This window comes from Xanthomonas bromi (assembly GCF_900092025.1).
GTDB lineage: Bacteria > Pseudomonadota > Gammaproteobacteria > Xanthomonadales > Xanthomonadaceae > Xanthomonas > Xanthomonas bromi.
This window is the reverse complement of sequence record NZ_FLTX01000011.1, coordinates 1-57,671: the sequence shown is the minus strand read 5'-3', so window position 1 is coordinate 57,671 and position 57,671 is coordinate 1. Positions and strand designations below refer to the sequence as shown.

The 57,671-nt window shown below is 64.7% G+C and carries 48 protein-coding genes, 1 tRNA gene and 2 pseudogenes (1 of these 51 running past the window's edge); 22 read left to right on the top strand and 29 right to left on the bottom strand.

Going from position 1 to position 57,671, the window contains the following annotated elements; genetic code table 11:
* The 12 genes and pseudogenes from XBLMG947_RS04405 to asnS all read right to left on the bottom strand — a co-directional run.
* Positions 1–244, bottom strand: the 5' end (the start) of a protein-coding gene (locus XBLMG947_RS04405; RefSeq protein WP_065466565.1) for a DUF2461 domain-containing protein. It extends 443 nt beyond the left edge of the window; 244 of the gene's 687 nt are visible here — the first part of the coding sequence; its start codon is at positions 242–244; its stop codon lies off the left edge, out of view.
* Entirely contained in the window at positions 241–1,686 is a 1,446-nt protein-coding gene (sbcB, locus tag XBLMG947_RS04400; protein WP_065466564.1) for an exodeoxyribonuclease I, read from the bottom strand. Before sbcB ends, XBLMG947_RS04405 begins: the two co-directional genes overlap by 4 nt.
* A gap of 339 nt (positions 1,687–2,025) precedes the next feature.
* Positions 2,026–3,393, bottom strand: a complete 1,368-nt coding sequence (locus XBLMG947_RS04395; RefSeq protein WP_065466563.1) for an FAD-dependent oxidoreductase — start codon at positions 3,391–3,393, stop codon at positions 2,026–2,028.
* Between the two features lie 172 nt (positions 3,394–3,565).
* Positions 3,566–4,837, bottom strand: coding sequence for a kynureninase (gene kynU / locus XBLMG947_RS04390; protein WP_065466562.1), 1,272 nt, complete (start codon positions 4,835–4,837; stop codon positions 3,566–3,568).
* Positions 4,838–4,870: 33 nt separating this feature from the next.
* Positions 4,871–7,000: an FUSC family protein gene (locus XBLMG947_RS04385; RefSeq protein WP_065466561.1), complete on the bottom strand. Its 2,130-nt coding sequence runs from the start codon at positions 6,998–7,000 to the stop codon at positions 4,871–4,873.
* A 60-nt stretch (positions 7,001–7,060) separates the two neighbouring features.
* Positions 7,061–7,591 (bottom strand): 3-hydroxyanthranilate 3,4-dioxygenase, encoded by a 531-nt coding sequence (locus XBLMG947_RS04380; protein ID WP_065466560.1) that lies wholly within the window; start codon positions 7,589–7,591, stop codon positions 7,061–7,063.
* 86 nt (positions 7,592–7,677) lie between these two features.
* On the bottom strand, positions 7,678–8,340 hold the full coding sequence (can, locus tag XBLMG947_RS04375; protein WP_065466559.1) for a carbonate dehydratase: 663 nt from the start codon (positions 8,338–8,340) through the stop codon (positions 7,678–7,680).
* 105 nt (positions 8,341–8,445) lie between these two features.
* Positions 8,446–9,003: pseudogene (locus XBLMG947_RS04370) on the bottom strand (FMN-binding negative transcriptional regulator); the annotation flags it as partial.
* Between the two features lies 1 nt (position 9,004).
* Entirely contained in the window at positions 9,005–9,331 is a 327-nt protein-coding gene (locus XBLMG947_RS04365; protein WP_065466557.1) for a hypothetical protein, read from the bottom strand.
* Entirely contained in the window at positions 9,328–9,633 is a 306-nt protein-coding gene (locus XBLMG947_RS04360; protein ID WP_065466556.1) for a hypothetical protein, read from the bottom strand. The genes XBLMG947_RS04365 and XBLMG947_RS04360 overlap by 4 nt, the downstream gene beginning before the upstream one ends.
* Positions 9,630–9,863: a hypothetical protein gene (locus tag XBLMG947_RS04355; protein WP_425479246.1), complete on the bottom strand. Its 234-nt coding sequence runs from the start codon at positions 9,861–9,863 to the stop codon at positions 9,630–9,632. The genes XBLMG947_RS04360 and XBLMG947_RS04355 overlap by 4 nt, the downstream gene beginning before the upstream one ends.
* Before the next feature lie 25 nt (positions 9,864–9,888).
* The gene (gene asnS, locus XBLMG947_RS04350) at positions 9,889–11,283 is read right to left on the bottom strand and encodes an asparagine--tRNA ligase (protein WP_065466555.1); all 1,395 of its coding nucleotides are present in this window, start codon (positions 11,281–11,283) and stop codon (positions 9,889–9,891) included.
* Between the two features lie 204 nt (positions 11,284–11,487).
* On the opposite strand from asnS, the gene XBLMG947_RS04345 reads away from it, so the two are divergent.
* From XBLMG947_RS04345 to XBLMG947_RS04315, 7 genes are all read left to right on the top strand, one after another.
* Positions 11,488–11,826 carry a HesB/IscA family protein gene (locus XBLMG947_RS04345; RefSeq protein ID WP_065466554.1) on the top strand — a complete coding sequence of 113 codons (339 nt, stop codon included), beginning with the start codon at positions 11,488–11,490 and terminating at the stop codon, positions 11,824–11,826.
* Between the two features lie 317 nt (positions 11,827–12,143).
* Entirely contained in the window at positions 12,144–12,575 is a 432-nt protein-coding gene (rpsF, locus tag XBLMG947_RS04340; RefSeq protein WP_005991245.1) for a 30S ribosomal protein S6, read from the top strand.
* Positions 12,576–12,586: 11 nt separating this feature from the next.
* Positions 12,587–12,817 (top strand): 30S ribosomal protein S18, encoded by a 231-nt coding sequence (gene rpsR, locus XBLMG947_RS04335; RefSeq protein WP_005991243.1) that lies wholly within the window; start codon positions 12,587–12,589, stop codon positions 12,815–12,817.
* Positions 12,818–13,013: 196 nt separating this feature from the next.
* Positions 13,014–13,463, top strand: coding sequence for a 50S ribosomal protein L9 (gene rplI / locus XBLMG947_RS04330; RefSeq protein WP_065466553.1), 450 nt, complete (start codon positions 13,014–13,016; stop codon positions 13,461–13,463).
* Between the two features lie 209 nt (positions 13,464–13,672).
* The gene (gene smc, locus XBLMG947_RS04325; protein WP_065466552.1) at positions 13,673–17,176 is read left to right on the top strand and encodes a chromosome segregation protein SMC; all 3,504 of its coding nucleotides are present in this window, start codon (positions 13,673–13,675) and stop codon (positions 17,174–17,176) included.
* A gap of 56 nt (positions 17,177–17,232) precedes the next feature.
* Positions 17,233–17,964 (top strand): cell division protein ZipA, encoded by a 732-nt coding sequence (gene zipA / locus XBLMG947_RS04320; RefSeq protein WP_065466551.1) that lies wholly within the window; start codon positions 17,233–17,235, stop codon positions 17,962–17,964.
* Positions 17,965–17,970: 6 nt separating this feature from the next.
* A complete protein-coding gene (locus XBLMG947_RS04315; RefSeq protein WP_065466550.1) occupies positions 17,971–18,354 on the top strand; it encodes a hypothetical protein in 384 nt (127 codons plus the stop codon).
* Positions 18,355–18,530: 176 nt separating this feature from the next.
* Here the strand turns inward: XBLMG947_RS04315 and XBLMG947_RS04310 are convergent, their stop codons facing one another.
* Positions 18,531–19,655 (bottom strand): pyridoxal phosphate-dependent aminotransferase, encoded by a 1,125-nt coding sequence (locus tag XBLMG947_RS04310; RefSeq protein WP_065466549.1) that lies wholly within the window; start codon positions 19,653–19,655, stop codon positions 18,531–18,533.
* A gap of 354 nt (positions 19,656–20,009) precedes the next feature.
* Between XBLMG947_RS04310 and ligA the strand changes: the two genes are divergently transcribed.
* The 5 genes from ligA (at position 20,010) to gyrA (ending at position 28,287) form a co-directional block, all read left to right on the top strand.
* Positions 20,010–22,511, top strand: coding sequence for an NAD-dependent DNA ligase LigA (ligA, locus tag XBLMG947_RS04305; protein WP_065466548.1), 2,502 nt, complete (start codon positions 20,010–20,012; stop codon positions 22,509–22,511).
* Positions 22,508–23,470: an EF-P lysine aminoacylase EpmA gene (epmA, locus tag XBLMG947_RS04300; protein WP_065466547.1), complete on the top strand. Its 963-nt coding sequence runs from the start codon at positions 22,508–22,510 to the stop codon at positions 23,468–23,470. Before ligA ends, epmA begins: the two co-directional genes overlap by 4 nt.
* Before the next feature lie 109 nt (positions 23,471–23,579).
* Positions 23,580–24,263: a DUF3011 domain-containing protein gene (locus tag XBLMG947_RS04295; RefSeq protein ID WP_065466546.1), complete on the top strand. Its 684-nt coding sequence runs from the start codon at positions 23,580–23,582 to the stop codon at positions 24,261–24,263.
* Between the two features lie 55 nt (positions 24,264–24,318).
* On the top strand, positions 24,319–25,383 hold the full coding sequence (gene mtnA / locus XBLMG947_RS04290) for an S-methyl-5-thioribose-1-phosphate isomerase (RefSeq protein WP_065466545.1): 1,065 nt from the start codon (positions 24,319–24,321) through the stop codon (positions 25,381–25,383).
* A gap of 210 nt (positions 25,384–25,593) precedes the next feature.
* A complete protein-coding gene (gene gyrA, locus XBLMG947_RS04285; protein ID WP_065466544.1) occupies positions 25,594–28,287 on the top strand; it encodes a DNA gyrase subunit A in 2,694 nt (897 codons plus the stop codon).
* A gap of 317 nt (positions 28,288–28,604) precedes the next feature.
* Here the strand turns inward: gyrA and XBLMG947_RS22450 are convergent, their stop codons facing one another.
* The 5 genes from XBLMG947_RS22450 to hutI form a co-directional block, all read right to left on the bottom strand.
* Complete coding sequence (locus XBLMG947_RS22450) at positions 28,605–29,333, bottom strand: hypothetical protein (RefSeq protein WP_065466543.1); 729 nt, start codon at positions 29,331–29,333, stop codon at positions 28,605–28,607.
* A 351-nt stretch (positions 29,334–29,684) separates the two neighbouring features.
* The gene (gene hutU / locus XBLMG947_RS04275) at positions 29,685–31,352 is read right to left on the bottom strand and encodes a urocanate hydratase (protein WP_065466542.1); all 1,668 of its coding nucleotides are present in this window, start codon (positions 31,350–31,352) and stop codon (positions 29,685–29,687) included.
* Positions 31,353–31,368: 16 nt separating this feature from the next.
* The gene (gene hutG, locus XBLMG947_RS04270; protein ID WP_065466541.1) at positions 31,369–32,226 is read right to left on the bottom strand and encodes an N-formylglutamate deformylase; all 858 of its coding nucleotides are present in this window, start codon (positions 32,224–32,226) and stop codon (positions 31,369–31,371) included.
* A 181-nt stretch (positions 32,227–32,407) separates the two neighbouring features.
* Positions 32,408–33,949, bottom strand: a complete 1,542-nt coding sequence (gene hutH / locus XBLMG947_RS04265) for a histidine ammonia-lyase (protein ID WP_065466540.1) — start codon at positions 33,947–33,949, stop codon at positions 32,408–32,410.
* Positions 33,946–35,169, bottom strand: a complete 1,224-nt coding sequence (hutI, locus tag XBLMG947_RS04260; protein WP_065466539.1) for an imidazolonepropionase — start codon at positions 35,167–35,169, stop codon at positions 33,946–33,948. The genes hutH and hutI overlap by 4 nt, the downstream gene beginning before the upstream one ends.
* Before the next feature lie 60 nt (positions 35,170–35,229).
* Between hutI and XBLMG947_RS04255 the strand changes: the two genes are divergently transcribed.
* Together XBLMG947_RS04255 and hutC are read left to right on the top strand one after the other, a co-directional pair.
* On the top strand, positions 35,230–36,600 hold the full coding sequence (locus XBLMG947_RS04255) for a formimidoylglutamate deiminase (protein WP_065466538.1): 1,371 nt from the start codon (positions 35,230–35,232) through the stop codon (positions 36,598–36,600).
* 321 nt (positions 36,601–36,921) lie between these two features.
* A complete protein-coding gene (gene hutC, locus XBLMG947_RS04250; RefSeq protein ID WP_065466537.1) occupies positions 36,922–37,659 on the top strand; it encodes a histidine utilization transcriptional repressor HutC in 738 nt (245 codons plus the stop codon).
* A 154-nt stretch (positions 37,660–37,813) separates the two neighbouring features.
* Here the strand turns inward: hutC and XBLMG947_RS04245 are convergent, their stop codons facing one another.
* From XBLMG947_RS04245 to XBLMG947_RS04235, 3 genes are all read right to left on the bottom strand, one after another.
* Positions 37,814–38,809 carry a restriction endonuclease gene (locus tag XBLMG947_RS04245; protein ID WP_065466644.1) on the bottom strand — a complete coding sequence of 332 codons (996 nt, stop codon included), beginning with the start codon at positions 38,807–38,809 and terminating at the stop codon, positions 37,814–37,816.
* Between the two features lie 572 nt (positions 38,810–39,381).
* Entirely contained in the window at positions 39,382–39,942 is a 561-nt protein-coding gene (locus XBLMG947_RS04240; RefSeq protein ID WP_065466536.1) for a phasin family protein, read from the bottom strand.
* Positions 39,943–40,102: 160 nt separating this feature from the next.
* Positions 40,103–40,378 (bottom strand): polyhydroxyalkanoic acid system family protein, encoded by a 276-nt coding sequence (locus tag XBLMG947_RS04235; RefSeq protein WP_042822008.1) that lies wholly within the window; start codon positions 40,376–40,378, stop codon positions 40,103–40,105.
* A 234-nt stretch (positions 40,379–40,612) separates the two neighbouring features.
* Between XBLMG947_RS04235 and XBLMG947_RS04230 the strand changes: the two genes are divergently transcribed.
* On the top strand, positions 40,613–41,422 hold the full coding sequence (locus XBLMG947_RS04230) for an FHA domain-containing protein (RefSeq protein ID WP_065466535.1): 810 nt from the start codon (positions 40,613–40,615) through the stop codon (positions 41,420–41,422).
* On the opposite strand, the gene msrQ is transcribed toward XBLMG947_RS04230, so the two are convergent.
* Together msrQ and msrP are read right to left on the bottom strand one after the other, a co-directional pair.
* Positions 41,364–42,020, bottom strand: a complete 657-nt coding sequence (msrQ, locus tag XBLMG947_RS04225; protein ID WP_065466534.1) for a protein-methionine-sulfoxide reductase heme-binding subunit MsrQ — start codon at positions 42,018–42,020, stop codon at positions 41,364–41,366. The two genes, XBLMG947_RS04230 and msrQ, sit on opposite strands and share 59 nt — an antisense overlap.
* Before the next feature lie 277 nt (positions 42,021–42,297).
* Positions 42,298–43,266, bottom strand: coding sequence for a protein-methionine-sulfoxide reductase catalytic subunit MsrP (gene msrP, locus XBLMG947_RS04220; protein ID WP_065466533.1), 969 nt, complete (start codon positions 43,264–43,266; stop codon positions 42,298–42,300).
* Positions 43,267–43,454: 188 nt separating this feature from the next.
* Between msrP and serC the strand changes: the two genes are divergently transcribed.
* The 3 genes from serC to aroA all read left to right on the top strand — a co-directional run bounded on the left by serC (position 43,455) and on the right by aroA (position 47,264).
* Positions 43,455–44,540 (top strand): 3-phosphoserine/phosphohydroxythreonine transaminase, encoded by a 1,086-nt coding sequence (gene serC, locus XBLMG947_RS04215; protein WP_065466532.1) that lies wholly within the window; start codon positions 43,455–43,457, stop codon positions 44,538–44,540.
* Between the two features lie 65 nt (positions 44,541–44,605).
* Positions 44,606–45,817 carry a prephenate dehydratase gene (gene pheA, locus XBLMG947_RS04210; RefSeq protein WP_065466531.1) on the top strand — a complete coding sequence of 404 codons (1,212 nt, stop codon included), beginning with the start codon at positions 44,606–44,608 and terminating at the stop codon, positions 45,815–45,817.
* Positions 45,818–45,941: 124 nt separating this feature from the next.
* The gene (gene aroA, locus XBLMG947_RS04205; protein ID WP_065466530.1) at positions 45,942–47,264 is read left to right on the top strand and encodes a 3-phosphoshikimate 1-carboxyvinyltransferase; all 1,323 of its coding nucleotides are present in this window, start codon (positions 45,942–45,944) and stop codon (positions 47,262–47,264) included.
* A 283-nt stretch (positions 47,265–47,547) separates the two neighbouring features.
* On the opposite strand, the gene XBLMG947_RS04200 is transcribed toward aroA, so the two are convergent.
* Entirely contained in the window at positions 47,548–48,015 is a 468-nt protein-coding gene (locus XBLMG947_RS04200) for an energy transducer TonB (RefSeq protein ID WP_065466643.1), read from the bottom strand.
* A gap of 362 nt (positions 48,016–48,377) precedes the next feature.
* Positions 48,378–49,040, bottom strand: coding sequence for an energy transducer TonB (locus tag XBLMG947_RS04195; protein ID WP_065466529.1), 663 nt, complete (start codon positions 49,038–49,040; stop codon positions 48,378–48,380).
* Between the two features lie 111 nt (positions 49,041–49,151).
* Here XBLMG947_RS04195 and serS point away from each other — a divergent pair, with 111 nt between their 5' ends.
* Positions 49,152–50,432, top strand: coding sequence for a serine--tRNA ligase (gene serS, locus XBLMG947_RS04190; protein ID WP_065466528.1), 1,281 nt, complete (start codon positions 49,152–49,154; stop codon positions 50,430–50,432).
* Positions 50,433–50,762: 330 nt separating this feature from the next.
* Here serS and XBLMG947_RS04185 read toward each other — a convergent pair whose 3' ends face one another.
* Positions 50,763–51,347, bottom strand: a complete 585-nt coding sequence (locus XBLMG947_RS04185) for an FMN-dependent NADH-azoreductase (RefSeq protein WP_065466527.1) — start codon at positions 51,345–51,347, stop codon at positions 50,763–50,765.
* Positions 51,348–51,447: 100 nt separating this feature from the next.
* Between XBLMG947_RS04185 and XBLMG947_RS04180 the strand changes: the two genes are divergently transcribed.
* From XBLMG947_RS04180 to XBLMG947_RS04170, 3 genes and pseudogenes are all read left to right on the top strand, one after another.
* Positions 51,448–52,464: a LysR family transcriptional regulator gene (locus tag XBLMG947_RS04180; RefSeq protein WP_065466526.1), complete on the top strand. Its 1,017-nt coding sequence runs from the start codon at positions 51,448–51,450 to the stop codon at positions 52,462–52,464.
* A 352-nt stretch (positions 52,465–52,816) separates the two neighbouring features.
* Positions 52,817–52,906 (top strand) — tRNA-Ser (locus XBLMG947_RS04175).
* A gap of 84 nt (positions 52,907–52,990) precedes the next feature.
* Positions 52,991–53,538 (top strand): annotated as a pseudogene (locus XBLMG947_RS04170) (DUF6538 domain-containing protein); the annotation flags it as partial.
* A 1,557-nt stretch (positions 53,539–55,095) separates the two neighbouring features.
* Here the strand turns inward: XBLMG947_RS04170 and XBLMG947_RS04160 are convergent.
* The 3 genes from XBLMG947_RS04160 to XBLMG947_RS23110 form a co-directional block, all read right to left on the bottom strand.
* Entirely contained in the window at positions 55,096–56,496 is a 1,401-nt protein-coding gene (locus tag XBLMG947_RS04160; RefSeq protein ID WP_065466525.1) for a site-specific integrase, read from the bottom strand.
* Positions 56,497–56,632: 136 nt separating this feature from the next.
* Entirely contained in the window at positions 56,633–56,920 is a 288-nt protein-coding gene (locus XBLMG947_RS04155; RefSeq protein ID WP_139074355.1) for a hypothetical protein, read from the bottom strand.
* Positions 56,921–57,481: 561 nt separating this feature from the next.
* Positions 57,482–57,671 (bottom strand): hypothetical protein (locus XBLMG947_RS23110; protein WP_209437462.1); only part of this gene is annotated, 190 nt, incomplete at its 5' end.

The following is a 57,671-nucleotide window of genomic DNA, read 5'->3' as shown; positions in this document are numbered from 1 at the left end:
TGTCGTTGGAAAACCGCGCATCGCGATAGATGCGGAACAGCGAGCCGCCCTGGGTCTTGGGATCGGCGCGATAGTGTTCGCTGACCTGCGCCAGCGCCGGCTGTAGATCGGTAATCAGCTGCAGAAACGGCTGGCGCACATGCGCCTCGTACTGATGCCGATGGTCGTTGAACCAGGTCTTGTCGTTGTGGCGGGCCAGGGCGCGCAGGAACTTGAAACTTGCATCGGTAAAATAGGTGGTCATAGCGTGCGTTGGAGGTCCAAACCCCAGGCGGCGAGCTGGTCGAGTAGGGCTTGTTTGGTAGCATCGTCCGGGTGAGCAAGCCGTAAATCCGCGATCTGCGCGTGGTAGTGCTCCAGGGTGACTTCGCCCAGGCCGCGATCTTCGAGCAGGCGCTGGCGGCGATATACGTTCCAGCGCTCCTGTTCCTCGAACGACAGTGTTTGCGGCCAGTTGCGTGCGCGGTAGCGAAACAGCAGCTCGATCAGGCGCGGATCCCGGAAGCGTGCTTCCAGCGCGCCCAGTTCGGACGGCGCGCTGGCGCGTACCTGGGCGAGCAGACGCTTGTCGCCTTCCGCCAGGAATCCATCGTAGAGCGAGGCATCGGCATCGTTGGTCGCTGCCGCCGCATCACGCTCGCCGGCGTAGACCTGGCGCACCTTTTCGGCGAGCTCAGGACCCAATTCGCGCAACCGTGCCGCCTTGGCCAGTACCGCGTCGTGGTCCACGCCCAGGCGCTGAAAATCCGCAGCACGCAGATGCTGCCAGGCCACCAGCGCGGGCGACTTGTTCAGATGAACCTCTTTCAGTGGAATGCGCTGCTCGCCTTCTGGGAGATCGGCGGCGCGGATATACAGCCGGTCGGCGATCTCGTCCGGGCTCAGCCGCAACAGCACTTCCGGATCGCCTTCCAGATCGAACACGATCACGCGGCTATCGATGCGCGGATGGCGCGTCAGCGGCAGCACCGCCGCGGCGCACAAGCGCGAGGCGGGATAACGCTGCGAGATATGCAGCACCGGCTGCATCGCGATGACATCCAGCAACGTGGCGGCAAAGCGCTTGTCGCGCAGGCGCAGCGCGTAATCCCATAGTTTGGGCTGATGCTGCCGAAATTTGCGTGCCATGCCGATGGTGGCGTACACGTCCGACAGCGCTTCGTGCGCATCGCCTTCGCGCACATCGTTGGCATTGGCCAGATGTTCCAGCTTGAACGAGGTGGCACCGTCTTCGCGCTGCGGCCAGACGATGCCGTCCGGGCGCAGTGCATGCACCAGCCGCAACACATCCAGCAGGTCCCAGCGCGAATTGCCGCCGCGCCACTCGCGCTCGTAGGGGTCGTAGAAATTGCGGAACAGGCCGCAACGGATGAATTCGTCGTCGAAGCGGATCGAGTTGTAGCCCAGCGTGCAGGTCTGCGGGCGGCTCATCTGCTCGGCGATGCGCGCGAACGCCTCGGCCTCGGTGAGGCCTTCGCGCAGCGCGTGCTGCGGCGTGATGCCGGTGACCATGGTGGCGTAGGGCGAGGGCAGCAGGTCATCGGCCGGTTGCACGAAGAAGCTGATCGGCTCTTCGATCACGCGCAGCTGCGCGTCGGTCCGCACCGCGGCGAACTGCGCGATACGGGTGCGGCGCGGGTCCTGGCCGAAGGTTTCCAGGTCGTAGAAAAGAAAGCTTTCAGGCATGCGGGTACTGGATCCAGGTCCGTAGCGCACGGCGTATGCGCTGCCGGTGCCCGCTAGTATCTCTCATCGCAGCACCGGCTCGCTGAGGCGTGGTTATGTGCTGGGTCAGGCGCCTACTGTGCAGGCTGCGTGCGGGATGTGCTGGCGAGCGCAGCGCGAGCGTTTGCGCGCAGTGCGCAGACGCTGGAATGACCTTGGAGCGGCGACTCCACCGTGGTGAGCCGCCGTCGGGTGGATGTGGACGGCGCGCTCTGGACCGGAGGGTCCGAATGGTCCTGAGCACACTCAGCACCGGCGGTGCCTGACTGGCGGTGAGTGCAGATCGTTTGTCAGCCGTTCTTAGTGCGCGCCTTCCAGTGGCCCCAGACGTGCGTGTACCACCGCTTCCAACGCGGCCCAATCGATACGCGACAGGTCGGTATGCCCGCGTGTGGCCTCGACCAGAATCTCGCGCTGGATATCGCTGCGCGCCAGCGCAATCGAATAGCGCGTGCGCAGGAAGGTCACCATTGTGTAGTGCGGCACGAAGCGGGTGGGCCAGCGCGCCTGCAGTTGCTGTTCGAGTTCGCGCTGCAGCAGGAAGTCGGCGTCGCCCACGCGGTCGCGCATTTCCAGGTAGTTCTCCAGCGCCATCTGCTGGATCGCCGCTGCATCGTCGCGGCGTGCGGCCTCGAACGCGGCGAACGCGCTGGCCAGGTCGCCGTGGGCATCCAGTTGCTCTGCCAGCGCCACGCAATCTTCGAACGCGCAATTCATGCCCTGGCCGTGGAAGGGCACCATTGCGTGTGCGGCGTCGCCGATCAATAACGCGCGGCCATCCAGATGCCAGCGGTCCAGGGTCAGGGTGCCGAGCAGCCCAGGCGGATGCTCTTCCCAATGTTCCTTGAGTTGCGGAATCAGCGGCAACGCATCCGGGAAATCGCGGGCGAACAAGGCGAATGCTTCATCGCCGGTACGCGTGGTGGCGAAGCTCGGCTCGCCGGCGTTAGGCAAAAATAGGGTGACGGTGAACGTGCCGCCATCGTTGGGCAGCGCGATGCACATGTAGCGCCCGCGCGGCCAGATATGGAGGGCGTTGCCTTCGATGCGGAACCCGCCGCCGGGCAATGGCGGAATTTCCAGTTCCTTGTATGAGTGATCCAGGAATTCGGTGCGTTCGCCCAGCGGCGATTTGCGCTGCATCGCCGCGCGCAGCGCCGAGCCGGCACCATCGCTGCCGATCAGACTCTGGAAGTGAATTTCGTGCGGCTGGTCGTCACGGTCGTCGATGAAGCGCGCATAGCCGGCGTCGAAGTCCACCGTATGCAGGCGGCGGTAGAACTGCACCTGTGCGCCGGCCTGTTCGGCCAGATCGAGCAGCGCGACATTCAAGGCGGCGCGGTGGATCGACCAGATCACCTCGCTGTCGTCGCGCCCGTAGCGTTGCAGCTGGGGTTCGCCAACCAGCGGGTGCACCATGCGCCCGCGCATCATCACCGCCTTGGTCATCACCGCGTCTTCGGCGCCGGCCTGGCGCAGCGCATGCCGGCCGCGTTCGGCCAGCGCCAGATTGATCGAACGGCCGGACTCGTAGCCCTTGATGCGTGGGTCCCCACGCCGTTCGTACACGGTGATCTGCCAACCGCGACGCGACAGCAGGATGGCCAGCAGGCAACCGGCCAGACCGGCGCCGATCAAGGTCAGGGAACGCGGAGAAACTGGGCTCAATGCAATGTCCGGCAGCAGCCGGACACAGCGCCGGCGAAAGGGGGAAGACAGCGACTGGCAACGACGGCCGCCCTCGCATCAGCGCTGAGAGGGCTCGGAGTGTACGTGGACACGTGGCGATTCCGCGCATCTAAGGCGTGGTCTGGTGGCAATGCAGTCAGCCTGCCGCTTTTCAGGTGGCCGCCCAGGCTTCCACCTGTTCCACAAAGGTGTGCAGATCGCTGAAGCGGTTGTATAGCGGCACCGGGGCAATGCGGATGACGTCCGGTTCGCGCCAGTCGCCGAGCACGCCGGCTGCGTGCAGATGCTCGAACAGCGAGCGCCCCTGCGCGCGTCCGCCAGCCACCCGCAACGACAGCTGGCAACCGCGTCGTGCCGGTTCGGCCGGGGTGACGATCTGCAGCAGCTGCGGCACGCGCGTGTGGATCAGCTGCTCCAGATGCCCGGTGAGGTGTTCGGACTTGGTGCGTAACGCGGCCATCCCTGCTTCATCGAACAACGCCAGCGATGCGCGTAGCGGTGCCAGCGCAAGCACCGGTGGGTTGCTCAGCTGCCAGCCTTCGGCGCCAGGCGAAGCCACGAACTGCGGGTCCATGCGGAAGCGGGTCTGCTGCTCATGTCCCCACCAGCCGGCCATGCGCGGCAGATCGCTGTTGGCATGCCGCGCGTGCACGAAGCAACCGCCCACCGCGCCGGGGCCGGCGTTGAGATATTTGTAGTGGCACCACACCGCGAAATCCACGCCGTCGTCGTGCAGGGTCAGCGGGAGATTGCCCACCGCATGCGCCAGGTCGAAGCCCACCATAGCGCCCTGCGCGTGCGCCAGCCGCACGATCTCGGCCAGGTCGAAGGCCTGGCCGGTGCGGTACTGGATGCCCGGCCACAGCACCAACGCCAGGCGCGGGCCGTGCTGCGCGATGGCATCGGCAATGGCCGCCATCGACATCGTGCCATTGGGCTCATCGGCCTCAACTTCGATCAACTGCGTGGCCGGATCCAGCCCGTGCAGGCGTAACTGCGATTCCACCGCATGACGGTCGGACGGAAATGCGCCGGCTTCGATGAGGATCGCGCCGCGCTCTGCGGTTGGGCGGTAGAAGCTCGCCATCATCAGATGCAGATTGACGCTGAGGGTGTTCATCGCCACCACTTCGCCTGGCTGCGCACCGACCACGCGTGCCAGCCCGGCGCGCACCAGCTGGTGGTAGGTCAGCCATTGGGTCGGGCCGGTGAAGTGACCTTCCACTGCCAGCGCGCCCCATTGATCCAGCACCTCGTCCACCATCGCGCGCGCCGCACGTGGCTGCAGGCCGAGCGAATGGCCGACGAAATAGGTCTGGTCGTCATCGCCATGCCGAGGGAACACGAAGGCATCGCGCAGGTTGCGGAGCGGGTCGGCCGCATCCAGTGCAGCAGCATGGGCGCGGGATAGCAGGTCGGTCATCGTCGGACTCGCAACATGGATCAGGGCGGCAGTTTACCTGCCGGCACCGTGCGCGCCGTGATGCACGGCTGGCGTGTCGGCCGAGGCCGGTCGGGCAGGGCGCAACACGTGCGTGAGCGTGCCGATGCTGTCGGTGATGCGGTCGATGGTGTCGGCCAGCGCGGCAGTCGTTGGCGAACTGTCGGGCAGGGCGGCCAGCGCATCGGACAGCTGCCGCTCGGCATTGCGCAAGGTGGCCGCGGCAGGGACGCCGCCGCTGCGCAGGGAGTCGATCACCGCGGACAGCGCGTCGTCGGCCTGCTGCGCGAAGGCGGGCAACGCCGTGAGTGTGGGGAGCGGGTGACCATCGCGCAGCACCGCTTCCAGCGCCAAGGTGGCGCGGATCAGGCGGTTGCCATTGGCCAGCAGCGACTCGGCCAGTTTGAGCTCCTGCAGGTTGCGCCGGCTGCGCGGTTCGCCACGCAAACGCTCGATCGACGCCTGCGCATTGGTACGTGCAACGCGTGCGGCTGCACGGGTGTCGCTCAGGCTATCCATCTGGCCGAGCAACAGATGGCACAGATGGTCGCGGTAGGCGCTGAGCAATTGCGCCAGCGAGGCGCGAATCTGGCGACGTTCGCGGGTGGGCCATAGCGCGTAGGCGATCAGCGCCAGTGCGCTGCCGGCCACGGTGGCCTGCAGGCGTGCGCCGACCGCTTCACCAGGCGACACGCCTTCGAACGACAACAACAGCACCAGCATGCCGGTCAGAAAGGCCACGCCGATGCCGTAGTTCACCTGCGTCAGCAAACGAAACCCGAGGCAAAACAGCGCAAGCAAGACCATGCGGATGCTGGCGCCGTCCATGGCCAGATGCGCAAGCAAGGTGGCCAGCAACAGTCCGACGAAGGTGCCGGCCACGCGTAACGCGCCAAAGCTGAAGGTGCCGCCGAAATCCGGCTTGAGCACGATGGCGGTGGTCATCGGAATCCAGAAACCGTGCGGAATCTGTTGCCAGCGCTGGAAGGCGATGGCCAATGCCAGGCACACGCCGCAACGCAAGGCATGCCGGAAGGCCACCGACGACAGGTCCAGATTCGCCCGCAAGGTGGCCCAGGTCGCGGCAGGGCGCAGCGCTGCCGGCAGGCGCGTTTCGGCCAGTTGCGCCTGGATTTCGCCGCGGCTGCTGGCCCAGTGCGCATTACGCACCAGCGCACGCAGCTGGCCGCCCAGGCCTTGCGCGCGGGCCACTGCGGCGCGCACCAGCCGACGCTCGCGGGTGTCGGCGTTGTCGTGCTGAAACTGTGCCAATGCCCCGACCAGATCGTCGAAGCCGGTCATCGAGGCGTTGGCTGCCACCGGGTCTTCGCCCACGGTCATCGCGTGCGCAAGCTGTTCCAGCACGATGGCGCTGCGTTCGAGCACGCGTTCGATCGCCGGATGCGCCTGCGAGTCGGTCAGGCGCGTATCGGCATCGGCCAGCGACAGCAGCTCCAGCCGCACGCGGTCGCACAACTCGGCGATGATGCGAAAGCTCTGTACCGCAATCGCGCGCGAGCGATGTTCGCCATGCAGCATCACCATCGCATCCAGCACTTCCTGCGTTCCCGGCGGTGCCGCGCTGGCTTCCGGGCGTTGCCGCGCGATGCGGGCCAGCTGGCGCATCAATTCCGCCAATGCGAAGCGCTCGGGGCGATAGCGCTGCAGCGGCCAGGCCGCCAGCGCCAGCACCACCTGCAGCAGTCCGCCGGCGAAGATCAACGCCGCCACGCCGGGCGCCTGGTCGACCGGCAGCCGCATATCGGCGCTGACCACCAGCAGGATCATGCTGGTCAGGCCGACCCGCGCTGCCACCGGCCCGAGCGCCACCAGCAAGCCGCCGCCCAGGCCGAGCAGCAGCCCGGCCAGCATCAGTGCCGGCGTGCTGTGGCCGACCCAGATGCCGAGCAATGCGGCCAGGCCGGCCGCCAGCGCTGCCATCAGCATGCGTTGCAGGCGCGCGCGATACGGCCCCGGCTGGTCGGAAAACAGGGTGTTGAGCGCACCAGTGCACAGCGCCAGGCCCGCGGCGACATGTCCGGTCGCCACGCCGATCGCCAGCGGCAAGACCACTGCAGCGGTGTTGCGCAGCGCGACGCGCAAGGGCACATCGCGTGGTTTGAGGTCGATCAGTGCGCGCAGCATGGTGCGCGCTCGCTTGGGTTCGTCCGGCGTGTGCGCCCGATGCCCGGGCACCCGTGCGACTCAGGCCTCGACAGCAGCATAGCGCTCCGGTGCAGGATGCAGATGCCCGCATTGCGTGCAGGTACGCAGCGCCAGCGAGCGATAAAAGCGATCGAACACCGGCGGGAAGTCCGTTTCGATATTGGTTAGCGGAAACATCGCCTCATACAGTTTGTGATTGCACTGCGGGCAGTACCACTGCAGCCCATCCTGCTCGTGCGGGAGGCGCTCGCGTTCGATGACCAGGCCGATCGAACCGGCGGTGCGCTGTGGCGAATGCGGCACTTTCGGCGGCAGCAGGAAGATCTCGCCGGCGCGGATCGGGATGTCGCGCGCCACGCCGTCGTCCTGGACCTTCAGGACCATCTCGCCTTCGAGCTGGAAGAACCACTCCGGGCCTTCGTCGTAGTGATAGTCGGTGCGCGCGTTCGGCCCACCGACAATCATGATGATGAAGCCATCCTGCTGGATGCACTTGTTGCCCACCGGCGGCTTGAGCAGGTGGCGGTGTTCCTCGATCCAGGCATGCAGGTTGATCGGCGGGATCAGCATCGACGTCGCTCGGCAGAGAAGGTGTCCAGCATAGCCAACCGGCGGCGCCGATTGGCGCCGCGGCAGCCCGCGCGTGTGGCCGCGACTCAGCGTTCGGCGTGGTCGGCCTGAATCTGAGCCAGCGCTGCGTCGTAGCGTTCCTGCAGCAGTTCGGGGCGATTGATCGACATACCCAGGTCGTGGGCGCGGCCATCGCGCAGGCTGTAGACCCAGCCATGCACGCACAATTCCTGACCGCGCTCCCAGGCATCGTGCACGATGGTGGTGCGGCACACGTTGACGACCTGTTCGAGCACATTTAATTCGCACAGACGTGCGTGCTGTACCGGCAGATCGCCGGCGTCGTGCAGGCAGGCTTGGTGTTTGTCGGCCACGTCGGTGACATGCCGGATCCAGTTGTCGACCAGGCCCATGCGCTTCTGGGTCAGGCTGGCGAACACGCCGCCGCAGCCGTAATGGCCAACCACCAGCACATGTTTGACCTTGAGCACGTCCACCGCGAACTGGATCACCGACAGGCAATTCAAGTCGGTATGCACCACCACGTTGGCGATATTGCGATGCACGAAGACTTCGCCCGGCGCCATGTCGATGATCTGATTGGCCGGCACGCGTGAATCGGAGCAACCGATCCACAGATATTCCGGGGTCTGCTGGGTCGATAGCTTGGCAAAGAACTCGGGGTCTTCGCGGTGGATGCGCTCGGACCATGCACGGTTGTTTTCAAGTAAATGGTTGAGTTCGTTCATGCGCGCAGTTTTCCAGGGACGAGGGAGGTAAGGACACACACGCCATAAGCCGTGGTGCAAAAAAAGATCGGTGCGCCGGGCTCAGGCTGCGCCATCGCGTGCACGCAATGCATCGCTCACTGCGGCGATAGTGCCGGCCGGGTGGTTCTGACTCAGCTTGAAGGTCAATTCGATGCGGCTTGGAACGAAGCGGAAGCCGACCAGCTCACGCAATTGCCGGCGATGACTGTCGCGCTCCATGTCGAACTGCCAATCGCTGCCCACGCGCTGTTCGAAATGCGCGCTCATGCGCTCGATCAAGGCACCCAGCGCGGCTTCATCGCTCACCTGGTTGCAGCGGCCATGCAGGTGCGCGACAGCGTAGTTCCAGGTGGGCACGCGTGCGGCCGCTTCCTTGTCCGGATACCAGATCGGCGAGACGTAGGCGTGCGGCCCCTGCAGCACGATCACCGCATCGCCAGGGCTGCGCGCCTGTGGATTAGGGCGTGCCCAATGGCCTTCGATGACGATGTCCTGCCCAGTGCGTCGATACAGCACCGGCAGGTGCGAGATCGCCGGATGGCCATCCTCGCCCTGGCTGATCAGCGTGATAAACGCATCGCGTGCGAACAGCCAGTCCAGCAAGGCCAGATCGGTCTGCGCGAACGCGCGCGGGGCATCCATATCAGGCGCGCCCGCCCATGTTCACGACCATGCGTGCGCGCAACTCGGCATCGTCGTCGCCTTGCGGCGGCGAGACGTCATGCAGCGAAAAGCCGCGGACCAGCGCGTCCTCTTCGTCCAGTCCGTCCAGTGCCACGAATTCGGCGTCGAACAAGGCCGCTCGTGCGCTGTCTTCGCTGTCGTAGGGCAGCGTCTTGCCATCGCTGTCCAGCACTTCGGCGGTGCCGGCTTCGTTGACGCGCAGGCGGGCCCAGATCAGCGTGCGGCCGATCGTGGCCAGCCACCAGGAGTCGTGTGCGCCCTGCACAGTGTCTTCGTGCGTGTTCATTGCATTGCCTTGGAAAGCAGCCCGAGCAGGGCCGCCATGCCCAGGCCGAAAAAGAGGGTGAGCAGCGAGAGCCAGGCGGGCGTGGCCAACCCGGACAGCGCACTGTCGCGGTAGCTGCGGTAACGGCGCGCCAGCAACCAGCGCAACGCCACGGGGCTGATGAAGGCCGGGTCGCCGAAGCTGGCCAACGCCTCCGGATGGCGGTCGCGCATGTGTACCAGGGTCAGTGGCCAGAAGATCAGCAGTGCGGTCAAACCTGCGACGGCCACGCCGACGAAGCACAGGGCGAAGAACAGAGTCATGCGGCCGCCAGCATCAGGGAAAGTTTCGGGAGTGCCGCGCCGATGACCAGTGCTGCAATGGTCCAACGCATCGGAGCCACGGCATGCCTGGTTGCGGCACGCGCGGTGCTGGTCTGCCACCAGCGTTGCGGGTCTAGCTGGCGCGACGCCAGCCGCGCCAGCAACGCGCTACGTATCGCTGTCAGCCCGCCCATGATCGCCGCCAGCCCGAAGGCCAGCGATTGCAGCATGGAGACGGCCGCCGCCGGGCTCACCTCAGAATTCCGCGCTGCCCGGCGCGCGCGGGTAGGGGATGGCGTCGCGGATATTGCTCAGCCCGCACACATAGACCACCAGGCGCTCGAAGCCCAGACCGAAGCCGGCATGCGGCACCGAGCCGTAGCGACGGAAATCGCGGTACCAGCTGTAGTGATCCTTATCCAGCCCGAACTGCGCCATGCGCGCATCCAGCACGTCCAGGCGCTCTTCGCGCTGGCTGCCGCCGATGATCTCGCCGATGCCCGGCGCCAGCACGTCCATCGCCGCGACGGTCTTGCCGTCGTCGTTCAGGCGCATGTAGAACGCCTTGATGTGCTCGGGATAGTTGGTGACCACCACCGGGCGGCCGATGTGTTCCTCGGTGAGCCAGCGTTCGTGCTCGGTCTGCAGGTCCAGGCCCCATTCGACCGGGAAATCGAACGTCTTGCCGGAGTTCTGCAGCAGCTTCACCGCATCGGTGTAGTCGATCTGCTCGAACGGCGCATTGATGAAGGCTTCCAGCTTGCTGATCGCGTTCTTGTCCACACGCTCGGCCAGGAACGCCAGATCGTCGCTACGTTCGTCCAGCACCGCGCGGAACAGGTACTTGAGGAACTGCTCGGCCAGGCGCGCGTCCTCGGCCAGGTCGGCGAAGGCGATCTCCGGCTCGATCATCCAGAACTCGGCCAGGTGGCGCGTGGTGTGGCTGTTTTCGGCGCGGAAGGTTGGGCCGAAGGTGTAGACCTTGCTCAGCGCCAGGCAGTACGCCTCCACGTTGAGCTGGCCGGATACGGTGAGGAAGGTTTCCTTGCCGAAGAAGTCGCGGCTGAAATCCACATTGCCGCTGGCATCGCGTGGCAGGTTGACCATGTCCAGCGTGGAAACGCGGAACATCTGCCCGGCGCCCTCGGCGTCGGAGGTGGTGATGATCGGCGTGCTGATCCAGTTGAAGCCGTTCTGGTGGAAGAAGCGGTGCACCGCCTGCGCCAGGCAATTGCGGATGCGGGTGACCGCGCCGAACAGATTGGTGCGCGGGCGCAGGTGCGCCACTTCGCGCAGGAACTCCGGCGTCATCGGCTTGGGCTGGATCGGGTAGGTCAGCGGATCTTCGACCCAGCCGACGACCTCCACGCCGCTGGCCTGGATCTCGAACGACTGGCCCTTGCCCTGCGACTTCACCAGCACGCCCTTGGCGATCAGCGAGCAGCCGCTGGTCAGGCGCTTGATTTCGTCGAAATTGGGCAGCGTGTCGTTGGCCACCACCTGGATCGGAGCGAAGCAGGAACCGTCGGTCACGTTGATGAAGGCCAGTCCGGCAGATCCGCGCAGCGTGCGCACCCACCCCCGTACCGTGACTTCGCCGCCTTCGGGGAGCTTCCCCGCAAGCGCATGTTCAACGCTGACCACCGTCATGACTTTTCCCCGCCGTTGCGACCTTGAATGACCTGCGAGTTTACTGGCTGCGACCGCGCCGGCGCGAGCGCCTGAACGGCTTGCCGACCACTGCGCTTGTCGCAGCCGCGCACCGCCCCCATCTGTCGCAGACGTCGCCGCCAAGCGTTCTGCCTGGTCGGTGCGGTCTCGCTATACTTGTCACCACTGTCTTGGAGTGCCCTCATGGCCGTCAGCCTCACCCCCGCCGCGCTGGAGCGCGTGCAGCGTTTCGTGCAGCAGACCCCGGGTGCGTTGGGCCTGCGCTTTGGCGTGACCAAGACCGGTTGCTCCGGTTGGGGTCACATCACCGACCTGGCGCGCGAGAAGCGCGACGACGATGCGGTGTTCGAGCAGGGCGGGGTACGCATCTTCGTCGACCCCACCAGCCTGCCGTTGGTGGACGGCACCTGCATCGACTTCGGCAAGCACGGCCTCAGCGAGACGTTCACCTTCAGCAATCCCAACGCGACCGCCGAGTGCGGCTGCGGGGAGAGTTTTACGACCGAAGCCGAGCATCGCTGAGCCGGCCGGCGCGCGCTATCCCTTTTCACTGCGGGGGAAGGTGCCCGAAGGGCGGATGAGGGGACGGGGGCGAAGCCTCTTGGAGTTGAACGACGCAAGAGGCTTCGTCCCGTACCCTCACCCCAACCCCTCTCCCGGCGGGAGAGGGGCTTTACAACGTCCTTGCTGGACGGCCGGTTGCGGCTAAGCACTTCAACTGCCATACTTTCCTGCTACCTGTCCGGATCTCGGGCGGGAGCCCTTGCTCCACCGGCCGCTTGCGCGGACTTCCGGGGAGCTGTCCGGCCCACGTGGCCACATCCGAAAGGTAAAACAACATGAGTCGTCACTACGAAGTCGTGTTCCTGGTCCATCCGGACCAGAGCGAGCAGGTCCCGGCCATGATCGAGCGCTACAAGTCGCTGATCGAGGGCGGTAACGGCACTATCCACCGTCTGGAAGACTGGGGCCGTCGTCAGCTGGCCTATCCGATCCAGAACCTGGTGAAGGCGCACTACGTGCTGCTCAACATCGAAGTCGACCAGGCCGTGCTGAGCGAGCTGGTGGAAAGCTTCCGCTTCAACGATGCGGTGCTGCGTCACCTGGTCGTCAAGCGCGATGGCCCGGATACCGAGCAGTCGCTGATCATGAAGAGCAAGGACGAGAAGGGCGACAAGCCCGAGCGTAGCGAGCGTCGTCGTCGTGACGATGAAGAGGGCGATGCCCCCGCTGCCACCGATACCGACGGCGACAACGCCGAAGCCGCTTAAGGAGCGCTGTCATGTCCAAGTTCTTCCGTCGCCGCAAGTTCTGCAAGTTCACCGCCGAAGGCGTCAAAGAGATCGATTACAAGGATCTCAACACCCTGCGTCAGTACCTCACCGAGAACGGCAAGATCGTGCCGAGCCGCGTGACCGGTACCAAGTCCAAGTACCAGCGTCAGCTGGCCACGGCCGTCAAGCGCTCGCGTTTCCTGGCGCTGATCCCGTACACGGACAATCACGACGTTTAAGTCGTTGATGTGAGTCCCTCACAAAAGCCCGCACATCCATGTGCGGGTAATTAACAGATAGACGCCTGGTGATTCGAGATGCGGTGTTGATCGTGCTTTTGCGATTCCCAAATCCCGATTCCCGAATCCCGTCTTTTCGGACAGCACCCGTTGCGCCAGCCCACATGCCGGCGCTAACGAATAACGGAGTACCACCATGGATCTGATTCTTCTGCAGAAAGTGACCAACCTGGGCAACCTTGGCGACAAGGTCAGCGTCAAGCCGGGTTACGGCCGCAACTTCCTCGTGCCGCAGGGCAAGGCCGTGCCGGCCACCGCTGCCAACGTCGAAGCGTTCGAAACCAAGCGCGCCGAGTACGAAGCCAAGGCCAACACCATCCTGGCCGATGCGCAGAGCCGCGCCACCAAGTTCGAAGGTGCCAGCGTCACCATCGGCGCGCACGCGTCGACCGAAGGCAAGCTGTACGGTTCGGTTGGCCCGCGCGACATCGCCGAGGCGTTCACCGCCGCCGGCCTGCCGCTGGAAAAGAGCGAAGTGATCCTGGGCGAAGGCGCATTCCGCAATATCGGCGAGTACGATGTTGTGCTGCACCTGCACGCAGACGTGGAAACCACGGTCAAGGTCATCGTCGAATCCGACGCCTGATCCAAGCCGTATGCGGTCTCCGAAGGGCGCCTTGTTAGGCGCCCTTCGTTTTTTGGGCGCCGCCGCCAGTGCTGGCATGCCCGTTATACTCATGCCCCATTGCCGGTTCCACGGCCTGCAGATCTTGCCGATCAAGGGCTTAGGGGCCGGCTCCACAGGAAAAGCGCCTGCCGGCTGTGTCCGCGCGGTGCCCGGAACCCGTCCGTCCCATGCGCCTGTCCACGATCAAGTTGTCCGGTTTCAAGTCGTTCGTCGACCCGACCACGTTGCACCTGCCCACCAATATGACCGGCATCGTCGGCCCCAATGGTTGCGGCAAGTCCAACATCATCGATGCGGTGCGCTGGGTGATGGGCGAGAGCTCGGCCAGCCGGCTACGTGGCGACTCGCTGACCGACGTGATCTTCTCCGGCTCCTCGGCGCGCAAGCCGGTGTCGCAGGCGACGGTGGAGCTGATCTTCGACAACTCCGATCACACCATCACCGGTGAGTTCGCCTCGTTCAACGAGATCTCGGTCAAGCGCCTGGTCAGCCGCGATGGCACGAGTGCGTACTACCTCAATGGCACCAAGTGCCGCCGCCGCGACATCACCGACCTGTTCCTGGGCACCGGTCTGGGGCCGCGCAGCTACTCGATCATCGAGCAGGGCATGATCAGCCAGATCATCGAGGCGCGCCCGGAAGACCTGCGCGTCTATCTGGAAGAAGCCGCCGGCATTTCCAAGTACAAGGAGCGCCGCAAGGAAACCGAAACACGCATTCGGCATACGCGCGAAAACCTCGACCGTCTGGGCGACCTACGCGAAGAAATCACCAAGCAGCTGGCGCATCTGCAGCGCCAGGCGCGGCAGGCCGAGCAGTACCAGGCCTTGCAGGAAGAGCGCCGGATCAAGGATGCCGAGTGGAAGGCGCTGGAATACCGCGGCCTGGACGGGCAATTGCAGGGCCTGCGCGAAAAATTGAATCAGGAAGAAACCCGCCTGCAGCAGCTGATCGCCGACCAGCGCGATGCCGAGGCGCGGATCGAAACCGGCCGCGTGCGCCGCGAAGAAGCTGCCGAAGCGGTGGCCAAGGCACAGGCCGATGTCTATCAGGTCGGTGGTGCGTTGGCGCGCATCGAGCAGCAGATCCAGCATCAGCGCGAGCTCTCGCATCGCCTGCACAAGGCGCGCGATGAGGCGCAAAGCCAGCTGCAAGAGTTGACCCAGCACATCAGCGGCGACTCGGCCAAGTTGAGCGTACTGCGCGAAGCGGTGGCCGCTGCCGAACCGCAACTGGAACAGCTGCGCGAAGACCACGAATTCCGCCAGGACGCGCTGCGTGAAGCCGAAGCGCGGCTGGCCGACTGGCAGCAGCGCTGGGAAGCCCATAACCGCGACACCGGCGAAGCCTCGCGCGCCGGCGAAGTGGAGCGCACGCGTGTCGATTATCTGGACCGCCAATCGCTCGAAGCCGACCGTCGCCGCGAAGCGCTGGTCAACGAACGTGCCGGGCTGGATCTGGATGCGTTGGCCGAAGCGTTCGAGCAGATCGAACTGCGCCATGAAACGCAAAAGACCTCGCTGGACGGGCTGACCGAGCAGGTCGAAGCGCGCAAGCACGCGCTTGGCGGGCTGCAGGAACAACAACGTGCCAGCCAGGGCGAGCTTGCCGAAGTGCGCAAGCAGGCGCAGGCCGCGCGTGGCCGGCTGTCATCGCTGGAAACCTTGCAGCAGGCCGCGCTCGGCCAGGAGCAAGGCGCCGCGGTGGCGTGGCTGAAGTCGCGCGGGCTGGATTCGGCGGCGCGCGTCGGCGAGCGCATCAGCGTCGAAAGCGGCTGGGAAAATGCAGCCGAAGGCGCACTGGGGCAGTTGATCGAAGGCGTGCTGGTGGATGCGCCGGAGCAACTGGTCGATGCGCTGGGCGAGTTGGGCGATGGCCGCATCGCGCTGGTGTCCAGTGCCACCGATGCCGCGAGCTTCGCGCCGACGTCGTTGGCCGCCAAGGTGCAGGGGCCGATCGCGATCCGTCGCCTGCTCGCGCGTTTGCACACCGCCGAGGATCTGGACGCGGCGCGCACGCTGCAACGCAGCCTGCCCGAGGGCGATTCGGTCATCACCCGCAATGGTGAGCGGCTGGGCGAGGGCTGGGTGCGCGTGTCGCGCTCCGGCGCGGCCAAGCAGGGCGCGCTGCTGCGCGAGCGCGAGATTCAAGAGCTGCGTACCCAGATCGAAACCCTGCAGGAGCGCGAAGCCGAGCTCGAGCACCAGCTCGCCAGTTTCCGCGAACAACTGCTGGCGGCCGAGCAGCAGCGCGAGGACGCACAGCGCCAGCTGTACATGGCGCACCGCAGCGTCTCCGAACTGGCCGGGCAATTGCAGAGTCAGCAAGGCAAGGTCGATGCGGCGCGCACGCGCATCGAGCGCATCGAAACCGAGCTGGCGCAGCTGCTGGAAACCTTGGATACCAGTCGCGAACAGGCACGCGAGGCGCGCGCCAAGCTCGAAGATGCGGTCACCTTGATGGGCGATCTGCAGGGCACGCGCGAAGCGCTGGAAAGCGAGCGCCGTCAGCTCACCGATGCACGCGATCAAGCGCGCGATGCCGCACGCGGTGTGCGCGATGCGATGCATGCCCTGGCGCTCACGCTGGAATCGCAACGCACCCAGATCACCTCGCTCAGCCAGACCCTGGAACGCATGGACAGCCAGCGCGGCCAGCTCGACACGCGCCTGGAAGATCTGGTTGCCCAGCTCAGCGAAGGCGATTCGCCGGTGGAAACGCTGGAGCATGAACATCAGGCTGCCCTGAGCGAGCGCGTGCGCACCGAGCGCGCGCTGGGCGAAGCGCGCACCATGCTCGACAGTATCGACAGCGAACTACGCAGCTTCGAACAGACCCGTCAGCACCGCGACGAACAGGCGTTGGCGCAGCGCGAGCGCATTTCGCAACGCAAGCTCGATCAACAGGCGCTGGTGCTCAACGCCGAGCAGTTGGCTGCGGCGGTGGTTAAAGCCGGGTTCGTCCTGGAGGATGTGATTAATGGCTTGCCCGAGTCGGCCAACGTGGCCGAGTGGGAAGCGACCGTCGGCCAGATCGATGGGCGTATGCGGCGCCTGGAGCCAGTGAACCTGGCTGCGATCCAGGAGTACGGCGAGGCCGCGCAGCGCTCGGAATATCTGGACGCGCAGAACCTGGACCTCAACACCGCACTGGAAACGCTGGAAGAAGCCATCCGCAAGATCGACCGCGAAACCCGCGGCCGTTTCAAGGACACCTTCGACCGCGTCAACTCCGGCGTGCAGGCGCTGTACCCGCGCCTGTTCGGCGGCGGGCATGCGTATCTGGAACTCACCGGCGAAGACCTGCTCGATACCGGCGTGACCATCATGGCGCGTCCGCCGGGCAAGCGCGTGTCGAGCATTTCGCTGCTGTCCGGTGGCGAGAAGGCGATGACGGCGGTGGCGCTGGTGTTTGCGATCTTCCAGCTCAACCCGGCGCCGTTCTGTCTGCTCGACGAGGTGGACGCGCCGCTGGACGAAGCCAATGTCGGCCGCCTGGCCAACATGGTGCGCGAGATGAGCGAGAAGGTGCAGTTCCTGTTCGTCAGCCACAACAAGGCCACGATGGAAGCCGCGCGTCAGCTCTCCGGCGTGACCATGCGCGAGCCAGGCGTCAGCCGCCTGGTCAGCGTGGACCTGGAAGAAGCCGCACGTTTGGCGGGTGCGGCATGACGTGCCATGCTTGTTGGAATATCGACACTGGTCACTCTTATGCGGAGGCACGCTGAATGTCCGACATGGCCATGATCCGGATCGGGATCCTGATCGCTGGACTGCTGCTGGTCGCAGCCATCTTCCTGTTCGGCCGCCCGAAGAAATCGCCGCAGGGACGTCGCGTCGACAAGGACGATAGCCAGCCGCGCGAACGGCGCGAACCGGTCATTTCCAGCGAGCCTGGCGTAGAGGGTGACGCTGCGGAGCGCGGAGAAGGCACCGAGCAGAGTGAGCTCAACCTGGACGACCAGGATGCCGCTGGCGGCAGCGACATGGGCAAGCGCCCCAACCAGGATTTCGACAAGATCGTATCGCTGTTCGTGGCCGCCAAGGCGGGCCAGGTGCTGCGCGGCGAAGATGTGGTGGTCGCTGCCGAAAAGACCGGGCTGGTGTTCGGCCACATGAATGTGTTCCACCGCCTGGTGGAAGGGCACCCGGAGCGCGGGCCGATCTTCAGCATGGCCAGCATTCTCAAGCCCGGCAGTTTCGACATGGCCAACATCCGCGAGATGCAGACGCCGGCGATCGCGTTCTTCCTGACGCTACCGGCGCCCATGACCGCGCTCGATGCCTGGGAAAAAATGCTGCCCACCGTGCAGCGCATGGCCGAACTGCTCGATGGCGTGGTGCTGGACGACAGCCGCAACGCATTGGGCCGCCAGCGCGTTGCGCATATCCGCGACGAACTGCGCGCCTACGACCGCCAGCACCAGGCGCCGCCGCTGACCAAGTCGCCGCGCTGGTGAGTTGATATGTTGAGCCTGCAGGGCGTGCTGGCGGTGGCGTTGTTGCTGGTGTTGTGGACGATCCTGGCGATGCCGTTGCTGTGGCTGTTTACCTGGATCGCCGCGCGTCTGCGCAAACGCCCGCGGCATTCGCCGTGGCTGGTCGTGGGCTTTGCTGCTGTTATCACGTTGCCGGTCGCGCCGGTGCCAACGCCCTTCGTCAGCGTGTTGATGCCGCACGCCATTGCGCTGCTGGATCGCCGCTATTACCTGCACATCCTGCAAGGTCCACCGCTGCTGCACGAGCTGCTGCTGTGGAACGCCGGCTCGATGGTGCTGACTTTTGTCATCAGTTATTTCTGGATCCGGCGCACGCTGCGCGCACCGGAGTCTGAGGCGTTCGATCAGTAGGAATCCAAAGCTCCTCTCCCAACCGGAGAGGGGGTGAGGGGACGCAGCGAAGCACTCCTGCAATCGAACAATGCGAGGCTTCGCTTGCACCCTCATGCGCCTCTTGCGGGGCAGCTTCTCCCGAGGGGAGGTGGTGAGCGGTCAGGGCAAAGCCATTTTCTCCCGAGGAAGAAGGGTCAGCGTTTAGCCTTACCGAACGCTTCGCGGAAGCGCAGCATTTCCGCTTCGGTGCCCACGCTCACCCGCACGCGTTTGGGCCAGATCGGCCAGCTGCGGCCGACGATGACGCCCTGCTTCTGCATCGAATCGGCGAACACGCTCGCATCGCGCTTGACGTCCAGCAGGAAGCAGTTGGCCTGCGAGGGCAGGCATGCGTAGCCCTTGCCCTTGAGCCAGGCGATGGTCTCGTCGCGCACGCGGGCGTTGTCGGCGCGGCGGGTCTGCACCAGCAGCTGGTCGCGCAGGCTGGCGATGCCGGCGGCCATGGCCGGAACCGACAAGGGGTTGCTGCCGAAGGCGGCGAGTTTGGTCTGCAGGCCCGGCGGAGCTAGGGCAGCGCCTAGACGCAGGCCGGCCATGCCGTACAGCTTGGAGAAGCTGCGCAGCACGATCAGATCCTGGCGCTGACGCACCAGATCGGCCACCGAGGGCGCGTTGCTGTAGTGGATATATGCCTCGTCGACCACCAGCACGGCGCTGGCCGGCTTGTTGGCCAGCAACCACTCGATGTCGGCGCGCGGGGTGATGGCGCCAGTGACATTGCCGGGGTTGCACAGGTAGAGCATGCCGGCGGTCGGGTCGGCCTTGGCCATTGCCTTGACGTCGTGTGCGCCATCGGCGCGCAGCGGCACCTTGCGCACGGGCACGCCGCGGGCAGCGGCGCTTTCGATCAGCGGGTCGAAGCTCGGGTCGGCCACCAGCAGCCCGGCGCGCGCGGAAGTGAACAGGTTGCCGGCCCGGTTCAAGGCGTCCCGCGATCCAGGGAACAAGGACAGATGATCGTTGGGCAGCTGCAGCTCGCCGGTCATCAGGTTGCGCAGATCCTGCTCCATTTCGAGCAGGTAGCGGCCCGAGCGCGCCAGTGAACGGGTGGCAGCGTCCAGGGCGGCCGGGGCAGGCCCGAGCGGATGCTCGTTGAGGTTGAGGTACACCGTGCCGGCCGCTGCGGCCACACCCGGGGTTGCCGGCGCAGCGGCGCGCTTGCGGGCTGCCTCTGCCGCGGGTGCCAGCCCCAATGCGGAAACCGCCACGGCGGTGGTGGCGAGGCTGAGAAACGAACGGCGCGAGACGGGCAACGACACGGGGGAACTCCAGAAGCGGCGGGCAAACAGGGCGCCACGCTGGCCGGTTTGTGCCTGTCTGCCTATCGGGGAATCCCCTTGAGGGCCGGTTCGTAGCGTGCTTGCAAGAGTCAGATGGCAAAGACAGTCGCTCTGCGGGTGTTTGCGTCCGACAGCCAGTTTGCTGCCGCGCGCGATCCGGCCGCGATCCGGGTAGGTGCTGAAGTGCCCGGTTCACTTCGAGGCCAGGACGCTAGCGCCAATTCCAACGACTTCCGTCGGGGATCAAGCATCACCACCGACGCACTCGCCGCTGACGCTTGGCAGCGAGCCGGCCCGTTAGAATGAGCGGCCCAGAGCCAGCCCAGCGATCGTATGACTGTCAGCCCGGATCCCGCTCAGCGCATCGATGCCCTGCGCCGTCGAATCGAAGACGCCAACTACCGCTATCACGTGCTCGACGAGCCGCAGATGGCCGACGTCGATTACGACCGCCTGCTGCGTGAGCTGGAGGCGCTGGAAGCCGAGCACCCGGTACTGGCCACTGCCGATTCGCCAACGCAACGCGTGGGCCATCTGGCTGCTTCGCGGTTTGCCGAAGTGCGGCATGCCTTGCCGATGTTGTCGTTGGGCAATGCTTTCAGCGACGAGGAAGTGACCGAGTTCGTGCGGCGCATCAGCGAGCGGCTGGAGGTCAAACAACCGCTGTTTTCTGCTGAACCCAAACTCGATGGCCTGGCGATCAGCCTGCGCTACGAAAACGGCGAGTTCGTGCAGGGTGCCACCCGCGGCGATGGCGCCACCGGCGAGGATGTCAGTGCCAACCTGCGCACCGTCAAGGCGATTCCGCTGCGCCTGCGCGGCGAAGGCTGGCCGCAGGTGCTGGAAGTGCGCGGCGAGGTCTATATGCCGCGCGCCGCGTTCGAAGCCTATAACGCGCAGATGCGTGCCCAGGGCGGCAAGGTCCTGGCCAATCCGCGCAACGGTGCGGCCGGCTCGCTGCGGCAGCTGGATGCGCGCATCACTGCGCAGCGTCCGTTGAGTTTCTATGCGTACGGCATTGGCGAAGTGAGCGACGGCGTATTGCCGCAGACCCATTCGGCCATCCTGGTGCAGCTGCGCGCGTGGGGCTTCCCGGTCAGTTCGCTGGTCGAAGTAGTGCAGGGCAGCGACGGTCTGCTGGCGTACTACCAGCGCATCGGTGAAGCGCGCGACGGGCTGGCTTTCGATATCGATGGCGTGGTCTACAAGCTCGACGATCTGGCCGGGCAACGCGCAATGGGGTTCGTGTCGCGCTCGCCACGCTGGGCGATCGCGCACAAGTTCCCGGCGCAGGAACAGTCCACCACGGTGGAAGCGATCGAGATCCAGATCGGCCGCACCGGTGCGGCCACGCCGGTGGCGCGACTGAAGCCGGTGCATGTGGCCGGGGTGATCGTCACCAATGCCACGCTGCACAACGCCGACCAGATCGCACGCCTGGATGTGCGTGTGGGCGATACGGTGATCGTGCGCCGCGCCGGCGATGTGATTCCGGAAGTGGCCGGCGTGGTCGCCGATCAACGCCCGCCGGGTACGCAGGAATGGTGCATGCCCACGCAGTGCCCGGTGTGCGGTTCGGAGATTGTGCGCGAGGAGGGGCAGGCGGTGTGGCGCTGCTCCGGCGAGCTGACCTGCCCGGCGCAGCGCAAGGAAGCCTTCCGACATTTCGTCTCGCGGCGTGCGATGGATGTGGATGGCCTGGGCGAGAAATTCATCGAGGTGCTGGTCGACAGCGGCGTAGTGCAAGGTGTGGCCGATCTGTATCTGCTCACCGTCGATCAACTGCTGCAACTGCGCATGATCAGCACCGCCGAGAGCCCGCATGCGTTTCTACGCGAAGCGCGCGAGCATCTGGCCAGCCGCGCGTATGCGCAGTTGGAAGCCACCGTGGTCGGCATCGGCGTGGACCTGGCCGGCGAGCGCGAGGTGCCGCAGACCTGGCAGGCCGATCTGCTGCGCGCGGGTCTGCCGACGTTCGATTGGAACCGCAAAAAGATCGCCACCAAGTGGGCAGAGAATTTGATCGAGGCGATCGAAACCTCGCGCGACACCACGCTGGAACGTTTCCTGTTTGCGCTGGGCATCGAGCACGTGGGCGAAAGCACGGCCAAGGCCTTGTCGGCCTGGTTCGGCGATCTGGAAGTGATTCGCCATCTGCCGTGGCCGCTGTTCAAGCGCGTGCCGGACATCGGCGGCGAAGTGGCGCGTTCGCTTGGGCATTTTCTAGACCAGCCCGGCAATCAGCAGGCTATCGATCATCTGCTGGCGCGCAAGGTGCGCATCGGCGACACCCATCCGCCTTCGCCGAAGCTGCGCGGCGAGCTGAGCTTAGCCAATTTGCTGGAGGACCTGGAGATTCCCAAGGTGACGCCGATCCGCGCCGCCCAGATCGCGACTGCGTTCGGTTCCATCGATGCCCTGCGCAATGGCGGTCCCGAGGCTCTCGTCGAAGCGGGTGTACCGCAGTCAGTGGCCGAGTCGCTCGCGGCCTGGCTGTTGGTGCCGGCCAACGACACGCTCGCGGTTAATGCCCAGAAAAAGCTTTCCGAGCTGCTGGCGATGCTGCCGGAGGCCGGCGAGGAAAAGACCGGCCCGCTCGATGGCCAGACCGTGGTCATCACCGGGACGTTGGCGGCGCTCACGCGCGATGCGGCCAAGCAACGGCTCGAAGCATTGGGCGCCAAGGTCGCCGGTAGCGTGTCCAAGAAAACCGCGTTTCTGGTGGCCGGCGAAGAGGCCGGTTCCAAGCTCGACAAGGCGCAATCGCTTGGAGTGGACATCTGGGACGAAGCACGTTTGCTGACCTTCCTGGGCGAACACGGCCAACAGCCATGAGCGCGTCGCAGGTCGATCTGGCCGCGCTGAACTTGCGTGCGCGGCTCAATGCCGCGATCCGCGACTTTTTCGCCGAGCGCGGCGTGCTGGAAGTGGAAACGCCGATCCTGTCGGCGGCCGGCAATACCGAGCCGAATATCGAAAGTTTCACTACGCGCTTCACCGGGCATGTCGATGCCGGCGCGCCGCTGCGCTGGTTGCGCACCTCGCCGGAATATCCGCTCAAACGCCTGCTTGCCTCCGGCGTGGGCGATTGCTACGAACTGGGCCGGGTGTTTCGCAACGGCGAGGTGGGCGGCCGCCACAATCCCGAGTTCAGCATGCTCGAATGGTATCGGGTGGGCTGGAACGACCGCAGCCTGGCGCAGGAGACGATTGCGCTGGTGCGTTGCGCGCTGGCGCTGGTCGGGCGCGAGGCCGCAGTGCAGGTGCTGACGCACCGCGCGCTGTTCGTGCAGACGTTGGGCATCGACCCGTTGCGCGATCCGATCGAAACGCTACGCGTCGCACTGCATGACATCGCCATCGATCCCGCGGGCCTGACCCGCGACGATTGGCTGGACCTGCTGATGACCCATCGCATCCAGCCGGGCTTTGCCAGCGACACGTTGACGGTGGTGCACGATTGGCCGGCCAGTCAATGTGCGCTGGCGCGCGTGCGCCACGACGACCCGCCGGTGGCCGAGCGCTTCGAGCTGTATCTGGGCAGCTTCGAGGTGGCCAATGGCTATCACGAACTGAACGATGCGCAGGAACAGCGTGCGCGCTTCGTGCGCGACAACGCGGTGCGTGCAGCACGCGGATTACCGCAACTGCCGCTGGATGAACGCCTGCTTGAGGTGTTGTCGCAGTTGCCCGATTGCGCCGGTGTGGCGGTAGGCGTTGATCGCCTGCTGATGGCCTTGCGCGGCACTGCGCAGATTGCCGAGGTGCTGGCCTTCGACTTCGCTTGCGCCTGAGTCATTGCGCTGTCATCGGCGCCGTATTGCTTTCTTCACATCGTTGGTGCTCTCATCGCCGTGTCCACGGGGGCGCGACGAAGATCGTTTCGGGGTGAGGATTGTCGGCATGAAGTGGCTGATCAGCTTATGCGGTTTGTGGTGCTTGCCGCTGTTGCTCGCCGATGCGCGTGCGTCCGAACGCGCGGCCGGTGTGGTGCGCTGCGAGTCCAAGGATATGGCGCGCGTGCACTGCGCGATGGACACCGCCTATGGCGTGCAACTGGTGCGCCAGCTTTCCGAAACAAGCTGCATCCGTGGCAGCGAATGGGATATCGAACGCGATGGCGTGTGGGTCGAACAAGGCTGCCGTGCAGAATTCGCGGCGTCCGGTGTGCAGGCCGCAACGGTGATGCGCCGCGTGGTGCGCTGCGATTCCAATGGCGGCACGGTGACGTGCCCGGTGGTGCTGCGTGGCGCGCCGGTGCGGCTGCTGCGGCAACGCTCGATGTGGCCGTGTAAGGAAGGGCGGACCTGGGGCGTTCGCCGCAGCGAGATCTGGGTGTCGCGTGGATGCGATGGCGAATTCGAGGTGGGTGCCGAAGACGGCTCCGGTTTCGTCGCGGTGCCGCGCATGGTCACCTGCGAATCGAAAAAAAGCGCGCGCCGCACTTGCGGCGTGTCGGTGGAACGCGCGGTGCGCCTGGGCCGGCAACTCTCCAAAACGCCATGCGTGGAAGGCCAGACCTGGGGCTGGAGCCGCGACGGGGTGTGGGTGAACGACGGCTGCCGCGCCGAGTTCATCGTCGACTGAGGCCATTCGGCCGTGCAACGGCGCAGGCGATGTGTGTGCGCCTTACAATGGGCGCATGAACGACAGCGCCCATATCGATTACGCCAGCTACGACCACATCCGCCCCCTGCTGTGGACCGGCGATGCCCTGGAACTGCTCGACCAACGCAAGCTGCCCTTCGTGGTGGAGCATGTGCGTTGCGACACCAGCGACGCGGTGGCCGAGGCGATTCATTCGCTGGCCGTGCGCGGTGCGCCGGCGATCGGCATTGCGGCCGGGTGGGGCGTGGTGCTGGCTGCGCGCGACATCGATGCCGACGATGGCAGTGCGGCCTTGCAGAAACTCGAATCGGCGCTGTTGCGGCTCAATGCCGCGCGGCCGACCGCCGTCAACCTGGCCTGGGCGCTGATACGCATGCGCCGTGTGCTGGGCGCCGCCGGTGTTGACTGGCGCGAGGTGCTTGCGCGCGAAGCGCAGGCCATCGCCGATGAAGACCTGGCTGCCAATCGCCACATGGGCGCGTTGGGTGCCGCGCTGATCGCCCCGGGCAGCGGCGTGCTGACCCATTGCAATACCGGCTCGCTGGCCACTGCCGGCTTCGGCACCGCGCTGGGTGTGATCCGTGCCGGCATGGCGCAGCAGCGCATTGCCAAGGTGTTCGCCGGCGAGACGCGGCCGTGGCTGCAGGGCGCGCGCCTGACGGTGTGGGAGCTGCAGCAGGACGGCATCGATGCCACCTTGATCGCCGATTCGGCCGCGGCGCACCTGATGAAGTCCGGGCTGGTGCAGTGGGTGATCGTCGGTGCCGACCGCATCTGCGCCAATGGCGACACCGCCAACAAGATCGGCACTTACCAACTGGCGATCGCCGCCCGCCACCACGGCGTCAAGTTCATGGTGGTGGCGCCGTCGTCGACAGTGGACATGGCCACTGCCAGCGGCGACCAGATCGAGATCGAGCAACGCGATCCGGGCGAGTTATTCGGTGTCGGCGGGGTCAGGACGGTGGCCGACGGCATCCATGCCTGGAACCCGGTGTTCGACGTCACTCCAGGCGATCTGATTGATGCGATCGTGACCGAACGGGGCGTGATCGCGCAGCCGGACCTGGCGCGGATGCAGGCCGCCTTCGGGAATTGAGCCCGGCGCGGCGCCGGCAGGCCGCCAACGCCGCCCAAACTCCCTGCAAGTGCTTGTTTCTGGCTGGTAAACCGGAGGCATTGGGGTGCCCTGCCGTGGTACAATCCGGGGCTTGAATCGATCGACGGGAGCGTGGGATCGGCAGCCTGATGCAACGGCTCCCCCGACGCGGCTTTCCGGCTCGCCCGCCACCTCACTTACGGAACCCGAATGGCAGAAACCGCCAAGGAAATCATCCAGGTCAACCTGGAAGACGAGATGCGCAAGAGCTATCTCGATTACGCGATGAGCGTGATCGTGGGCCGCGCACTCCCCGATGCCCGTGATGGCCTCAAACCCGTGCACCGACGCGTGTTGTTCGCGATGCACGAGCTGGGTGCCCACAGCAACAAGGCCTACTTCAAGTCGGCGCGTATCGTCGGCGACGTCATCGGTAAGTACCACCCGCACGGCGACCAGTCGGTGTACGACACGCTGGTGCGCATGGCGCAGCCGTTCTCGCTGCGCTACATGATGGTGGACGGGCAGGGTAACTTCGGTTCGGTCGACGGCGACTCCGCTGCGGCGATGCGTTACACCGAGTCGCGCATGTCGCGGCTGGCGCATGAGCTGATGGCCGACATCGACAAGGAAACCGTCGATTTCCAGCCCAATTACGATGAAAAGGAACAGGAACCGACGGTCATGCCGACGCGGTTCCCGAGCCTGCTGGTGAATGGGTCGGCCGGTATCGCGGTGGGCATGGCCACCAACATCCCGCCGCACAACCTGACCGAGGCGATCAACGCCTGCATCGCGCTGATCGACACCCCGGAGCTGGATGTCGAAGGGCTTATGGAATACATCCCGGGCCCGGATTTCCCCACCGCCGGCATCATCAACGGCACCGCCGGCATTGCTGCCGGCTATCGCACCGGTCGTGGCCGCGTGCGTATCCGTGCCAAGGCCGATGTGGAAGTGGCCGACAACGGCCGCGAGGCGATCGTCGTCACCGAGATCCCGTATCAGGTCAACAAGGCGCGGTTGATCGAAAAGATCGCCGAGCTGGTCAAGGAAAAGAAGCTCGAAGGCATCAGCGAGCTGCGCGATGAGTCCGACAAGGACGGCATGCGCATCTACATCGAAGTCAAGCGCGGCGAGTCGGCCGAGGTTGTGCTCAACAACCTGTACCAGCAGACCCAGATGGAGTCGGTGTTCGGCATCAACATGGTGGCGCTGATCGACGGCCGCCCGCAGTTGATGAACCTCAAGCAGATGCTGGAGGCGTTCATCCGCCACCGCCGCGAGGTGGTCACCCGGCGCACCATTTTCGAACTGCGCAAGGCGCGTGCGCGTGCGCACGTATTGGAAGGCCTGACCGTTGCGTTGGCCAACATCGATGAAATGATCGAGTTGATCAAGACTTCGGCCAATCCGCAGGAAGCGCGCGAGCGCATGCTGGCCAAGACCTGGCAACCGGGGTTGGTGGGTGCGCTGCTCGGCGCGGCCGGTGCGGAAGCGTCCAAGCCGGAAGATCTGCCGCCGGGCGTGGGTTTGATCAGCGGGTTCTACCAGCTCAGCGAAGTGCAGGCCTCGCAGATCCTGGAAATGCGTCTGCATCGCCTGACCGGCTTGGAACAGGAAAAGCTGACCGACGAGTACAAGCAGTTGCTCGGCGTCATCGAAGGCTTGATCCGCATCCTGGAAAACCCGGATGTGCTGCTGCAGGTGATCCGCGACGAGCTGATCAATATCCGCGAAGAGTACGGCGACGAACGCCGCACCGAAATTCGTCATAGCGAAGAAGATCTGGACATCCTGGATCTGATCGCGCCGGAAGACGTGGTAGTGACGTTGTCGCACGCCGGGTATGCCAAGCGGCAGCCGGTGAGCGCGTATCGCGCGCAGCGCCGTGGTGGCCGTGGCCGTTCTGCCGCAGCGACCAAGGAAGAGGATTTCATCGACCAGCTGTGGCTGGTCAACACGCACGACACGCTGCTGACCTTCACCAGCAGCGGCAAGGTGTTCTGGCTGCCGGTGCATCAGTTGCCGGAAGCCGGCTCCAATGCGCGCGGCCGCCCGATCATCAACTGGATTCCGCTGGAATCCGGCGAGCGCGTGCAGGCGGTGTTGCCGGTACGCGAATACGCCGACAACCGCTATGTGTTCTTCGCTACCCGCAACGGGACGGTCAAGAAGACGCCGTTGAGCGAATTCGCGTTCCGTCTGGCGCGCGGCAAGATCGCCATCAACCTCGATGAGGGCGATGCGCTGGTCGGTGTGGCGTTGACCGATGGCGATCGCGATGTGCTGCTGTTCGCGTCCAACGGCAAGACCGTGCGTTTTGGCGAATCCACCGTGCGTTCGATGGGCCGTACCGCCACCGGCGTGCGCGGTATCCGTTTGACCAAGGGCGAGGAGGTGGTCAGCCTGATCGTGTCCGATCCGGCCGGTGGCATCGAGATCGAGTCCGACGAAGACCTCGCCGACGAGGTCGTCGACGGCGCCGATGCAGCCGTGATCGAGGTCGCCGACGATGGCGATGTGGCCTACATCCTCACCGCCACCGAAAATGGCTACGGCAAGCGCACACCGCTGACCGAGTACCCGCGCAAGGGGCGTGGCACGCAAGGCGTGATCGGTATTCAGACCACCGAGCGCAACGGCAAGCTGGTGCGTGCGGTGCTGCTGGGCGCCGCCACCGACGAGGTGCTGCTGATTTCCGATGGCGGAACGCTGGTGCGTACGCGTGGTTCGGAGATCTCGCGTGTGGGCCGTAACACGCAGGGCGTCACGTTGATCCGCTTGTCCAAGGGCGAAAAGTTGCAGGCAGTCGAACGCCTGGATGCATCGCTGGACGACGTGGACGAAGTGGTGGACGAAGCCAGCGCAAGCGTGAGCGAAGCGCCACCGTCGGACGCGTGATCGTGTTGCGTCAGCAACGCGGTTGACAAAAAACGCCGGTGAAAACCGGCGTTTTTTGTTGCGCGTCGTTTTTAAGCATGGGCGTTTGTTGCGGGCACGCCATATGTGACTAACGTCCACGCCGTCTGGCTATTGCCCTTGAAGCATGAAATAAAAAAAGCGCACCGCAAGCGGTACGCTTTTTGCACGAAATCCCAGCGGTAAATGCTTGATTCTCTCGATACGATATCGCTGCTGATGGGCGCGATGCCATGCGTGAGCGATACATCAGGCCGCACGCTCTTGCGATTCCCGATTCCCGATTCCCGATTCCCGATTCACCCAGCGTTCGCCACCACTTCATCGTCCTGCACCGCATCGCGGACATCCTGCGCCAGCGTCGCCTTGACGATGATCGAGCGTATCGCATCGGTGGCCTCGGAGAGCGGCACATCGCTGCTCAGGCGCAGGAAGGTGTCGCGGCTGTTGTAGCCGGAGCCGTCCTTCAGATAATGCTCGTACATCGACAGCAGATCCTGACAGGCCGTGATCAGTGCAGCGACATTGCCGCGCAGCAGTGCGTGACCTACCTGGTCGAAACTGTGCAGGCAATCGGCAAGCCAGTGCAGATCGTAGCGCGCTGTGGTCGGCTCGGGTGCATTGTGACCGCGGCTGTAGGCGCTGTAGCGACGCAGGCTGCGCGCCACGCGCGCCACATGCGCGAACAGCGCGCCGATCTCGTTGGCGATGTCCAGGCGCTGCACCAACACCATCGGCATCACCTGGTCGGCAGTGGTGGCTTGCTGCACTGAGGTGTTCTGTTCCTGCTGTTCCAGCGATTGCTGGAGCACGGCATAGCTACGCTGCAGCGACTCCAGTTCCAGCGTCGTGGCAGCCGCACGGGCTTTCAGTTGCGACAGCGCAGCCTGATAGCGGCCAAGGCTGTCTTGCGCGCTGGCAAGCTCGCCGGATTCGGCACGCAACAGGCGACCGCGCACGAATGCCAGGCCGGTGGCGATCAGTGCCCAGAGTGCGAATGCAGGCACCAGGTAGAGCAAGATGCCCATGGAATGTCCTCAAACCGTTGCATACCTTGACGGCCTGCAACGCGCAGACTTGAGGTCAATCGTCAGGAATGTGACAAGCGACGATGGTTTTGCCGTCCGCCAGTCTGCAATCGCCATGCCTCGCACACTTCCTGACAAAAGATGGTGTGGACGCTGATCGTGCAGCCGAGGCGATCGTAACCGCCTTCCCGGCACGTGGAGCGGTGCCGGTACTGTACGCAGCGCATTGCTGGGGGCGGTTGCATCGGCTTTTAAGTAACCGGCGGAACGCAACGCCGCGCAAGAGCGCCCGACGAAGCGGCTGCGTTCGCCGCAAGACGGGCGCGTCGAGTGCTAGCCCCGAAAGCGGATTCAGCCCAAAATTCCAGGCAAATCCAGCCCTTTCTCCTTCGCGCAATCGGTTGCGATGGCATAGCCGGCATCGGCGTGGCGCATGACACCCGTGGCCGGGTCGTTCCAGAGCACACGTTCCAGGCGCTTGTCGGCCGCTTCGCTGCCGTCGCAGACGATGACCATGCCGGCATGTTGCGAGAAGCCCATGCCGACGCCGCCACCGTGGTGCAGCGAGACCCAGGTGGCGCCGCTGGCGGTGTTGAGCAGGGCATTGAGCAGCGGCCAGTCGGAGACCGCGTCCGAACCGTCGGCCATGGATTCGGTTTCGCGGTTGGGCGAGGCCACGCTGCCGGAATCCAGGTGGTCGCGGCCGATGACCACCGGCGCCTTCAGTTCGCCGCTGCGCACCATCGCATTGAAGGCCAGGCCCAGGCGGTGGCGGTCGCCCAGGCCCACCCAGCAGATGCGCGCGGGCAGACCCTGGAAGGCGATCTTTTCGGCGGCCATGTCGAGCCAGCGATGCAGATGCGCATCGTCTGGAATGAGTTCCTTGACCTTGGCATCGGTCTTGGCGATGTCGTCCGGGTCGCCACTGAGTGCGACCCAGCGGAACGGGCCGATGCCGCGACAAAACAGCGGGCGGATATAGGCGGGTACGAAGCCGGGGAAATCGAATGCGTTGTCGATGCCGGCCTCCAGCGCCATCTGGCGCAGGTTGTTGCCGTAGTCCACGGTGGGTACGCCCAGCGCGTGGAAAGTGAGCATGGCGCGGATGTGGTTGGCCATCGAATCGCGCGCGGCCGCTTCCACTTCCTTCGGCGCGCTGACGCGCTTTGCATCCCACTCTTCCACGCTCCAGCCCTGCGGCAGATAGCCGTTGACCGGATCGTGCGCAGAGGTCTGGTCGGTCAACAGGTCGGGTTTGATCCCGCGCAGCAGCAGTTCGTCCAGCACATCGGCCACGTTACCGAGCAGGCCGACCGAGAGCGGCTTCTTTGCCGTGCACGACTCCTCGATCAGGCGCAGCGCCTCGTCCAGCGAGTCGGTCCACGTATCCAGATACCCGGTGCGCAGGCGCATGTCGATGCTGCTCTTGCGGCATTCCACCGCCAGGCACGAGGCGCCGGCCATCACCGCGGCGAGCGGTTGCGCGCCCCCCATGCCGCCGAGGCCGCCGGTGAACAGCCACTTGCCGGCCAGGCTGCCACCGTAATGCTGGCGACCCATCTCCACGAAGGTTTCGTAGGTGCCTTGCACGATGCCTTGCGCGCCGATGTAGATCCAGCTGCCGGCGGTCATCTGGCCGTACATCGCCAGCCCTTTTTTATCCAATGCGTTGAAGTGGTCCCAGGTGGCCCAGCGCGGCACCAGGTTGGAATTGGCGATCAGCACGCGCGGTGCATCGGCGTGGGTGCGGAACACGCCCACCGGCTTGCCGGACTGCACCAGCAAGGTCTGGTCGTCGTCCAGGCGCGTGAGCGCAACAACGATCGCATCGAAGGATTCCCAGTCGCGCGCGGCGCGGCCGATGCCGCCGTACACCACCAGTTCCTGCGGGCGCTCGGCCACGTCCGGGTCCAGGTTGTTCATCAACATGCGCAGCGGCGCTTCGGTGAGCCAGCTCTTGGCGGTGAGCGTGGTGCCGGTGGCGGCGCGGATGACGCGGGTTGTATCGTGACGGGTCATGCCGGGTTCCTTGCAATCAGCGGTTGGCCGCAGGCGGCGCGGTGTCGGAAGAGGGCGCGTTGGCGAACTGCACGCAAGCCAGCAGCACATGCCGCAGCACCGCACGCAATGCGGCGGCGTGCACCGGCTGCCACGGCGTGGGCCAGCTTCCCGGGGTGATGGCGTCCGGTTCGCACATGTAGCCGCGGCAGGCCAGTTCCATTTGCAATGTGTGCACGCCTTGCTCGGGTTGCGCGTAGTGGCGGGTGATCCAGCCACCCTTGAAGCGCCCGTTGCGTACCGTGCTGGAGCCGCTGCTGCGGCACAGACTTTCCACTGCATCGACCAGGCGCGGGTCGCAGCTGCGGTCGTCGTTGCTGCCGATATTGAATTGCGGCAATTCGCCATCGAACAGATGCGGGATGAGCGAGCGGATCGAATGCGCGTCGTAGACCACGATCTTCGCGTGCCGGGCGCGCAGGCGCGCAATTTCGTCGGCAAGCGCCGCGTGATACGGGTCGAACCAGCGCGTGCGACGCAGCGCGATCTGCGCCTGGTCCGGTGCCGCACCATCGGCATACAACGGCTGATTGTCGAAGGTGGTGAGCGGGCACAGACCGGTGGTGTTCTGACCCGGATACAGCGATGCGCCACTGGGGTCGCGATTGACGTCGATGACCGAGCGCGAGATGGCGGTACGCAGCGTGGTGGCGCCCAATGCCTGTGCGAAATCGTAGAGCTGATGCACCCACCAATCGGTATCGCGGCGCGCCAACCACGGCGAAACGAACTGGCTGGCCACGTCCTCTGGCAATTCGGTGCCGGTATGCGGAAAACTGACGATCAACGGCGCGTCGCCGCGGTGGAGTTGCAGCCAGTCGGGCAGGGCGTTCATCGCGACGCTCCATGCGTGGGTGCTGCGCACGCGCCGCACGTGTCGCGCAGCTGTGTATGGTGACAATGTCGCGCGCGCCATGCCGCGTCAGCGCGTGTGCGTGTGCATGGAAACGGCGCAAAACCTTGCGCTTGCGCCTGTGGTGACGCAGATAGCGCGCCACGTCGTGCAATCTGCGGCCTCATGCGTCCTGCTCCACATCCGGCAACGCGATCGCCACCGCCTGCGCCAGCGCACCCGAACGCACCAAGGCGCTGGCGGCCAGCATGTCGGGATGGAAGTAGCGATCCTCCTGCAGCGTTGGCACCTGCGCGCGCAACAGGGCACGCGCGGCTTCCAGCGCGGCGCTGGAGCGCAGCGGCGCATGGAAATCGCAGCCTTGTACGGCGGCCAGTAGCTCGATGCCGATGACGTGTGCGGCGTTTTCGGCCATCGCCAGCAGGCGGCGCGCACCGTGCGCGGCCATCGAGACGTGATCTTCCTGATTGGCCGAGGTCGGAATTGAATCGACGCTGGCCGGATACGCGCGCTGTTTGTTTTCCGACACCAGCGCGGCGGCGGTGACCTGCGGAATCATGAAACCGGAGTTCAAGCCCGGACGCGGAGTCAGAAAGGCGGGCAGGCCGGAGAGTGCCGGATCGACCAGCATCGCGGTGCGGCGTTCGCTGATCGAGCCGATTTCGCACACCGCCATCGCCAGCATGTCGGCCGCAAAGGCCACCGGCTCGGCGTGGAAGTTGCCACCGGACAAGGCCTCGCCGGTATCGCTGAAGACCAGCGGGTTGTCGGACACGCCATTGGCTTCGATCTCCAGCGTGCGCGCAGCCTGACGCATGATGTCCAGCGCTGCGCCCATCACCTGCGGCTGGCAGCGCAGACAGTACGGGTCCTGCACGCGCACATCGCCAAGCCGATGCGATTCGCGAATGGCCGACTCGGCCATCAAGGCACGCAGCGCTGCCGCGGTGGCGATCTGCCCCGGTTGCCCACGCAGTGCGTGGATGCGTGCATCGAACGGCGTATCCGAGCCCTTGGCCGCTTCCACAGATAGCGCGCCGGTCACCAGCGCGGCCTGCAATACGTTTTCGATCTCGAACAGACCGGCCAAGGCGCAGGCAGTGGAAAACTGGGTGCCGTTGAGCAACGCCAGCCCTTCTTTTGCGCCCAGCACGCGCGGCTGCAGCTGCGCATGTGCGAGCGCATCGGCAGCGGGCAGGCGCTGTTCGCCGACGAAGGCTTCGCCGACGCCGATCATCACCGCAGCCAGATGCGACAGCGGCGCCAGATCGCCGGAAGCGCCCACCGAGCCCTGACACGGCACCACCGCGGTGATGCCCGCGCGCAGCATCGCTGCCAGCAACGCCAGCGTGTCCGGCTGCACGCCGGAAGCGCCCTGAGCCAGACTGGTGAGTTTGAGCGCCATCATCAGTCGCACCACCGGCACCGGCGTGGGCTCGCCGACACCGGCCGCGTGCGAAAGCACGATATTGCGCTGCAGGGTCTGCAGATCGTCGCGCTCGATGCGCACGCTGGCCAGCTTGCCGAAGCCGGTGTTGACGCCATACACCGGCTCGCCCCGCGCAACGATGGCCTCCACCGTTTGTGCGCTGCGCAGCACCGCAGCGGCGCAGGCATCGTCCAATGCGACCTCGGCACCGCGATACAGCGCACGCCATTGCGCCAGCGTGACCTGGCCGGGTTGCAGGACAACAGTAAGACTCATGACGACTCCGGATTCAGCGAAAGATGCCCGCGCCAGACGCGTGCATGAAGAGGGTTGAAGCCCATGCGGTAGACCAGATCGGCCGGCGCGTCGATGTCCCAGATCGCCAGATCGCAGTCCATGCCGGCACGCAGCTGGCCCAGGCGATCGCTGCGTCCGAGCGCGCGCGCGGCCTCGCGGGTGAAGCCGGCGATGCATTCGTCGACGGTCATGCGGAACAAGGTCGCCGCCATGTTCATGGCCAGCAGCGGGCTGGTCAGCGGCGAGGTCCCTGGATTGCAGTCGGTGGCCAGCGCCAGCGGCACACCGGCCGCGCGCAACGCGGCAATCGGTGGCACCTGCGTATCGCGGGTGAAATAAAACGCGCCCGGCAACAGCACCGCCACCGTGCCAGCGCGCGCCATCGCCGCGATGCCGGCCTGGTCCAGGTATTCGATATGATCGGCCGACAACGCGCCGTAGCGTGCGGCCAGTGCGGCGCCACGCTGATTGCTCAGCTGTTCGGCGTGGATCTTGATGTGCAAGCCATGCGCTTGTGCCGCGATGAAGACCTGTTCGGCCTGCGCATGCGAGAACGCCAGATGCTCGCAGAACACGTCCACCGCCTCGGTAAGCCCTTGCGCGGCGATCGCCGGAATCATCTGTGTGCAGACCTGGTCGATGTAGCGCTGCGCATCGCCGCCGGGCGGCACTGCATGCGCACCCAGGAAGGTCGGCACCACTTCCACCTTGCGCAGCGCAGCGAGTTGGCGCGCTACGCGCAGTTGCTTGCTTTCATCGTCCAGCGTGAGCCCGTAGCCGGATTTGATTTCCAGCGTGGTCACGCCTTCTGCGAGCATCGCATCCAGGCGCGGCAGGCTGGCGGCCAGCAATGCGGCATCGTCGGCGGCGCGGGTGGCGCGCACCGTCGCTACGATGCCGCCGCCGGCAGCGGCGATCTCGGCGTAGCTGGCGCCGCGCAGACGTTGCTCGAATTCGTTGGCGCGGTTGCCGGCATACACCAGGTGGGTGTGGCAATCGATCAGGCCCGGGCTGATCCAGCGGCGCTGGCAGTCGTGCGCGCTGGCGGGCTGCAGCGCTGGCGCCTGTGCGGCCGGGCCGGCGTAGACGATACGACCCTGCTGGCAGGCGACGACGCCGTCGTCCACGATGCCCAGGCCGCCATCGGCGGCATCCAGGGTCATCAGTTGCGCGTTGTGCCAGAGAACGTCGCAATGCATGGCGCAGGCTCGTGGTGTCTGATATGTATATACAATAGATTCGGCAACCGAGGGTGTCCAGTGGCAGACCAACAGATGCAAGCGTTCTGGGCCGCCCGGGCGTTATTGCCCGAGGGCTGGGCGAGCGGGGTGCGGATTGCGCTGACGCAGGGACGCATCGCCTGCGTGCAGGCCGGCGTGCCTGCTGCCCCCAACGACACGCGCTGCGAGGTGCTGGTGCCTGGCCTGGGCAATGTGCATAGCCACGCCTTCCAGCGCGGCATGGCGGGGTTGACCGAAGTGGGCGGACGCAGCGGCGACAGCTTCTGGAGCTGGCGCGAGCTGATGTACCGCTTCGTCGACCGGCTCGACCCGGACAGCCTGCAGGCGATTGCCGAACAGGCGTATGTGGAAATGCTCGAAAGCGGCTTCACCCGCGTCGGTGAATTCCATTACCTGCACCACACGGTGAGCGGCGCGCCGTACGCGCACGCCGGCGAAATGTCCGAGCGCATTGCCGCTGCGGCCGCCAACACCGGCATCGGGCTCAGCTTGTTACCGGTGTTCTATGCGCATTCGGATTTCGGTGGCGCTGCGCCCAGCCCGGCGCAACGCCGCCTGATCCACGATATCGAGGGGTTCGCGCGCCTGCTGGACGACTGCAGGCACAGCCTGAAAGCGCTGCCTGATGCAGTGCTCGGGTTGGCCCCGCACAGCCTGCGCGCAGTGACCCCGCCGCAGCTGGCGGCGCTGGTGCCGCTCACCGATGGACCCATCCATCTCCACATCGCCGAACAGCAGCGCGAGGTGGACGCCTGCCTGGCCTGGTCCAGTCAGCGCCCGGTGCAGTGGCTGCTGGCCAATGCGCCGGTGGATGCGCGCTGGTGTCTGGTGCATGCCACGCATGTGGATGCCAGCGAACTGCAGGCGATTGCCGACAGCGGCGCAGTCGTCGGGCTGTGCCCGATCACCGAGGCAAACCTGGGCGATGGCGTGTTCCCGATGCAGGCATTCGCCGCCGCGGGCGGCCGTTTTGGGCTGGGCTCGGATTCGAATGTGCTGATCGATGCAGCCGAGGAAGTGCGCTTGCTCGAATACGGCCAGCGCCTGACGTTGCAGGCACGCAATGTATTGGCGCAGGGGGCCGTATCCAGCGGGCGCTGGCTCTACGACCAGGCCGGCGTCGGTGCCGCGCAGGCGCTGGGCATCGCACAGACCGGCATCCGTGCCGGTACAGCGGCCGATCTGATCGAGTTGGACACGACGCATCCGGCCCTGCTGGCGCGCAGCGACGATGCTTTGCTGGACAGCTGGCTGTTTGCCGCGCGTGGTTCAGCGGTGCGCAATGTCTGGCGCGGCGGTCGCTGGGTGGTGCGCGGCGGGCAGCATATCGATCGCACCCGGAGTGCCGCGCGGTTTGCCGTGGTATTGCGCAGCCTCCTGAGCCAATGACATGGGCCGCCAAACATGGAGCGGGCAGTCGTCAGGTGTGCGACGAGGGCGCGCAGGAACCGCAGTGGTTGCGGTGCCTGCCGAGCCGGAGCACCGGCCGCGCCAGCCAGCCGGCCGTGCAATCGTGCTCTTAGCTGCTCCAAGTAGAGACGCGCGCGATGCGAGTGCTGGAGCCGCTGAAAACGCGGCAGCGTCGGCTGGACAGATGCATGTAGCGCCCTCATCAACGCAGCGTGTGCATGCCGCAACGCGCAGCTGGTGCACCCGTCCGCCCGATGTTGCATGCCGATTGGATAGTCGCTCTTCCCGGAGACTTGCGCCTTGACCGCCACCCCCACCGTCGCGCCTGGCACCTTGCATCAACGCATCCGCCAGGATCTGGAACATCGCATCCATAGCGGCGACTGGCCGCCCGGGCACCGCGTGCCGCCAGAGCACGAGTTGATGGCGCAGTACGGCTGCTCGCGCATGACCGTGAACAAGGTGCTCGGCTTGCTGGCCGATGCCGGCATGATCGAACGTCGCCGTCGTACTGGTTCGTTCGTGGCACGGCAGCATCCGCATCTGGAACAGGTGGCGCTCTCGATCCCGGACATCGAAGTGGAAATGACCACGCGCGGCCACGTTTACCGCTTCGCATTGTTGTCGCGGCAGTTGCGCAACGCACGGAAGCGCGTGCCGCAGGAACGTGCGTTGGGCAGCACCGGCAAAGTGCTGGCGTTGCACAGCGTGCATCTGGCCGATGGCCGCCCGTTTGCGCTGGAGCAGCGCGTGATCGATATCACCACCGTGCCGGAGGCATTGGCGCAACCGTTCACCGAAGTGGCGCCGGGCAGTTGGTTGTTGCGCAACGTGCCATGGACGCGCGCCGAGCATCGCATCAGCGCGAGCAGCGCCGACGCAGCGCAGGCCAGTCAGCTCCAGGCGGCCGATGGCGCAGCCTGCCTGGTGATCGATCGTCATACCTGGCGCGGCGACCAGCCGGTCACCTACGTGCGCCAGATGTTTCTCGGCGGTTCCTACGATCTGGTGGCACGGTTTGCGCCGGGAATGCGGTGAGGTGATGTCGGCAGGCGACGGTGCTACCGCAGCGCTAATGTCGCTGCCAGCCGTTGTCGGCAGTGGGGAACGCGCCGCATGCTGGTGCGGCTTTCAGTGATTGCTCAGCAAGCCCGCGCGCCACAGCGCGAACGCAGCAGGCGACGCAGCAGGATCAAATCGTGGTGCATTGTCGCCAGCGCACCGGCTCGGCGATTCCCGGGCGCGGGTTGAGCTGCACGCGCACTGTGCGCAGGTACGGGTAGCGTTCCAGCTCGCGGCAGATCAGCGGCCATGCCGCGCTGTCGTCCACCGTACGATCCACCACCAGCGTCACCTGGGTCAGCCAGATGCCGCGCACCAGGCCCGGCGTCTGCGCCAATGTCTTGGATACCTCGCGCCGATAGCCCTGCATGGTTGCGGCATCCGGTTCTGCGCCGGCTGCCGGTGGCGTAGCCGACGCAGTCGATGGCGGCGTCGGCTGCGATGTCGTCGTGGAGGGCGTACGCGAAGCCACCACGTGTGCCGGTGCAGGAACGGGCGAGGCCACTGCGGTGCGCGGTGCGGCCGGTACCGGATCCGGCGGGCGCAGCGCCAGCACCGCCATCGCTGCCAGCGTTGTGAGCGCGGCGCCGGCGATCAGGCTGTGCTGGATCGCGCGGCGGCGCGCCGTGCCGACCACACCGGTTTCCACATCGCCAGGCAGATACGGTTTGAGCAGCGGCCACAGGCGCCCACCGTCCAGCACTTCGATCGACTGTTTCTGCGCGGCGGCGATACCTCCACGCTCCATGCGGCCTTCGGTGACCATCACGCCGCCGCTGGCGCCGGCCAGCCGCGCCATCGCACCCAGCTCGTTCACTGCCGCCACGCCGATGCGATAACCACGCCCGTGCTTGCAGGCCACCAGACGGGTGCCATGCTCGGTTTGCATCATGAAATCGGCGGTGGGCAGGCCGTCCTGCGGCAACTGAGTCGGCTGCCATCCGCGTTGATCCTGCAAAACGCGCAGCACCACGGCAGAAAAATCGCGCCAGTGCATGACGGCCAGCGCATGCATGCCTTCCTGTACCTCGTTGGCGCGTCGCCACACCAGCCAGAGATAGGCGCACACCGCCAGCCAGACCAGCAGTGCAGCCAGGGGCGCCAGAATCCAGGGAGGTATAAGAATCAAGCAATGGCGCGTATAACGAATCGTGCGTCTAGAAGAATCCTTCGCGAAAGATTCGTCAATGGATCGCTCGCGGCGATAGCGCAAGCCGTGATCCAGATAGCGAAAGACCCGCCAGTCCGAAGCCGTGAGGGGGAGGGGAGCAAACGGACTTCGTAACGCAGGACTGGCGGGCCGTTCGCGATTGTCTAAAAAATCATGTTGCTTTGCAACATTGCGCGCTGACGTAGCGTTGGAAGGTAAGGTCCTGATTCCAAACGCCTGTACCGATAACTCTCGCGCCGGCAGGGTCACGCCTTCCTGCCACTTCGGTCAGATCCCGACTGCCGCCTTGATTCCGGCATTGCCCAGTAGCTCGGGGTACGGCAAGAAAAATGCTCGAATTGGCCCGGTGTCGGCGGTCAGGGACAACGCGTCGTGGAGGGCGGCCGTCTTTCAAGCCAGCCGGCGGTCAGCGCCTGTGCCGGGCGCCGCACCATCTCTTTCCTGCTACGGCCATCCTTGCCTTCACCACCAAACGCGGAACACAACCGCTCCATCTCACAATGGCGCGGTTGCGTTCATCGATACGCTTATTCCGGGTCGAACGCACCAGGGTTGCCGGACGACGACGTCTCGGCACCTGCGCCGCTGGCACCAGAGGTCTCGCTGCTGGCCGCCTGCGCGGCCTGGTTGGCGGTGCGGTTGGCACGCTTGGTGGCCGCCGTGTTGGCGCGGACCTGCGCCTTAAGCGATTCGACCTCGCGACGCAGGTTTTCCAGCTCTTCCTGCTCGGGGATGTTGAGCGTGCGCAGCACGCCTTTCACGCGCTCGTCGAAGGCCTTGCCCAGTTTGTCCCAGCCGCGCACCGCAGTGTCGCGGACCTGCTCGAACTGGGTTTCCACTTCGTCGCGCAGTTCGTCGACGCTTTCGGCCGCCTTGCGCTGGCCGGTGCGCTCGTAGGCGGCACCTTCACGCACCAGCGAGTCGAACAGCTTGCCGCCTTCACTCTGCACGCGGCCCAGCGCGCCCAAGCCTGCCAGCCACACGGTCTGTCCCGATTCGCCAAGCCGGCGCGAGATCTGTTCCGCCTGCGCCTGGAAGCCCTGGGCCGCGTTGTCGCGGTTTCCGTTGCGGTCGTATCCGGTCGTCATGCGATGCTCCTGTAGGTTGCCAAAGTGACGTTGCCTTCACCCTAGTACCGACCTTGCATCGGGCAGGTGAAGCGGCGCCCGATCAAGCGTTTTGCCAGCATCTACCCACAAGCGCCTGGGCAGGTGACTTGGCGCTGAAGCAGCGCAGTGCCAATCGCGCTCAGGCCAGTTTTTCGGCCAGCAAGCGGCGGATTTCCGATTCCACCATCGGCTGTACGGCCGACAGCAAAAAGCCGAGCTCTGCGGTGACGTGCACCTGCTGCGGCAGCAGCGCGATCGCCCCATCCACGCCGGCACGTGCAATGCGCAAGGTATCGCCTTCCCAATGCGAGGCGATGCCGTAGCGATCGGTCAGCTTGCGCGCCGCCTCGTCGATGGCCGCGCGGGCCTGGGCCGGCGTCAAGGAATGGTCGTGGCGGATATCGATGCTGGACATGGGGGCGATGGGTCATGCGAAAAGTGAGGGCGCATTGTGCGCATGCGCGGCCCCGGCTCCAAGTGCGACCGTGCGCTGCGCTGCTGCCGATGTCAGGAATGCGGGTCTTCGGCATTGCCGATGCGCAGACTTGACCGCACTGCATCGCTTTCCTGACGCTCGCTCGGCAGCTGCCCAGTGGGGAGATCACCCAAGATAGCCGCGTGTGGGAGCAAACCTGCTAGGCTGCGGGCGGTGCGCGACCTGCAAGTTCATTTCACCCACCGGCAACAGCCGGATCATTCCCTCAAGCCCGGCGTCCACCGGATCGTCCGTCATGCCTCCGGCAGCGTGCGTGTGGTGAACGATGCACAGGGCGCGTTGCTGTTGGCGCAGTTCTGCCTGGACCAACGCGGTCTGTGGCTGCAGGTGGCCAACGGCATTCGCTGGATCCATGTCAATGGGCGCCCGGTACGCCGCATGGCGCTGCTGCGGCCAGGCGATGCGATCTATGCCGATGGCGTGGAAATGCTGTTGCGCAGCGCACCGTCCACTGCGCCGGCCAACGATATCCAGGATGACACTGCCGGCCTGAGCGAGGTCTGCCTGTTGCTGCGCGGGCTGGGCGGACGCCATCACGGGCGCAGTTTCACCCTCGACCGCTCGCGTCTGGTCGGCAGCGATGCCGCCGCCGACATCGTCATCGACGACCCTGCGTTCGCCGCCCAGCATGCGCGCCTTGAGCGGCATGGCGACCGTGTGCTGATCCGCGATCTCGGTTCGGAAGAGGGGAGCTGGATCAACGGCGTCCAGGTGCGCGATGGCTGGCTGCAGGCCGGCGATCAGGTCGTGTTCGATGCGCGCCACCGGTTTGTGGTGGAAGTGCCACGTACCCACCACAGCACCACCTGGGATCTGCCCGATACCGAACCGCCGCCGCCGCCGTGTGCCGTTGCAGAGCCGACGCACGCACCGGTGAAGGTGGCCCGTTGGCCCTGGCTGCTGCTCAGCGCGGTGTTGCTGGCGGCGGCGTTGAGCGCCTTGCTGTGGTTCGGCGCGCGCTGAGTTTTTTCCAGACGCGCCAGCCCAGCAACACCGCAAGGATGCCGGCATACAGCGCCGGCTCGCGGATATCGGATTTCACCAGCCACCAGAAATGCAGCACTGCCAGCAGCCCGATCGGATAGATCAGCATGTGCAGGCGGCCCCAGTTGCGTTTGAGCCGACGCATCCAGCCCTGGGTGGAGGTGATCGCCAGCGGCATCAGCAGCAGCCACGCGGCGAATCCCACGGTGATGTAGGGCCGTTTTAGGATCTCTTCGAAGATCTGCGTCCAGAAACCTCGCAGATCCAGCGTGAGATAGGCCGCCAGGTGCACGGTGGCATAGAAGAATGCGTACAGTCCCAGCATGCGGCGGAAGCGGATCAACACCGCCTGCCCGGTGAGTTGGCGCAACGGCGTGATTGCCAGCGTGATCAGCAGGAAACGTAGTGCCCACAGCCCGGTGCGGTGCTCGATCTCGGCCACCGGGTCGGCGCCCAACGCGTCGCTACCGCTCTGCCACACCTGCCAGAACTGCCAGCCGAGCAGGACGATCGGCGCCAGCGCGGCGGCATGCATTAGTGCCTTGGCAGCGATCACGGAAGTGGATGTCTTGGCCATGCGATCTCGTCGATGAAACGGTGTGCGAAAGAGGCGGTGCTCGGCTGCGCGTCATGCACGTCAGCCAGGGACGGATCGGTTTGCAGCGTTGCGCGCCGAGGGATTGCGGACAGACGCTTATCCTGCGCGGCTGTGCTCTGCGGACTACCCTGGCCTACAGAGGCACCACCGGTACGAAGAATGCATCGCAGGAGCGCGCTGTCAGGACTTGAGGCATTGCCAGTCATACCTCATCGCGCTCTCGCAGGGGGGGGCTCACGTCGATCGAGCGATCACCCTAGAACCACTTCTTCAGATCCATGCCCGCATACAACGAAGCGACCTGATCGGCATACCCGTTGAAGGGCTTGGTCGCGATGCGCTCGGCAAACAGTTTGCTGGCGGTGCCAGCGATACGGCGCTCGGTCTTCTGGCTCCAGCGCGGATGGTCCACGGCCGGATTCACGTTGGAAAAGAAGCCGTATTCGGAAGGTTGCAGATCGTGCCACGCGGTCTCGGGCATTTTTTCGACGAAGCGGATTTCCACGATCGACTTGATGCTCTTGAAGCCGTATTTCCACGGCACCACCAGCCGCAACGGTGCGCCGTTCTGCTGCGGCAACGGCTTGCCGTACAAGCCGGTGGCCAGCAGGGTCAGCGGGTGCATCGCTTCGTCGATACGCAGGCCTTCGCGGTACGGCCAATCGATCGAGCGGTAGCGCACGCCGGGCATCTGCTGCGGGTCGGCCAGCGTGGTGAAGGCCACGTATTTGGCCTTGGAGGTCGGCGCGAAGCGCTTGAGCGCCTCGCCCAACGGCACGCCCGTCCACGGGATCACCATCGACCAGCCTTCCACGCAGCGCAGCCGGTAGATACGTTCTTGCGGCGCGATGCCTTTGAGCAGTTCGTCCAGCGAGAGGCTGCCGGGCTTCTCGCACTCGCCGCTCACCTTCACCGTCCACGGCGACAGCTTCAGCGTCTTCGCAGCCTTGGATGGATCGGTCTTGTCGGTGCCGAACTCGTAGAAGTTGTTGTAGCTGGTGACGTCTTCCAGCCGGGTCAGTTCCTCGGCGGTGCGGAATCCGCTGCGCGCCTGCGCCGGCGTCACCACGGTCTTGGGCGGAGGCGGCGGATCGGCTTCCGCACAACCGGCCACACCCAGCGCCGGGGTCAGCGCAAATAGCTGCAGCAGCCGTCGACGGTCGCGGTAAACGGCCTCATCGGTGATCTCGCTGGACGGCAATTTGAAAGCATCGCGAAACGACATGGCAGGCTCCGGCAGTGGCTGCAGCGTGAGAGTGGCGAACTGAGAGTGGCGAATCGGGACAAAAGTTCGCGTTGATGCACGCCTACGTTACGTCAGGTTCGATCAAAAGGATGCAGCTGCAACTTTTTGACCGCTGCCAAGCCCGATGCGCTGCGGCATACTAGAAGGCTAGCTCGACAAGGTGTGCCATGACACGCGCGTTCAATTTCAGTGCCGGCCCTGCGACATTGCCGGAATCGGTCCTGCGGCAGGCGCAGGCAGAGATGGTCGAATGGAACGGCGTTGGCGCCTCGATCGTGGAAATCAGCCACCGCAGCGCGGATTTCATCGCCGTGGCGGCTGCCGCCGAAGCCGATCTGCGCAAGTTGTTGTCGATTCCCGACGACTATGCGGTGTTGTTCACCTCCGGCGGCGCCACCACCATCCAGGCGCTGCTGCCGCTCAACTTCGCAGCGTCGGGCCAGGCGGCCGACTACGTCATCACCGGGCATTGGGGCAAGACCGCGATCAAGCAGGCGGCCACGTATGCGGATGCGCGCATCGCTGCCGACGCGCAGGCCGAGGGCTTCATCGACATCCCGCCGGTGGCCAGCTGGACCTTGTCGCCGCACTCGGCCTACGTGCACATCACCGCCAACGAAACCATTCACGGCGTCGAATTCCGCGACACGCCGGACGTGGGGACGTTACCGTTGTTTGCCGACTTCAGTTCGTCGATCGCCTCCGAGCCGCTGGATATCGCGCGCTACGGCCTGATCTATGCCGGCGCACAGAAGAATCTGGGCCCGGTCGGCATCTCGGTGGTGATCGTGCGACGCGATCTGCTGGAACGCGCCGGCCAACCGCGCGCGGACATCTTCAACTACGCCTCGCATGCCGCGCGCGATTCGATGCTCAACACGCCGCCGACCTGGAACTGGTATCTGCTCGGGCTCACCGTGAAGTGGATGCTGGAGCAGGGCGGGGTGCAGGAATTCGCGCGCCGCAATGCCGAAAAGGCCGCGCTGGTGTACGGCGCCATCGATGGCTCCGGCGGCTTCTATCGCAACCTGATCAAGCCGGCAGTGCGTTCGCGCATGAACATCCCGTTCTTTTTGCCGGATGAGCAGCTCGATGCGCGATTCGTCAGCGAATCCAAGGCGGCCGGGTTGCTTGCGTTGAAAGGCCACAAGGCAGTCGGCGGCATTCGTGCCTCGCTGTACAACGCGATGCCGGTGGCGGGCGCACAGGCGCTGGCTGCCTTTATGCACGACTTCCAGCAGCGTCACGGCTGAATTTTTATCTACCTGCGGCCTCTGCCGCGCAGGCGCATGCGCCGCCATTTTAGGAACGCCCAGCGATGGCTCCCAAGTCCAACAAGCCCACGGCCGCCACTGGCGGCAAAAACAACAAGCCGGCGAAGAAATCCGCAGGTGCTTCAGTCACTCAGGCCGCGAGCACGCCGGCTGACAAATCTGCGATCAAGACCGCAGCGCCGGTGTTGGCCGATGTGCGTGCCAAGATCGACGAGATCGACCGCAACATCCAGGCACTGATTGCCGAGCGCGCCAATTTTGCGCATCAGGTCGGCAAGGCCAAGGGCAAGCTGGCGGCGGCGGTGGATTACTACCGCCCCGAGCGTGAGGCGCAGGTGCTGCGCATGGTGGTGGATCGCAACGAAGGCCCGCTCAGCGATGAAGTGCTGGTGCACGTGTATCGCGAAATCATGTCGGCGTGCCTTGCGCAGCAGGAGCCGCTGAAGATCGGTTACCTCGGCCCGGAAGGCACCTTCAGCCAGCAGGCGGTGCTCAAGCATTTCGGGCGTTCCGCGGTGGGCCTGCCGATGGCGACCATCGAAGAAGTATTCCAGGAAGTGGAAGCCGGCAACGCCGACTTTGGCGTGGTGCCGGTAGAAAATTCAGGGCAGGGCACCATCCAGGTCACCCTGGACATGTTCCTGACCTCCAATCTCAAAATCTGCGGCGAAGTCGAGCTGCGCGTGCATCAGTATTTGCTCTCGCGCAACGGCCGGCTGGAAGACATCGAACGCATCTACGCGCATCCGCAATCGTTCGCCCAGACTGCCGGTTGGTTGCGTTTGCACCTGCCCAAGGTGGAAAAGATCGCCGTCTCCAGCAATGCCGAAGGCGCACGCCGCGCACGTAACGCTGAAGATGCCGCTGCCATTGGCGGCGAAAGCGCGGCGCACGTGTATGGCTTGAAGAAAGTCATCATGAAATCGATCGAAGATGATGACGACAACACCACGCGCTTCCTGGTGATCGGCCGGCAGATCTTCCCGTCGTCCGGGCACGACCGCACCTCGGTGCTGGTGTTCATCCACGACAAGCCTGGCGCGCTGTTCGACGTGCTCAGCCCGTTCGCGCGCCACGGCATCAGCATGAACCGCATCGAGTCGCGTCCCTCGCATCAGGCCAAGTGGGAATACGGCTTCTTCATCGATCTGGTCGGCCATGTCGAAGACGATGCGATGAAGCAGGCGCTGGCCGAACTGAAAGCGCACTCGGCACAGATCAAGGTGTTGGGTTCGTATCCGGTGGCCATTCCCTGAGCGTCCAAGCGCGATACGCCAGCAAGCGCGGGCGCGCCGCTTCCTTTGTGGCGACGGCAGCGCCGCAACCTCCCTCAAAGCGCGTCGCCAGCGTTGGCGATGTCGCAGCCATCGGATCACATGCATGAGCAGCAGCACGCACCACTGGATCGCACGACGCGGCACCGCATTGCAGGGCCGCCTGGCCATTCCTGGCGATAAATCGGTGTCGCACCGCGCAGTGATGTTCGCCGCGCTCGCCGATGGCGTTTCGCAGATCGACGGCTTTCTCGAAGGCGAAGACACGCGCTCCACTGCCGCCATCTTCGCCAAGCTCGGCGTTCGCATCGAGACGCCGTCGGCGTCGCAGCGCATCGTGCACGGCGTGGGTGTGGATGGCCTGCAGCCGCCGAGCGAGGCGCTGGATTGCGGCAATGCGGGCACCGGCATGCGCCTGTTGGCCGGCCTGCTGGCCGCGCAGCGCTTCGACAGCGTGCTGGTGGGCGATGCGTCGTTGTCCAAGCGGCCGATGCGGCGTGTGACCGGCCCGCTGGCGCAGATGGGCGCGCGGATCGACACGCAGGACGACGGCACTCCGCCATTGCGCGTGCATGGTGGACAGGCGCTGCAGGGCATCGATTTCGTTTCGCCGGTTGCCAGTGCGCAGGTCAAGTCTGCGGTGCTGCTGGCCGGTCTGTATGCGCAGGGCGAAACCACGGTGACCGAGCCGCATCCCACCCGCGACTACACCGAGCGCATGTTGTCGGCATTTGGCGTGGACATCGGGTTTTCGCCGGGTAAAGCACGTTTGCGTGGCGGGCAGCGTTTGCGCGCGACCGATATCGCGGTACCCGCGGATTTTTCATCTGCTGCGTTCTTTATCGTTGCTGCCAGCATTGTCCCCGGCTCGGAGGTCGTGCTGCGCGCGGTCGGTTTGAACCCGCGCCGTACCGGGCTGCTGTCCGCGTTACGCCTGATGGGTGCGGACATCGGCGAAGAGAACCATGCCGAACATGGCGGTGAGCCGGTGGCCGATCTGCGCGTACGTTATGCGCCGTTGCGCGGCGCGCAGATTCCCGAAGCGCTGGTGCCGGACATGATTGACGAGTTTCCGGCCTTGTTCGTCGCTGCGGCTGCGGCCAGCGGGCAGACCGTGGTGACCGGCGCTGCCGAGTTGCGGGTCAAAGAATCCGATCGTCTGGCGGCCATGGCCAGCGGCCTGCGCACGCTCGGCGTGCAGGTCGACGAAACTCCGGATGGCGCCACCATCCACGGCGGCAGCATCGGCAGCGGCGTGATCGACAGTCATGGCGACCACCGCATTGCGATGGCGTTCGCGATCGCCGGCCAGCTGTCCACCGGCAGCGTGCAGGTAAACGACGTGGCGAACGTCGCAACGTCGTTCCCGGGCTTCGATACGTTGGCGCAAGGTGCCGGATTTGGGCTGGAAGCGGTGCTTCCTCGGTGAGGCGTTTTGGCCGATCGAGCGCGATGCGTTTCGGGTAGGTTTAATGCCGCGGCTATCCTGGAGTCATGCAGATAACTCCATGACGCCGTTATTTATATCCCGTAGTTGTGGACCACTCTCATAACGCTGACCGCTCCACTTTTGCGAAAGCGGGGCGGCGTGTCGATCGAAGACTTGCCGAAGCCTTGTTGGTGGAGTCAGTCGATCAGCTAACAGGGGCAGAACTTGTTCAGCGCGTGAAGCGACGCACCGCAACAGCCCTCGGCGCCTAGCGCAACCACCCTCAGCGCTGCGCCGTGAACTCCACGGGCACCTGCACGCTGCTTACCACGGCGTGGCCGTCGCGCATGGCGGGTTCGAAGCGCCACTGACGCAGGCTCTCCGTCACCGCCGCGTCCAGGCGCGGGTCATCGCTGCCATTGCGGTCGACGACGGTCACATCACTGACCTTGCCCTGCACATCCAGCTGTAGACGTGCTGTGCGGCTGCCCTGGACGCCTGCACGCGCCACGTCTGCCGGATAGCGTGGCATTGCGTTGCCCGGCAGCGGCTTGGCGTCCACGCTGCTGAGCGCTGGGCGCGCAGGTTGGTGCGCCACCATCGTCACCGCGCGTGGGCCATCGGTTGTCGGCAGGATCTGTCGACTGGCCGCCGGTGCCGGCTGCGTATCGATCGCGAACGATTCGTCGCTGTGCCTTGCCCACCACCAACCGGGTACCACGATGAGCAACGCCAACAGCGTGGCCCACAGCCAGGGCGAAGCGCCGTCGCTCTCCACGTCCTGCTGCCGCGCCACACCACGGCGGCCGTGTTGCGGCAACGACGACGCATGGGCGGATGACGGATTCGAGGTGAAGGACATGGCCGGCCTCCTGGCGCATCTTAGGGATGACGGGGACCAGTCTGGTCGGCAGTAGCTGAGGGGCAGCTAAGGCGGTGGGCGACGGAAACGCTAGAGCTTCCTAGACGTTCAGCTTAGTCAAGCCGAACATTGCGGCGCAGTTAAATCTGCATTGACGTTTCGATTGCGTAACGTTAGCCAGGGCTTGCCAGGCTTGCCCCGGGCGCCGCGCCTGGTAGCTGGCACGCAGGCGCCAGATGAGTTCGCCACGCTTACTGCGCAGGCTTGAACTCGAACGGGATGTCCATGCTGCCAGCCACCGGCTGACCATTACGCTGCGCGGGATGGAAGCGCCAGTGCCGGACTGCTTCCATTGCCGCACGGTCCAGATCGCGCGAGCCACTGCGCTGCACCAGAGTCACGCCCCCGGGAGTGCCGGCAGCATCCACATCGACGCGCACCACCACATTGCCGGCATCGCCGCGACGCAGCGCGGCCGACGGATAGCGGGGTGGCGGCATCTGGCCCTGGATCGGCACCGGACGATCGCCACCGGCGACGGGAGCGCTAGACGGCGCCGAACTGCCAGGCGCACCAGGCGCTGCATTTTCCGGCAGCCGCGTCGGCGCGGGCGGGTCGGGGGGCGCGGTGTCCACCAGGGTCGGGGTGTCGGCCGGCGGCGTGGCCTGCGGCATGTCGCTGGCACCGTCTTGGGCCGGCAACGGCGCCGGCAGCGGCGCAATGGTGTCGTCGGTCTGCGCGCCCGCGCTCGGCTGGGCTGGCGAGGCTTTATAGAAGTCGTCCTTGCGGCCGGTCGCCCAGACCAGCAGGAACAACAGCAGGCCGGCAGCGAAGGCGATGCCGGCAATTTTCAGCGTGTGGCGGGGCAGACGCAGAACGATATGGCGATCAGACGCAGGACGGGGCGCGGGCATAGAGCTCACCTGAGGACTCGTGGTAATTCTGGCATAGCCGCGGTGAATCGATCGCAGCAGCTGGCGGAACAGGCGATAATCTCGCGCTATCCCACTGACGCACATATTCCGATGCTAGATCCGGCCCTGCTTCGCCAACACCCCGCCGACCTTGCCGAGCGCCTGCGCAGCACGCGCGGCTTCGAGTTGAACATTGCGGAACTGGAGTCGCTTGAGAGCGAGCGCAAGCGCATCCAGGTGCGTACGCAGGAGTTGCAGAGTCAGCGCAATTCCAAATCCAAGGCGATCGGGCAGGCCAAGGCCAAGGGCGAAGATGTCGCCGCGCTGATGGCCGAGGTGGCCGGGTTCGGCAATGAGCTCAAGGCGTCCGAAGACGCGCTGGATGCGATTCGCGCCCAGCTCGAAGTCATCGCGCTGGGCCTGCCCAATCTGCCGGCCGAGGATGTGCCGCTGGGCAAGGACGAAAGCGAGAACGTCGAGCAATCGCGTTGGGGCACGCCGCGTCAGTTCGATTTCGAAGTCAAGGACCATGTGGAACTCGGCGCGCCGCACGGCTGGCTGGATGGCGAAACGGCAGCCAAATTGTCGGGCGCGCGTTTCACCGTGTTGCGCGGCCCGGTCGCGCGCCTGCATCGTGCGCTGGCGCAGTTCATGCTGGACCTGCACGTCGGCGCGCACGGCTACGAAGAAACCAATGTGCCGCTGCTGGTCAATGCCGATTCGATGCGTGGCACCGGGCAGTTGCCGAAGTTCGAAGACGATTTGTTCCAGACCGAAGTGGGCGAGTCGCGCCGGTATCTGATCCCCACCTCCGAAGTGCCGCTGACCAATATCGTGCGCGACGAGATCATCTATGCCGAGCGCCTGCCGCTGCGCATGACGGCGCATTCGATGTGCTTTCGCGCCGAAGCCGGGAGCGGCGGCCGCGATACGCGCGGCATGATCCGCCAGCACCAGTTCGAAAAAGTGGAGCTGGTCACTGCCTGCGCGCCGGAAGACAGCGATGCCGAACATCAGCGCATGACGCGTTGTGCCGAAGTGGTGCTGGAACAACTCGGCCTGCCGTATCGCAAGGTGTTGCTGTGCACCGGCGACATGGGTTTTTCCGCGATCAAGACCTACGATCTTGAAGTCTGGTTGCCGTCGCAGAACATGTATCGCGAAATCTCCTCGTGCTCCAATTGCGGGGATTTCCAGGCGCGGCGCATGCAGGCACGCTGGCGCAATCCGGTCAGCGGCAAGCCGGAACTGCTGCATACCCTCAACGGCTCGGGCACGGCAGTGGGCCGCGCGATGATTGCGGTGATGGAGAACTACCAGAACGCCGATGGCTCGATCGATGTGCCGCAGGTGTTGCGCCCTTACATGGGCGGGATCGAGCGCATCGGCTAAGCGCGGCGACCAGACCGGCTGCGCCTACCACCTGGTGGGCGCGCCGTGTGTTCAGTGCGGCATGTTCCATGCGGACACTGCGGCTCCGCACGGTCCATGCCCATCAAACGCGTGATCGTTACGTTTGGCCAGCTACGTTAAGCGCGGTGGGTTCGACACAGCTCGCGTCATCTGCTGCACACCGTGCGAGTGTGTTTGGTCGCGAGCCACCGGGTTAGCTGACATCGACGTAAAAAAAACGGGGCCGGCGATGGCCCCGTTTTCGTTTACGGCATAGCACGTAGCACATCGCATCGCTCTTGCGGCGCAGCGAGGCATCACGCCGCATACCTATGCAATGACAGCCGCGTCTTCTTCCGCACGCAGCCCGGCCAGTGCCGAGGCCAGTGCATCGGCGCGGTGCTGCGGCGAATACGCCACGCCTTCTGCGCGCACAACGCTGATGTCGTCGATGCCCAGGAAGCCGAACAACTGGCGCAGATACGGCTCCTGAAAATCGTTGGTCGGCTCGGCATAGATGCCACCGCGCGCGCTGGCAATGATGACGCGCTTGCCGCCTGCCAGACCTTCTGGACCGTTTGCGGTGTAGTGGAAGGTACGCCCGGCCACTGCGATGCGATCGATCCAAGCCTTGAGCGTGGTGGGGATGGCGAAGTTGTACATCGGCGCGCCGATCACCAAGACATCGGCCTGCAAGAACTGCTGCATCACCGCTTCGGCGGCCGCAGCCTCTGCCGGATCGCTCTGCGCCAGCGTCTGCGCGGTCAGGTGCGGAATCGGGTCGCGGTCGAGGTCGCGATAGGCCACTTCAACCTCGGGGTACAGCCGGCGCTGTTGCTCCACGATGGCGGCACTGAGCTCGCGGGTGATGGAATTAGCGCCCAGCGCGCTGGAATCGAGGTGCAGCAGTTTCATGGCGATGACCTATGGCAAGCGGCGGCGCCGCGGAGGAGTGCAGCCTAGGTCGTTGCTCTGTTGGGATAAAGGTGGTTAAATATCACTTATCGTTCTATCCATGGATGCATTTGCCATGCACGACCTGAATGACCTGTACTACTTCGCGATGGTGGTGGACCACGGCGGCTTCGCCGCAGCCGAGCGTGCGCTCGGTATCCCCAAATCGCGCCTGAGCCGGCGCATCAGCCAGCTCGAAACCGATCTTGGCGTGCGCCTGCTGCAGCGCTCCACGCGCCGCTTTGCGGTGACCGACGTCGGCACCAGCGTGCACCGCCATGCCCAGACCATGCTCGCCGAGGCCCAGGCCGCGCGCGAGGTGGTGGATCGTCTCAGTGCCGAGCCGCGCGGTCTTGTCCGTGTGAGCGTTCCTGTCTCGCTTGCGCAAATCCAGTTGCCCAAGTTGCTGCCGGAATTCCTGGCCAAGTATCCCAAGGTGCGGCTGCAGCTCAACATCAGCAACCGCCGCGTCGATGTCATCAATGAAGGCTACGACATCGCCCTGCGCGTGCGTTCGCGGCTGGACGACGACGGCAGCCTGGTAATGCGCAGCTTCGGCCAGGTGCAGGAACTGCTGGTGGCCAGCCCCAGGTATCTGGACCGCGCCGGACGCCCGAAAGACCCGAGCGAACTGGCTAACCACACCACCATGAGCACCAGCGAGGACGAAGCGCATCAGCGCTGGGAACTGCACGGCCCGAACGGCGAAATGCGCCGCGTGGACCTGCAGCCGCGCCTGGCCGGGTTCGATTTCCCGTTGCTGCAATCGATGGCGCGCGACGGCTTCGGCATCACCATGCTGCCGGAAACCGTTTGCGCCGAAGCCGTGCGCAGCGGCGAACTGGAAGTGGTGCTGCCGCACTGGTCGCTGCCTCAGGGCATCTGCCACGCCGTGTTCGCCTCGCGCCGCGGCCTGCTGCCGGCGGTGCGCGTGTTCATCGACTTCCTGGCCGAACACCTGCCGCAGGAAATCGAGCGCTCGCGCCTGGATTGCGGCGGAAACTGCGCCGAACTTGCCGAAAAGCTCAAGCGTGCCGCCGGCACGGCACCGCGCTTGGCGGTGGCCGAAGCCGGCTGAGAGCTGTGCCTGGCCGCTGTGTCTGGCCGACAGGTTTTGGCAGTCCGCCAGCTGCTCGGCAGTCAGTCCGCTTCAGATGTTTGGCGGGCTGCATCTGTCTTAGGTGCGCCCGGCCGATCCGCAACTTGCCGCGGCCTGCCATAATCGACAGCACAGTCGCCGCCCCGCCCGAAGGCAGTGCGGGGTAACTGAGCAAAACGCGCCCGGGCATGCGAGAATGCGCGCCCGGGAGCGATCCAGGGAGCGGTGGCTGCGCACAAGATGCCCATGCGGCCACCACCGGGCGCCACGCGTGCAACGCGTGGTCGTCAGCGTGACAACCGATGCCTTCGGTATCACGCGCAGCAGCATCGGAGAGATGGCCGAGCGGTTTAAGGCACCGGTCTTGAAAACCGGCGAAGGGTCAAACCTTCCGTGGGTTCGAATCCCACTCTCTCCGCCAGTCGCTTCCAAGTCATTGATTTTGAATGTAAAAATCTGATTTGGTTTGATTGGAAGGCAGGAAGCATGCAGAGGAAACACTCGCATGCGCATCCCTCATCATTTGAGCCGGTCGTCCACCGGCCGCTGGTCGTTCGTCCAACGTGTGCCCATCGATTTGCAAACCGTGATGGGCTGCCGGCTTATCAAACGCACCCTGCAAACGAAGGACTTGGCGCAGGCGCATGTGCGTGCGGTGGTGCTTGGAGCGGGCTATGCTCGGCTCTTCGCACAGTTGAAGGATCAACGCGTGGCCAAGCTGAGCAAGACGGACGCTGACCTGCTCATCGCTCGCCTGACGAGCGCCGAGAACCTCCAGGAACTGACGCTCAACCGCACCCGCCAGCCGGATGGCACGGTGGTCGAGCGGTGGGAGATCGACAGCCCCAAAGACCTAAAGCTGTATCGGCAGTTGATGGAGCTGGAAGCAAGGGGTGGGGCACCCACTCAACCATCGCGGCTCCCAGTTGCCGCGTTCAACACATTCGGAGCGTCGCACCAGACCACCCCGGCTGGGCAATCATCTGCGCCGGCCATCGGACGATGACGCTGGGCAAGGCCCGTGACGCGTTCCTGGCGACCCTCAAAGAGTCTGCGCCAGCAGCTAGTTGAGGCCTCCTTGGCTTGGGAGGCCGCCTTTGGGAATGCTCCGGCCATCACCTCTGCATTGTCGGAATACGACGCTGCCGTGCTGCTGGGATGCTCCCTGGCTGATTACTCTGCTTGCATGCGCGGTGCGACTGCCGTCCAGCGGGGCCATGACTTCGTTTATCAGGGTCTGCGCTACCAAGTGAAGGGAAACCGACCCAGCGGTAAGCGAGGCAGCACAGTGACCCGGGTTCCCAAGCCGTCGAACTACGAGTGGGATCGGCTGATCTGGGTGCTATACAACCCGCGCTATGAAATGCAGGAGGCTTGGCTCTGGGAGGTTGAAGACTATCGGAAGCGTTTTGAGGGCGTCCTGCGGCTTGGGCCTGGGCACATGCGACTAGGGCAATCGCTTATCGATTCTTTGTCAGTCTTCATCCGTGGATGAGTGCTCCCGCCAGGCTTCGAAGCCTGAGGTCGTTCCGAGTTGGATTGCTGTCCACCTCAATCCGACAGCAAGGGGGCGGTGCGCTGTAGTGCTTCACGATCCACCGCTCGGTTATTGGTTCTCTATTTCCTGCCGGGGGCTGGAGGTTCGCGCTGATGGTTGCCCCAAGTTGCCATTTCAGCGGACCACCAATCGTGCGCGCAACGCGCGATCAAGATCGGCATCTTCTCCAGTTGAAGTTCGGCCTTGCTACTGACGGGCGTGGCTACTATTGAGCTCTAACTAAGAAGCAAGCCGCTTGCCAATAGCGAATTTTCCCGCTGTCATCCGAGAAAGAGGTCACTTTTGATGTGGTCGACGCCTTAGTCCGGCTACGGCTGGCCAGCGTCGAAAATCGGTCTCTCAGTGTTTCGACCTTAGCTGCGTCGGAGTAGACAACGACGATCCCCTCCCGACTGGTTCCTCCTCGTCCAAGCACCTGTCTAAGGCGCTTTGCGTCTGAGCTGATGGAATCCTTTGAATATACTTTTTTAATCTCTATGACGAATCGAGGTGTTCCGTTAGACCACCAGACTGCCAGATCGATTCGACCGTTGCGCGGTTTCTTTCCACGGAGCTCCGCGCCAGCTTCTCTTAGTAGCATCTGCACGCTGCTCTCTAACGTTACGTATGGAGCAATTTTAGAGAGCGCGCATGCGATTTCTCCTTGGATAAACGCTTCGGGCGCCTGCTTGAGCGAGTAGCCACCAGTAAATCTATGGTGTTTTCGAAATGCTAGCCTAACTCCTTTCATGCATGCCGATTGAAAACGTGCGAGAGGCTTCTTTGGCTTGGTCATGATTATCCCTGAAGATCCGCTTACAAGCAGCGGAGTCGATGATTTTGCTGCTTACAAAACGACCGTACTCTTAGACGATCGATCAGGCTTTGAGCCTTTAAGTGAAAGCCACTCATCCTGGTTAAAAATTGTAAGTCGCCCATCAGCGAATTGCTTTGAGGAGAAACGGATATGCATCCACGGACACTGGGATATGTAGGTCAAAAAAATAACAACGTCAAGCGGTTGGATGGAACGACACAGTGTCCCTCTCTCGCTAGCCGGCTTTTGCCGTGCGTTACGGGTAGAACTTGCTCGGATCAGCCAAGCACTTGGCAAACTGCCCCCGCTGGTAGCGCGGCAGCTCTACCTTGGGCTGATACAGCTCCAGTGCGCTGATTTGCTTGCTTCGCGTCACCTGCGGTTTCTTGTGCAGGTAGTGCTGGCGCAAGACCTGGACCCGGTCGCGGGGATTGGTGCTGTGGCCCGTGACCAGAGCAATCTCCTTCTCTGGAACATCGTTGACATCAAGCTCGGTGGCAAGGGTGTGGCGGAAGGCGTGGAATCCGACGCCCTTGGGGAAGCCGAGGTTCTTCAGGTAGCGCCCGAAGTCCACGACGAACTGCTGGCTGTAACGTGCGTTGGTTTCCCCGGTGGTGCGGTTCACCCCAGCAGAGAGCAGCGGGAACAGGCGGGGGTGGCCGATCGCTTTCATATCTTCCACGAACTCCAGGAATCCGGCCTCCAAGAGCGGCTTGGCGATAGGGATGATGCGCATGCACCCCGCGCCCTTGATGCTTTGCCGGCTGCGCCGCCGGCGTTTCGGGTCCGCGGCCAAGTCTTGGTCCAACGTCTTCTGGAAGGCGATGCACCAGATGCCGCGTTCTTCGATGATGTCGGTCAACTTCAGCTGGCAGACTTCGTTGACCCTGGCTCCGGTATATAGGCCGATCATCGGTGCCCACCAATACTGCGGTTTCTTGGCCCAAGGAATGAATGTCGCGGGGTCAAAAATGGCTTGCAGGTCGACGTCCTCGAACAGGCGGATCGCCTTGGCGGGGTCGATGGTGTGATCTTCCTTGGGCTTCCGGAAGGCCTTCATCGGTGACACGTCGATGGCTTGTCCGTTGACCAAGTGGTTGAAGAAGGCAACAAGGAATCGGCGGTGACGTTCCTCGGTAGCTGGGGCCAGCGGCGGCACGTCTTGCTCTTTGCCCATGGCGATGGCTTCGTCGAAGGTGAGATCCTTCAGCAGCGGATCTGATACTAGGTTCCTCGGAGCCCAACGCAGCAGCGTCCAGAGCGCTTGGATGTGGTGGTAGTCCACACGAGCTGCGGAGATGTTGCCGCAGGTAAGAAGCAGCAGCTTCAACGTGCGCTCGGTGGCCAAGACGGTCTTCGGGTCGAGCTGCCGGCGGCGCATGTCTTCCAGGTGGTCCTCGATTTCCTTGGCCAAGGGACGCGACGGCGTGCCCATAGGGAGCTGAGCGGGATAGCGTGTGTTTCTCTTAAGGCCGCTCTTTCGTCCGGTTTCGTCGAGCGCGGCGAGGATGCATTCTTGGAGATTGATGGCCGCTTCCCGGCCGCGGATGATGGCGCGGTCGATGCGGAACCGTCCGATGTGGATGCCTTCCAGATGCAGGAGGCCGAAGGGCGAGGCGATGTAATCGTTGAGTGCTGCGGAGGGCAGAGCGGTCATGGGTCACTTCCATCGAGAGATGGAAGTAGGGATATGACAGGACGAAAATTCGTCAACGGGGGCGATACAAAAATCTGCGCTGTCGGCGTAGTCCTTAGGTGTTGAGGTGTCCCGGCTGGGATGCTTCTCGGACCCGTCAGTTCGTTATCCGGCGAGAAGTCTTGTAAATCAAGGGTTTCAAGAGAGTTTGTGTCGATTTATCGCAGTCAATTGCGGTCTGCATTGCACCACCAGGCGCATGCACCAGCTCCACTGCGATCCCGGTCGCATGATTCGGGTCCGGGATGTCGTAGGAATTGCCGACGATCAAGTTGCTGTTGGGATACGGCCCGATCTGCGAGACGAGGTACTGGGTCGGGTTGCCGGCCTGGACCAGGATGTTGTCGCCGTTCGCAATGACCTTGAAGCCGGGAACTTCTTTCACTGTGGTGGGCATGAAGAAACGGAGCCGGTTGATCGCTCCGGTTGCCGAACGGCCTGTTGCACGAACGACACGCTGGGCAACGCTGTTGACTGGGTATCGATGCAACACGTGAGGCATTGCACCTGGCGATCCTTCTGATGAAGGAAGCGACGCATTCGCGGTGGATCGTTGAGAGGTTGCTTCCGTCTGCACCTTGGTGGTTTCGGAAAGTCGGTACCCGACATAACGTCTCGATCCGGATCCTCGTCGAGTGCCGCCGACGGCTGGTTCGTCACGGTTCGCCCAATGAAATCAGCACGCATGCGCCGTGATTGCGCGGCGGGGCGAGCCCTGGCGTTGCCTGGCGATGTGTTCCGGGACCAGATTGATCGAATCAACCGCTCAAATGCAGGTGGTTGGGTTTCTGCTTCCCTGCGGTGCGTTGGAAGGAAGCTTGAAGACGTGGCAGGTTCGGACCGGCACGGTATCGATACGAACCGTCACATGGGTGTCGCCTGCCGCGCCGGGAGGTATCTGGCCGCCGCCATGCTCTCCCTTTGTGAAGGTGCAGCTATTGGCCGCTTATGCGGTTCTCAGTCGATCGTTTGAAGAGTTGGCAACACGGGTGGGCCAGCCGCTGATGGAGCCTTCGATGTGCGCAACGACGCCGCAAGCGGCCGCTGCGTGACTACTCGACACGAGCAGCGTCAGGAAGAAGGTCGCTTTGATGGCTTGATTGAAAATGGGCATGTCAATTTCCTTGAGCGTCGGG

What these genes read in the sequence shown, in the direction of transcription:
- sbcB (WP_065466564.1), bottom strand. Translation starts at nt 1,686, where the DNA reads ATGCCTGAAAGCTTTCTTTTCTACGACCTGGAAACCTTCGGCCAGGAC.
- kynU (WP_065466562.1), bottom strand. Translation starts at nt 4,837, where the DNA reads ATGACCGACCTGCTATCCCGCGCCCATGCTGCTGCACTGGATGCGGCC.
- XBLMG947_RS04385 (WP_065466561.1), bottom strand. Translation starts at nt 7,000, where the DNA reads ATGCTGCGCGCACTGATCGACCTCAAACCACGCGATGTGCCCTTGCGC.
- XBLMG947_RS04380 (WP_065466560.1), bottom strand. Translation starts at nt 7,591, where the DNA reads ATGCTGATCCCGCCGATCAACCTGCATGCCTGGATCGAGGAACACCGC.
- can (WP_065466559.1), bottom strand. Translation starts at nt 8,340, where the DNA reads ATGAACGAACTCAACCATTTACTTGAAAACAACCGTGCATGGTCCGAG.
- XBLMG947_RS04365 (WP_065466557.1), bottom strand. Translation starts at nt 9,331, where the DNA reads ATGAACACGCACGAAGACACTGTGCAGGGCGCACACGACTCCTGGTGG.
- XBLMG947_RS04360 (WP_065466556.1), bottom strand. Translation starts at nt 9,633, where the DNA reads ATGACTCTGTTCTTCGCCCTGTGCTTCGTCGGCGTGGCCGTCGCAGGT.
- XBLMG947_RS04355 (WP_425479246.1), bottom strand. Translation starts at nt 9,863, where the DNA reads ATGCTGCAATCGCTGGCCTTCGGGCTGGCGGCGATCATGGGCGGGCTG.
- asnS (WP_065466555.1), bottom strand. Translation starts at nt 11,283, where the DNA reads ATGACGGTGGTCAGCGTTGAACATGCGCTTGCGGGGAAGCTCCCCGAA.
- XBLMG947_RS04345 (WP_065466554.1), top strand. Translation starts at nt 11,488, where the DNA reads ATGGCCGTCAGCCTCACCCCCGCCGCGCTGGAGCGCGTGCAGCGTTTC.
- rpsF (WP_005991245.1), top strand. Translation starts at nt 12,144, where the DNA reads ATGAGTCGTCACTACGAAGTCGTGTTCCTGGTCCATCCGGACCAGAGC.
- rpsR (WP_005991243.1), top strand. Translation starts at nt 12,587, where the DNA reads ATGTCCAAGTTCTTCCGTCGCCGCAAGTTCTGCAAGTTCACCGCCGAA.
- rplI (WP_065466553.1), top strand. Translation starts at nt 13,014, where the DNA reads ATGGATCTGATTCTTCTGCAGAAAGTGACCAACCTGGGCAACCTTGGC.
- smc (WP_065466552.1), top strand. Translation starts at nt 13,673, where the DNA reads ATGCGCCTGTCCACGATCAAGTTGTCCGGTTTCAAGTCGTTCGTCGAC.
- zipA (WP_065466551.1), top strand. Translation starts at nt 17,233, where the DNA reads ATGTCCGACATGGCCATGATCCGGATCGGGATCCTGATCGCTGGACTG.
- XBLMG947_RS04315 (WP_065466550.1), top strand. Translation starts at nt 17,971, where the DNA reads ATGTTGAGCCTGCAGGGCGTGCTGGCGGTGGCGTTGTTGCTGGTGTTG.
- ligA (WP_065466548.1), top strand. Translation starts at nt 20,010, where the DNA reads ATGACTGTCAGCCCGGATCCCGCTCAGCGCATCGATGCCCTGCGCCGT.
- epmA (WP_065466547.1), top strand. Translation starts at nt 22,508, where the DNA reads ATGAGCGCGTCGCAGGTCGATCTGGCCGCGCTGAACTTGCGTGCGCGG.
- XBLMG947_RS04295 (WP_065466546.1), top strand. Translation starts at nt 23,580, where the DNA reads ATGAAGTGGCTGATCAGCTTATGCGGTTTGTGGTGCTTGCCGCTGTTG.
- mtnA (WP_065466545.1), top strand. Translation starts at nt 24,319, where the DNA reads ATGAACGACAGCGCCCATATCGATTACGCCAGCTACGACCACATCCGC.
- gyrA (WP_065466544.1), top strand. Translation starts at nt 25,594, where the DNA reads ATGGCAGAAACCGCCAAGGAAATCATCCAGGTCAACCTGGAAGACGAG.
- XBLMG947_RS22450 (WP_065466543.1), bottom strand. Translation starts at nt 29,333, where the DNA reads ATGGGCATCTTGCTCTACCTGGTGCCTGCATTCGCACTCTGGGCACTG.
- hutU (WP_065466542.1), bottom strand. Translation starts at nt 31,352, where the DNA reads ATGACCCGTCACGATACAACCCGCGTCATCCGCGCCGCCACCGGCACC.
- hutG (WP_065466541.1), bottom strand. Translation starts at nt 32,226, where the DNA reads ATGAACGCCCTGCCCGACTGGCTGCAACTCCACCGCGGCGACGCGCCG.
- hutH (WP_065466540.1), bottom strand. Translation starts at nt 33,949, where the DNA reads ATGAGTCTTACTGTTGTCCTGCAACCCGGCCAGGTCACGCTGGCGCAA.
- hutI (WP_065466539.1), bottom strand. Translation starts at nt 35,169, where the DNA reads ATGCATTGCGACGTTCTCTGGCACAACGCGCAACTGATGACCCTGGAT.
- XBLMG947_RS04240 (WP_065466536.1), bottom strand. Translation starts at nt 39,942, where the DNA reads ATGACGACCGGATACGACCGCAACGGAAACCGCGACAACGCGGCCCAG.
- XBLMG947_RS04235 (WP_042822008.1), bottom strand. Translation starts at nt 40,378, where the DNA reads ATGTCCAGCATCGATATCCGCCACGACCATTCCTTGACGCCGGCCCAG.
- msrQ (WP_065466534.1), bottom strand. Translation starts at nt 42,020, where the DNA reads ATGGCCAAGACATCCACTTCCGTGATCGCTGCCAAGGCACTAATGCAT.
- msrP (WP_065466533.1), bottom strand. Translation starts at nt 43,266, where the DNA reads ATGTCGTTTCGCGATGCTTTCAAATTGCCGTCCAGCGAGATCACCGAT.
- serC (WP_065466532.1), top strand. Translation starts at nt 43,455, where the DNA reads ATGACACGCGCGTTCAATTTCAGTGCCGGCCCTGCGACATTGCCGGAA.
- pheA (WP_065466531.1), top strand. Translation starts at nt 44,606, where the DNA reads ATGGCTCCCAAGTCCAACAAGCCCACGGCCGCCACTGGCGGCAAAAAC.
- aroA (WP_065466530.1), top strand. Translation starts at nt 45,942, where the DNA reads ATGAGCAGCAGCACGCACCACTGGATCGCACGACGCGGCACCGCATTG.
- XBLMG947_RS04195 (WP_065466529.1), bottom strand. Translation starts at nt 49,040, where the DNA reads ATGCCCGCGCCCCGTCCTGCGTCTGATCGCCATATCGTTCTGCGTCTG.
- serS (WP_065466528.1), top strand. Translation starts at nt 49,152, where the DNA reads ATGCTAGATCCGGCCCTGCTTCGCCAACACCCCGCCGACCTTGCCGAG.
- XBLMG947_RS04185 (WP_065466527.1), bottom strand. Translation starts at nt 51,347, where the DNA reads ATGAAACTGCTGCACCTCGATTCCAGCGCGCTGGGCGCTAATTCCATC.
- XBLMG947_RS04180 (WP_065466526.1), top strand. Translation starts at nt 51,448, where the DNA reads ATGGATGCATTTGCCATGCACGACCTGAATGACCTGTACTACTTCGCG.
- XBLMG947_RS04160 (WP_065466525.1), bottom strand. Translation starts at nt 56,496, where the DNA reads ATGACCGCTCTGCCCTCCGCAGCACTCAACGATTACATCGCCTCGCCC.